The organism is Thermus thalpophilus (assembly GCF_022760915.1).
In the GTDB taxonomy this organism is placed as follows: domain Bacteria; phylum Deinococcota; class Deinococci; order Deinococcales; family Thermaceae; genus Thermus; species Thermus thalpophilus.
In genome coordinates this window covers 1-54,428 of record NZ_JAKTNS010000006.1, presented here as the reverse complement: position 1 = coordinate 54,428, position 54,428 = coordinate 1, and the positions used below count along the sequence as shown (strand labels likewise).

Here is a 54,428-nt window from a genome sequence, read left to right as displayed (position 1 = left end):
CGAGGATGGGGTAAGGCGCCTGGAGCTCGCCCGCATCCGCCGGGTGGGCCGGGGGGAGGGGGGGCTCCTCCTGGTCCAGGGGGAGGGGGGCTCCTTGGAAATACCCCTGAAGGCTTTCCCTCTTGAGGAACTCAAAGCCTTCTTGGAGGGCCTAAAACCCCACGTGGCCCGGGCCCGCAAGGCCACCAGCGCCCCGCCGCCGACACCGCCCACCCCCTCCGAGCCCAGCAGCCCTCCGGAGCCCCCGAAGCCTGCCATTTGGGAAGAGGAAGCACCCCCAAGGCGGGCCTCGGTGGAACTCGCCCCGGAGCCGGAACCATCCCGGGAAGCCCCGCTTTCCGAAGCCCCCAAGCGGCGAAACCCTTTGGCCCTGCCCCTTCGGGTCCTCGCCCTCCTCACCCTGGGGTACGCCTTGGCCTTCGTGGCCCTGAACCCCGGGGCCGACCCCTGGGCCTTGGGGGGGGTGGTCCTCGGAGGGCTTGGCCTCGCCTTGACGGAGTGGGCCTTGGCTACCTCCTCGCGGTAGCCCTCCTCGCCTTCCTCGCCCTTTGGCCCAAGGTGGCCCCCCGGCCGGGGCCCGTGCGGGTGGAGGTGTACCGCCAGGCTTCCTTCCAGCCCCCCGCGCCCAAACCCATAAGCCTCAACCAGGCCAGCCTAGCAGAGCTGGAAGCCCTCCCCGGCGTGGGCCCGGTTTTGGCCCGGCGCATCGTTGAGGGAAGGCCGTATGGCCGGGTGGAAGACCTCCTTAGGGTGAAGGGCATCGGCCCCGCCACCCTGGAGCGGCTCAGGCCTTATGTCCGCCCTTAGAAACCTGGGCCTAGGGCTTGGACTAGGGGGCCTCCTGGGTGCCTTGGGGCTCCTTTACCCGGGGGCCCTCCTCCTTGCCCTTCCCCTTCTCCCCTGGTTCCGCCTACCCCTTTTGGTCGGGCTTCTCCTGGTCCTCCTGCGGGGACTCCTCCTTCCCCTCCCCGAGCCCCCCTACGGAACGAGGCTAGAGGGGACCTTCGCCGTGCGGAGCGGCCTCACCGCCGCCGAGGGGTACCGCCTTTACGTGCGCCACTACCCGCCCCTCCCCGACGGGGTCTACCGCCTCCATGGGTACATCGCCCCGCCGGAGGGGAAACGCAACCCAGGGGGGTTTGACCAGGCGGTCTGGCTCCGCTCCTTGGGGGTGCGGGGGGTGTTCCACGTGGAACGGCAGGAGGCCCTAGCCCCCCTGCCGGACCCCCGCGAGGGTTGGCGTAAGCGGCTCCGCGCCGGTCTTTCGCCTCCCGTGGCGGAACTCGCGGAAGGAGTGGTCTTGGGGGAGAAGAAGGGCCTCGAGGAGGCCTACACCTGGTTCCAGAAGGCGGGCCTCGCCCACGTCTTGGCCCTCTCCGGGCTCCACGTGGGTTTCTTGGTGGGAGCCCTTCTCTTCCTTCCCCTGGGGCGGTGGCGCTATCTCCTTGCCCTCCTCCTTCTTCCCTTGTACCTTTGGCTCGCCGGCCCGAGCCCCTCCCTTGTGCGGGCCAGCCTCATGGCGGGGCTTTCCCTCCTCGGGCTTTTCCTGGGTCTGGGGGGCGCTGGGGTGCTCCAAGCCCTGGGCCTCGCCCTCTTCCTCCAGCTCCTCCTCACCCCCCACGCCCTCCTAAGCCTGGGGCTTCAGCTCTCCTACCTGGCGGTCCTAGGCCTGGCCCTGGTCCTCCCCACCCTCGGAAGGCCCCGGGGCCTTTCCGGGTATCTCCTTCACGCCCTCGCCGCCACCCTGGCGGCCCAGGCCTTCCTGGTACCCCTCCTCCTCCACCACTTCGGCTTCCTCCCCCTCCTCTCCCCCCTCACCAACCTCCTGGCCCTGCCCCTGGTGGCCCTCCTGGTACCCTTGGGCTTCCTCAAGCTCCTCCTCGGCGGCCTCCTCGCTCCCCCGGTAGAGGCGCTCGGGCGGGCCCTCCTCGCCCTGGCCCAGGCCGGGGCGGCGGGGCCCCTGTTGCGCTGGGGGGAGATTTCCCCCTGGGGCTTTGGCCTCTATTACCTAGGGCTTCTTCCCCTCCTCCTCACCCTTCACCGGAAACTCCCCTGGCGCCAGGCCCTCTTCCTCACCTCCCTGCCCGTCTTGGCAAGCCTCCTCACCGCCTGGCCCAAGCCCCTGGATCTTTACCTCCTGGATGTGGGCCAGGGGGACGCCCTCCTCGCCCGCATGGGCGGGGCCGAGGTCTTGGTGGATGGCGGCCGGCCCGAGCAGGCGGAAAAGCTCCTCCGGGCCCTCCGCGCCCTGGGGGTAGAGGCCCTGGAGGTCCTGGTGGCCACCCACCCCGATGACGACCACGTGGGAAGCCTCCCTCGGGTGGTGGCCGAGCTGCCCGTGGGCCTCGCCCTCCTCTCCCCCGCCTTTCCCCAAGACCACCCCCTGGTGCGGGCCCTCAAGGAAAAGGGCGTGCCCACCCTCCACCCGGGGGCGGGAAGCCGCTTCCGGGTGGGAAGGGGGGAGGTGCGGGTCCTCTGGCCTGTCCACCGGAGCGGGGACGACAACCGAGACGGCCTCGTCCTCCTCCTGGACTACGGCTTCAGCAAAGCCCTCCTCCTCGCCGACCTTCCGGCGGAGTTGGAAGCGGCGCTGGAGGTGGACCGGGTGGAGGTCCTCAAGGTGAGCCACCACGGCTCCCGCACCGGCACCTCGGAAGCCCTCCTGGCCAGGACCAAGCCCCAAGTGGCCCTGGTGGGCGTGGGGAAAAACCCCTTCGGCCACCCCCACCCCGAGGTGCTGGAGCGCCTGGAGGCCCAAGGGGTTCGGGTCCTACGCACCGATCAGCACGGGGCCATCCGGGTCCTCTTCGGCTACGCCTGGTAGCCGAGGCGCTCCAAGAGGAGCGCTAGCTCCTCTTCGGAGCGGAAGTGGATCACCACCTTTCCCCGCTTTTCCCCCACCACCCGCACGGGCAGGCCCAGGTGCCGGGAAAGCTCCAGGGCCAAGGGGGAAGGCTCCGCGCTCTTCCGCTCCTGGGAAAGGCGCTCCTTCAGCGCCTCCGCCTGGCGCACGGAAAGGCCCTTTGCCAGGATCTCCTTTAGCCCCCAAAGCCGGTCCTCGGGCTTTAGCATCAAAAGGGCTCGGGCGTGGCCCGCGGTGATCTTCCCCTCCTCCAAGGCCGCCAGGACCTCCTCGGGAAGCTGCAAGAGCCTTAAGGCGTTGGCCACGGTGGGCCGGGCCTTGCCCACCCGTTTCGCCACCTCCTCCTGGCTGAGGCCCATCTGCACCAGGGCCTGGTAACCCCGGGCCTCCTCCACGGGGGAGAGGTCTTCCCGCTGCAGGTTTTCCACCAGGGCGAGCTCCAGGGCTTCTTGGTCCGTGAGGTCCCGCACCAAGGCGGGCACCTCTTCAAGCCCCGCCAACAGCGCTGCCCGATAGCGCCTTTCCCCAGCCACCAGCTCGTACCCGTCCCCTTTGGGCCGCACCAAAAGGGGCTGGAGAAGGCCCTTTTCCCGGATGGAGGCGGCGAGCTCCGCCAGGCTTTCCTCAGTGAAACGGCGCCTCGGCTGGTTGGGGTTCGGGCGGATGGCGGCGAGGGGCAGGCGCACCGCCCCCCCAGGGGACCTGGGCAAGAGGGCCTCGAGGCCCTTCCCTAAGCCGCTAGCCTTCTTGGACACGGGCGATCACCTCCTCGGCCAGGCGGCGGTAGGCGTGGGCCCCGGGGGAGGTGGGGGCGTGCTGGGCGATGGTGCGGCCGAAGCTGGGCGCTTCCGCCAGGCGCACGTTGCGGGGCACCACCGTCCAGAACACCTTCTCCCCGAAGTGGGCCCTAAGCTGGGCCTCCACCTGTTGCGAAAGCAGGGTGCGGCCATCGTACATGGTGATGAGGATGCCCAAAAGGCGCAAGGAGGGGTTGAGGCGGCTCCGCACCTCGTCCAAGGTGGCGAGCAGGCCCGCCACCCCCTCCAGGGCGTAGTACTCCGCCTGCACCGGGGCCACCACCCCCTCCGCCGCCGCCAGGGCGTTTAGGGTGATGGGGGAAAGGCTTGGGGGAGCGTCCAGGAGGGTAAAATCGTAGGCCTGGTCCTCCAGGGCTTCCCGGAGCGCCATCGGCGCCTCGGCGAGCTCCACCGTGGCCCCCACCAGCTCCGGGGTGGAGGGGAGGAGGTGGAAGCCGTCCACCGCCTGGACCAGGTCCTCCAGCCTTGCGCCCTGGAGGAGGTGGTACACACCCCGCCCCACCCGCACCCCTAGGCCGCTGGTGGCGTTCCCCTGGGGGTCTAGGTCCACCAGGAGAACCCGCTTGCCCATGCGGGCCAGGTAGGCGGCCAGGTTGATGGCGGTGGTGGTCTTGCCCACCCCTCCCTTCTGGTTGACCAAGGCGATGCGCCGCACCTTGGCCTTTAGCATAAAGGATGCTTCTCGGGAAGGCCGGGACGCCGGGGGTAGCGGGGCGGGGTGGAGGCCTCCTTAACGAGGACCACCAGGTGCCGCTCCTCCCCGCCTTGGGGGAGGGCAAGGCGGCGCACCTCCCCCATGCGCCCGCCCAGGAGGGGAAGGGCCTGCGGCAGCCGGCCAAGCTCCTCCGCCACCTTAGGCCCCTTCTGGGCCACCATGGCCCCTTCCAAGGCCAAGAAGGGGAGCCCGAGCTCCGCCAGAACGCACATGGGGGCAACCGCCCTTGCCACCACCCGGTGGTAGGCCTCCCGGTGGGTGGGATCGTGGGCCAGGACCTCCGCCCTCCCCCAAAGGACCTTAGCGCCCTTCAGGCCCAAGGCGGCCACCGCCTCCGCCACGAAGTCCACCTTCTTCTTGGTGGCGTCCAGGAGAGTGATTTTCAACTCCGGGCGCACGATCTTGAGCGGTAGGCCGGGGAAGCCCGCCCCCGTACCCAGGTCCAAAACGCGCCAGGGGCCTTCCCAAAGGGGCAAGGCGAGGAGGGTGAGGGAGTCCAGGAAGTGCTTCACCACCACCTCCGTCTCCGTGCGCAAGGCGGTGAGGTTGACCCGGCGGTTGGCCTCCATCAACAGGTCGTAAAGGCGGGAAAAGGCGGGCACGTGGGGGCTTAGGTCCAAACCCAAAGCGTTGCCCCCTTCCAACAGGAGCCGGACGCCCTCCGGGCTCAGCCCCACGCCCCACCCCCTTGTTTCACGGGAAACATCAGGCGAGCCTCCGCAGGTGGACGAGGAGGGCGGTGAGGTCGGAGTCGCGGATTCCCGGAACCCGCGCCGCCTCGGCCAGGGTGCGTGGACGGAGGCGGGAAAGCTTCTCCACCGCTTCCCGGGAAAGGCCCGGCACCTTGGGGAAGTCCAGGCCCTCGGGGATGGGGTGGGCCTCGAGGTCCCGCATCTTGTCCCTAAGCTTCTCCTGCCGCTCTATGTAGCCGGAGTACTTGGCCCGCACCTCCACCTGGTAGGCCTCCTCGGGGCTCAGGGGTTCGGGCGGGGGGAAGCGCTCCGCCAAGGCCTGGTAGGTGCTTTCCGGCCGCCTGAGCCAGTGGAGGCCGCTCACCCCCTCTATCCGTAAGGCCTCGAGGCGCTTGAGCTCCTCTGCCACCCGGCGGTATTTGGCCTCCACCCGCTCCAGATCCTCCTTGGGCCTGAGGCCCCAGGCCACCGCCAGGGGGGTGAGGCGCTCGTCGGCGTTGTCCGCCCGGCAGAGGAGGCGGAGCTCCACCCGGGAGGTCATCATGCGGTAGGGCTCGTCCGTTCCCCGGCCCACCAGGTCGTCCACCAGGACGCCGATGTAGCCGCTTTCCCGGGGAAGGTGCACCTCGGGAAGGCCCAAGGCGTGGCGGGCGGCGTTGAGCCCCGCCAAAAGCCCCTGGGCCGCCGCCTCCTCGTAGCCCGAGGTCCCGTTCACCTGGCCGGCGGCGAAGAGCCCGGGAAGGAAGCGGGACTGAAGCCCCCGGGTGAGCTCCGTGGGGTCCAGGCTGTCGTACTCCACGGCGTAGGCGTAGCGCTGGATCACCGCCCGCTCAAAGCCGGGGAGGCTTCGCACCATCTCCTCCTGGAGCTCAGGGGGAAGGCTGGAGGAAAACCCCTGCAAATAGACCTCGCTGGTGGAAAGGCCATCGGGCTCCACGAAGAGGAGGTGGCTCTCCTTGTCGGCGAAGCGCACCACCTTGTCCTCAATGGAGGGGCAGTACCGGGGCCCGATCCCCACGATGTCCCCGGCGTAGAGGGGGGAGAGGTGCAGGTTTTCCCGGATGAGCCGGTGGGTCCTCTCCGTGGTCCGGGTCTGCCAGGTGGGAAGCCGGGCGGCGTAGGGCCCGGGGTTTTCCGTGAAACTCCCCGGGGGCACCTCCGGGGGCACCACCTCGAGGCTTGCAAAGTCCACCGAGTCCGCCCGGATCCTGGGGGGCGTGCCCGTCTTGAAGCGGCGCAGGGTGTGCCCCACCGCCCTCAAGCTCTGGGAGAGGAAGCGGGCCGGGGGTTCCCCCTGCCTCCCCGCGGGCCGGGAGCGCCGCCCGTACCAGACCACCCCGCCGAGGAAAGTCCCCCCCGCCACCACCACCGCCTTGGCGGGGATGCCCCGGCCGTCCACCGTGCGCACCCCGAGGAGCCTTCCCCCCTCCACCCAAAGGGCCGCCACCTCCCCCCGGAGGACCCCTATGGGCCTTTCCGCCAGGATCTCCTGGGCCTTCAGGGCGTAGAGGTCCCGGTCCACCTGGACCCTAAGGCTTTGCACCGCGGGGCCCTTGGAGCGGTTCAGGACCCGGGTGTGGATGGCGGTGGCGTCCGCCGCCCGGCCCATGAGCCCGCCCAGGGCCACCACCTCCGCCACTAACTGGCTCTTGCCCGGCCCCCCCACCGCGGGGTTGCAGGGCATGGTGCCGATGCGTTCCGGGTTCACCGTGACCAGGGCGACCCGCACCCCCAAGGCCGCCGCGGCCCAGGCGGCCTCGAGGCCGGCGTGCCCTCCACCCACCACCACCACGTCGTACCCCATCCCGCCCTCCACTTTAGCCCAGGGCCTGGCGTAGAATGTTCCTCCGGAACGCTGGGGGGTAGCCTTGACCCACGAGGCCGTTTGGCAACACGTCCTGGAGCACATCCGCCGCAACATCACCGAGGTGGAGTACCACACCTGGTTTGAGCGGATCCGCCCCCTGGGCATCCGGGACGGGGTCTTGGAGCTGGCCGTGCCCACCTCCTTCGCCCTGGACTGGATCCGGCGCCACTACGCCGAGCTCATCCAGGAGGGCCTGAGCCTCTTGGGCGCCCAGGCCCCGCGGTTTGAGCTCAAGGTGGTGCCGGGCAACCCGGTGCAGGAGGACATCTTCCAGGCTGCCCCCTCCCCCGAGCCCGTCCAACCCAAGCTCAACCCCAAGTACACCTTTGAGAACTTTGTGGTGGGGCCCAACAACTCCATGGCCCACGCCGCGGCGGTGGCGGTGGCCGAGTCCCCGGGGCGGGCCTACAACCCCCTCTTCATCTACGGGGGGGTGGGCCTGGGCAAGACCCACCTGATGCACGCCGTGGGGCACTCGGTGGCCAAACGCTTTCCCCACCTGAAGATTGAATACGTCTCCACGGAGACCTTCACCAACGAGCTCATCAACGCCATCCGCGAGGACCGGATGACGGAGTTCCGCGAGCGCTACCGCTCCGTGGACCTCCTCCTGGTGGACGATATTCAGTTCATCGCCGGAAAGGAGCGCACCCAGGAGGAGTTCTTCCACACCTTCAACGCCCTCTACGAGGCCCACAAGCAGATCATCCTCTCCTCCGACCGCCCCCCCAAGGACATCCTCACCCTCGAGGCCCGCCTGCGGAGCCGCTTTGAGTGGGGCCTCATCACCGACATCCAACCCCCGGACCTGGAAACCCGCATCGCCATCCTGAAGATGAACGCCGAGCAACGGGGCCTACGGGTGAGCGAGGAGGTCTTGGAGTACATCGCCCGCCAGGTGACCTCCAACATCCGGGAACTGGAAGGGGCCCTGATGCGGGCCATCGCCTACGCCTCCCTAAACGGGGTGGAGCTCACCCGGGCCGTGGCCGCCAAGGCCCTTTCCGACATCTTCGCCCCCCGGGAGGTGGAGGTGGACCCCCAGGAGATCGTGCGCAAGGTGGCGGAGCACTTCGCCCTCCGCCCCGAGGATCTGGTGGGGGGCGGGCGGCGCAAGGAGGTGGTGCTTCCCCGCCAGATCGCCATGTTTTTGGTGCGGGAGCTCACCCGCGCCTCCTTGCCAGAAATCGGCCAGCTCTTCGGCGGCAGGGACCACACCACGGTCCTCTACGCCATCCAGAAGATCCAAGAGCTTGCGGAAAGCGACCGGGAGGTGCAAAGCCTCCTCCGGCGCCTCAAGGAGGCCCTGGTATGACCCCTGTGGATAACCTGTGGATAACCCTGTGGATAACTGGGCTTTTCCTGTGGATAACCCTGTGGACAAGCTGTGGAAAACTGGGTCCCTCCGGGAGGCTGTGGATAACTCGCCAGTTATCCACACGTTATCCACAAGCTAGGGCCACTTATCCACAGGAGTTATCCACAGGCCTTTTCCCGTCCAGGACGGCACTTCTGTCCCCTTTTCCACATATCCACAGGCCCTACTACTACGACTACGGATCTTTTAAATCTTTAAAAGATCAAGTCATAGTAGCAGTTAAGAGGAGGAACCGGTAATGCGTGTAATTCTTCCCAAAAACCTGTTGGCCGAACGCCTTTCCTTCCTGGAGAGGGTCATTCCCTCCCGCAGCTCCAACCCTCTTTTCACCTACCTGGGCCTGGCCCTGGGCCAGGACGCCCTGGTGCTCTTTGGGAGCAACGGGGAGGTGGACCTCGAGGCCGGCCTCCCGGCCGAGGTCCAGGGGGAGGGGCGCTACCTTGTTCCCGCCCAGCCCTTCTTCCAGCTGGTGCGGAGCCTTCCCGGGGAGCGGGTGGAGCTGGTTTTGGGGGGGGATCTGGAGCTCGCCTCGGGGAGCTTCCGCACCCGGCTCGCCCTCGCCCCCACCGAGGGCTACCCGGAGCTTTCCTTCCCCGAACCCATCCCTTCCGAGGTGTACCCATGGCAGACCACCTTGCCCGTGGAGGAGTTCCTCCGGGCCTTGACCCACGTGCGCTACGCCGCCAGCCACGAGGAGTACCGGGCCATCTTCCGCGGGGTGCAGCTGGAGTTTTCCGAAAGGGGTGTCCGCAGCGTGGCCTCGGACGGCTATCGCCTGGCCCTTTACCAGCTGCCCAAGCCTCAGCCTTTCCAGAAGAAGGCGGTGGTGCCCGCCCGCAGCGTGGACGAGGTGGCCCGGGTCCTCAAGGGGGTGGGGGCCGGGGAGGTGGTCTTGGCCCTGGGTCCCGGCACCTTGGGTTTGGCGGCGCGGGAGGGGGAGGGCTGGGTGCGCCTGGCGGTGAAGCTCATGGAAGGGGAGTTCCCCGATTACGAGCGGGTGATCCCCAAGGAGTTTCCCCTGAGGGCCACCCTCGAGGCCGAGGCCTTCCGCGAGGCCTTGCGGCGGGTGAGCGTCCTGGCGGACCGGCAGAACCACCGGGTGGACCTCTTCTTCCAAGAGGGCCGCGTCCTCCTCTCCGCCGAGGGGGATTACGGAAAGGGGCAGGAGGAGCTCCCCGTGGTTCTGGAGGGCACGCCCCTGGCGGTGGCCTACAACGCCCGCTACCTCCTGGAGGCCCTGGGCCCCGTGGCGGGCCAGGCGGCCTTATGGCTTTCCGGGCCCACCAGCCCAAGCCTCGTCCGCCCGGCGGAAGAAGGCTCGGGCTACCAGGCGGTGGTGGTCCCCCTAAGGGTGTAAGCTAAGGACCAGGGGGGCGTGAAGCGTTTCCACGCCGCGGGAGGAAACCCATGACCACGATCGTAAGCGTCAAGGCGAGGGAAGTGTTGGACTCCAGGGGCTTCCCCACGGTGGAGGCCGAGGTGGAGCTGGAAGGGGGAGCCCGGGGGCGGGCCATGGTGCCTTCCGGGGCCTCCACGGGCACCCACGAGGCCTTGGAGCTACGGGACGGGGGGCGGCGCTACCTGGGCAAGGGGGTGCGCCGGGCGGTGGAAAACATCGCAGAGCGCATCGCCCCCGAGCTCATCGGCCGCGACGCCTTGGACCAGGAAGGGGTGGACCGGGCCATGCTGGAGCTGGACGGCACCCCCAACAAGGCCAACCTGGGGGCCAACGCCATCTTGGCCGTTTCCTTGGCCACGGCCCGGGCGGCGGCGGAAGCCTTGGGGCTTCCTCTTTACCGCTACCTGGGGGGGGTCCAGGGGGTGATCCTGCCCGTTCCCCTCATGAACGTGATCAACGGGGGCAAGCACGCGGACAACCGCTTGGACTTCCAGGAGTTCATGCTGGTCCCCGCGGGAGCTAAAAGCTTCGCCGAGGCCTTGAGGATGGGGGCCGAGGTCTTTCACGCCCTGAAGGGGGTCTTGCGGGAGCGGGGCTACAGCACCAACGTGGGGGACGAGGGGGGCTTCGCCCCCGACCTCAAGCGGAACGAGGAGGCGGTGGAGCTTCTTCTCCTCGCCATTGAGCGGGCGGGGTACACCCCGGGGGAAGAGGTTTCCCTGGCCTTGGACCCGGCGGCGAGCGAGTTTTACCGGGACGGCAAGTACCACCTGGAAGGGGAAGGCAAAGTTCTCTCCTCCGAGGAGATGGTGGCCTTCTGGGCTTCTTGGGTGGAGAAGTACCCCATCCGCTCCATAGAAGACGGCCTAGCCGAGGACGACTGGGAGGGGTGGCGCCTTCTCACCGAAACCTTGGGCAACCGGGTGCAGCTGGTGGGGGATGACCTTTTCGTCACCAACCCCGAAAGGTTGCGCCAGGGCATTGAACGGGGGGTGGCCAACGCCATCCTGGTGAAGGTGAACCAGATCGGCACCCTTTCCGAGACCCTCGAGGCCATCCGCTTGGCGCAGCGCTCCGGGTACCGGGCGGTGATCAGCCACCGCTCCGGGGAAACCGAGGATAGCTTCATCGCCGACCTAGCGGTGGCGGTGAACGCCGGCCAGATCAAGACGGGCTCCCTTTCCCGCTCCGACCGCCTGGCCAAGTACAACCAACTCCTGCGCATTGAAGAGGCGCTGGGCCAGGCGGCCCGCTACCTAGGCTATGGGGCTTTTTAAGCGCACCAAGATTGTGGCCACCTTGGGGCCCGCCTCCAGCACCAAGGAGGTGATCCGGGCCCTGGCGGAGGCGGGGGTGGACGTCTTCCGCCTCAACTTCAGCCACGGCACCCCTGAGGACCACAAGGAGCGGGTGGCCCTGGTGCGGGAGGTGGAGGAGGAACTGGGCAAGACCCTGGCCATCCTCCAGGACCTGCAAGGCCCCAAGATCCGGGTCGGCCGCTTCCGGGAAGGGCGGGTGGAGCTCAAGGCGGGGCAGACTTTCATCCTCACAAGGAAGCCCGTGGAGGGGGATGAGACGCAGGTTTCCCTCACCTACCGCGGCCTTCCCGAGGACGTGGTCCCGGGCCAGGTCCTCCTCCTGGACGACGGCAGGATCCGCCTCCGGGTGGAAAAGGTTGTAGGGGACGAGATCCACACCCGGGTGGAGGTGGGGGGCGTCCTCTCCGACCACAAGGGGATCAACGTCCCCGGGGCCGACCTCTCCATCCCCGCCCTCTCGGAAAAGGACATCCAGGACCTGGCCCTGGGGGCGGAGCTCGGGGTGGACTGGGTGGCGGTTTCCTTCGTGCGCACCCGGGACGACCTCCTCCTCGCCCGGCACTACCTTTCCCGCTACGGCTCGCGGGCCAAGCTCATGGCCAAGATTGAGAAGCCCTCCGCCGTGCAACGTTTTGAGGAGATCCTCGAGGAGGCGGATGGCATCATGGTGGCCCGGGGGGACCTGGGGGTGGAGATGCCCTTGGAGGAGGTTCCCATCGTGCAAAAGCGCCTCATCCTCCGCGCCATCGCCGCCGGGAAGCCGGTGATCACCGCCACCCAGATGCTGGAGTCCATGGTGCAAAGCCCAAGCCCCACCCGCGCCGAGGCCTCCGACGTGGCTAACGCCATCTTTGACGGGACGGACGCGGTGATGCTCTCGGCGGAAACCGCCGCCGGGGCTTACCCGGTGGAGGCGGTGGCCATGATGGCCCGCATCGCCAAGGCAGTGGAATCCTCCCCGGAGTTTTTGCAGAAGCTCAACGTCCTGCGCCCCGCCCCTACCCCCACCACCCAAGACGCCATCGCCCAGGCGGCGGACGACATCGTGGAGGCGGTGGGGGCCAGGGCCATCGTGGTCTTCACCGCCACCGGGGGGTCCGCCCGGCGCGTGGCCCGCACCCGGCCCCAGGTGCCCATCCTGGCCCTCACCCCTAGCCCCGAGGTGAAGCGGCAGCTGGCCTTGGTCTGGGGCGTTTTACCCCACCTGGCCCCGGACCCCCAGGACACGGACGACATGGTGCGCATCGCCCTGCGCGAGGTGAAGGCCTTAGGCCTCGCCCAGGTGGGGGAGCGGGTGGTCATCGCCGCGGGCGTGCCCTTTGGGGTGCGGGGGACCACCAACCTCATCCGGGTGGAACGGGTGAGCTGAAAGAGGCCCGGGGCCTTTTGGCCCCGGGGGGAGGGAGTTACGCCGGTCTACTTGACCGGGGGACGGGACTTGAGCACGTCTTGCGGGGAAAGGGGCTTGGCCCTTTGCGCCTTCACCTCCTGGGCGGTGATGGGCTTGGCCTTGGACTTGGCGAAGGTGGTGAGGACGTGGTTGAGGAGGTCCGCCACCTCCTGGTCCTTGAGCTGCCGGAAGGGAGGCATGACCCCGTTATAGGTCTTGCCCTCCACACTCAAGGGGCCTTGGAGGCCATAAAGGACCACTCGGATGAGGTATTCCCGGCCCCCCTTGGCCTGGACCACCTTGTCCAGGTGGGTGAGGGACGGGAAGGCCCCGGGAATGCCCTGGCCCGTGGCCTGGTGGCAGGTTTGGCAGTTGGCGGAGTAGAGCTTGGCCCCAGGGCTTTGGCCTAGGGCGAGGAGGCCGAGGGCGAGGAGGAGGGGAAGAAGCCGCTTCATGTTTCCAGAATAGGGGGGCCTTCTTGCCCTAGGCCAGGGGCATTTGTCCCCAGGCCCGGGGGAGATAGGCGCAACGGGGGTCCGCCGCCAGGTAATCCCCGGTTTCCGCAAAGGCCCGGGCCCGGCTACCCCCGCAAAGCTCCCGGTACTCGCAGACCCCGCATTTGCCCTTGAGGAGGGTTTTGTTGCGCAACTCCCGGAATAGGGGGCTATTTTGGTAAATGTCCAGAAGCGGCCGCTGCCGCACGTTGCCCGCCGATAGGGGCAAAAACCCGGAGGGATAGACCTCCCCGTTGGCGGCCACGAAGACGAAGCCAAAGCCGTCGGAGAGGTGGACACCTCGTCCTTCGCCCACCAAGGCCCCGTCCCCTCCCCCTTCCTTTCGCCGGCGTTCCAGGGCCACCCGGCGGAACATGGGGCCCTCCGTGGTGCGCACCTTGAAGGGGTAGCGGCGGGAAAGCTCGTAAAGCAGGTGCATCGCCTCCTCGTACCCTTGGGGGGAGAGCTGCTCCAGCAAGGCGCCCCGGCCCACGGGCACCAGGAAGAAGACCTCCCAGGTGGCCACGCCCTTTTCCGCCAGGATCTCGGCGATGCCGGGGAGCTCCTTGGCGGTGCGCCGGGTAACGGTGGTGTTCACCTGGGTCATGAGCCCCACCTCCTGGGCCCAGGTGAGGGCCTTTAGGGCCCGGGCGAAGGTGCCCGGAACCCCGCGGAAGCCGTCGTGGGCCTCGGGGCTTGCCCCGTCCAGGGAGATGGCCATCTGGTGGACGCCCAGGGCGTGGAAGCGGGCCACCACCTCCCGGGTGAGCCGGGGCGTCACCGCGGGGGTGATCCCCACTTTGAGGCCCAGGCGTTGGGCTTCTTCCAGGAGGAGGAAGAGGTCGGGGCGGGCCAAGGGGTCGCCCCCGGTGGGGAGGAGGATGGGCTTGGGGGTGTAGGTGGCGAGTTCCCCGAGGAGCTTCAGGCCCTCTTCGGTGGAAAGCTCGTCGGGAAGGGGGTCGGGCACGGCGGAGGCCCGGCAGTGCTGGCAGGCGAGGAGGCAGGCTTTGGTCATCTCCCAGGCCACCAGGAGGGGAAAGCGGTGGAGGTCGGGCTTCATGCCCCTAGGGTAGGAGGAGGGCGAAGGGGCAGGTGTCCCTAGCGGGGAAGGGTGAGGCGGTAGGCCAGGGTTTTGGCCTCCTTGGGCTTTAGGGGAAGCTCCAGGCGGTAGCCCTCGGGGAGGGGCGTGGCCCCGGGGAAGTCCAGGCGGAAGGGCTTGGGGAAGCTTTCGGCCAGGAGCAGGGTCACGGGGTAAGGGTAGGGGTTTTCCAGGCGGGTTTCCACCAGGTAGGTGGCCTCCTGCTCCGACTGGGTGAGGAGGCGGAAGGTGCGTTCAAGGCGCGCCCTTGGGTCTTGCCCAAGCCAGAGCTCCGCTGTGCTGCCCTCGAGGGTGGCGGGAAGGCGGCCCTGCCCCAGGAAAAGCCCCTCCTCCACCACCTCCGAGGCGCTGGGGGCCAAGGGAAAGGGGGCCTGGAAGCGGTAGCCCCGCTCCAGGGGGATGCGGGCCTCGGTGCGGAAGGGGCCCTGGTAGCGGAGGAGGCGGGTGGGGGCCACCAGGGCCCTTTGGAAGGGGATTTCCGTGGTGCCGGGGAGGAGCTTCCTCGGGGGTAGCTCGTAGCGGAAGAGGCCGAAGGGATTTTCCGGAACTTCCCCAAAGGCGCGGAGGGCGGCCTCGGGGAGGGCCTTGGCCGGAAGGAGGTTCACCTCCCCCAAAAGGAGGACCAGGCGCTGGGCTTCCAAAGCTTCCCCTTCCAGCCTGAGCCTGGCCCAGGCGGTGAGCCGGCCCTCCTCCAAGGTGTAGAAGACCTCCCCCGTGAGCCCGGTGTAGAGGTAGCGGAGCCAAGCCTTCCCTTCCCCCCGGTAGCGGAAGAGGACCGCGGTGCCCTGGAAAAGCCTTTCCTCCTCCTCCACCCCCAAAAGCCGCAAGGAGCCGGGGACGATTTTGGCGAGCTTCTCCCCGGCCAGGTACACCCACGCCGAAGGGGGAAGGCGCACGGGCTCCTTCACCTCGGCGAAGCCCGGGTAGACCACCACCTCCTGGGCCAAGGCCCAAAGGAGGAATAGCCCAAAAGCGGCGAGCTTTCTCATACGCCCAGTTTACGGGCCAGCGCCTCCACCGCTTCCCGGGTGAGGGGGCCGCCGTGGCCCAGGTAGATGCGCTTGGCCCCCAGGTCCAGGATCTTGCGCACGGTTTGCCTGGCCAGGGCGTGGTCCTCGTTGATGAGGCGGGGCGGGAGGCCCTTGCCCCTCAGGGCGTCCCCCGCCAGAAGCACCCCTTCCCGGAAAAGCCCCACCTGGCCCAGGGTGTGCCCCGGGAGGTGGACCACCCGCCAGCCGAAAAGCTCCATCCCCTCCTCCGCGGGACGGAGGGCTTCTTGGGGGAGGGGTGGGGCCAGGTTGGCGAGCCGGTGGCCCAGGAGGGGGATGGGGAGGGGCGGGCGGGGCTTTTCCCCCGTGAGGTAAGGCCACTCCTGGGGGTGGGCGTAGACGGCTAGCCCATACCGCTCCCAAAGGGTCCTTGCTCCCCCGGCGTGGTCCAGGTGGTGGTGGGTGAGGAAGAGGAAGCGGGGGGGTTCGGCCAGGCGGGCGAGGAGCCGGTTTGCCTCCCAGGGAAGCCCGGCGTCCACCAGGAAGTAGCCCCCCTCCAGGGGGATGCGGTACAGGTTGGCGGCGAAGGCCAGGCGCTCAGGCCCGTTCATGGACGAGGGCGAGGCCCATCTCCGCCAGGGCTTTGCGGATGCCCTCGGCGTCAATGCCCGCCTGGCGGTGGAGGCTCGGGATGGTCCCGTGCTCAAAGAAGCGGTCGGGAAGCCCTAAGACCTTGACCTCGGGCTTCAGGCCCATCTCGTTCAGGGCTTCCAACACGGCGCTTCCGAACCCCCCCATCCGCTGGTGGTCCTCCACGGTGAGGAGCTTGTAGCGGGCGAGCTCCCGGAGCATCTCCCGGTCTAGGGGTTTTAGGAAGCGGGCGTTCACCACGCCCACCCTGGGGTCGTCCCCTGCGGCCTCGAGGGCGTACCGCAGGGTCTTGCCGAAGGCCAGGATGTAGACCTCCGTCCCCTCCTTCACCACCTCCCACTTCCCCCAGGGGATCTCGGGCCACACCCCCTCGGGGGCCCGCTCCACGTTGTCCCGGGGGTAGCGGATGGCCACGGGGCCGCCCAGCTCCAAGGCCTTTTGGAGCATGGCCCTTAGCTCCAAGGCGTCCTTAGGGGCGGCGATCTGCAGGTTGGGGACGGTGCGGAGGTAGGCGATGTCAAAGACCCCGTGGTGGGTGGCCCCGTCCGCCCCCACGATGCCCGCCCGGTCAATGGCGAAGACCACGGGGAGGTTTTCTATGGCCACGTCGTGGATCACCTGGTCGTAGGCCCTTTGCAGGAAGGTGGAATAGATGGCCACGATGGGCTTCATCCCCCTTAGGGCCAGGCCCGCCGCCGTGGTCACCGCCACGTCCTCGCAGATGCCCACGTCCAGGTAGCGCTCCGGGTGCTCCAGGGAGTAGCGCACGAGCCCCGAGCCCTCCCGCATGGCGGGCGTGATGACGAAGAGCCGGGGCTCCCGGTGGGCGAGCTCGGTGACAGCGTCCCCGAAGGCTTGGCTCCAGGAGTAGCCCTTGGATACTTTCTCCGGCTTCTTGGGGTCAAACCCCGGGGGGCCGTGCCAGTAGATGGGGTCGGCCTCCGCCACCTTGTACCCCTTGCCCTTCTTGGTGACCACGTGGAGGAGGGTAGGGCCCTCCAGGGCCTTGAGGTGTTCCAGGATGTGCACGAGGCCTTTCAGGTCGTGGCCGTCCACGGGGCCGATGTAGCGCAGACCCCAGGCGTAGAAGGGGTTTTCCTGGTGGAGGATGAGCTTGGCCGCCTCCTTGGCCCGGTCCACCAGGCCAAAAAGCTGGGGAGAGATGCGCTCAAGCACACTCCTCCCCAGCTTTTCCATGTCTTGGACCCACTTTCTAATCTGGAGCTCTTTGAAGTACTTGTTGAGGGCCCCCACGTTCTCGGAGATGCTCATCTCGTTGTCGTTGAGGACGATGAGCATCCTTTTTTGCAGCTCGCCGATCTTGTTGAGGGCGGCCAGGGCCATGCCCCCCGTCAAGGCCCCGTCCCCGATCACCGCCACCACGTGGTAGTCCTCCCCCAGGAGGTCCCGGGCGAGGGCCATGCCCAGGGCCTGGGCCAAGGAGGTGGAGGCGTGGCCGGCGGTGATGGCGTCGTGCTCGGACTCCGAGACCTTGGTGAAGCCGGAGATGCCCCCTTCCTGCCTCAGGGTGTGGAAGCGGTCCTTCCGCCCTGTGACCAGCTTGTGGGCGTAGGCCTGGTGGCCCACGTCAAAGAGGATGCGGTCTTTGGGGGAGTGGAAGACGCGGTGCAGGGCCAGGATCAGCTCCACCGCCCCTAGGGAGCTCGCCAGATGGCCGCCGTTTTGCGCCGTGACCCGGATGATTTCGCTCCGGATCTCCTCGGCCAAGGCCTGGAGCTCCTCCAGGCTAAGCCGCTTCAGGTCTTCGGGGCTATTTACCCTATCCAGGACCATACCCACCTCACTGGAAGTTGCGCTCCACCAGGATGCGCCCCTCCCGGGTGCGCACCTCCCCCACCCGTGGGGCGAACCAGACCTCGTAGGCCGTCTGCCCCGCCTGGTCCTGGTAGACCTGGCGGATGCGGTAAACGCGGAAGGTCCCCGCTGGAAGCCGTACTTCCCGCTCCTCCAGCACCTCCATGGCGTAGTCCAGGCGGCCTTGGGCCAAAGGCTCCCGGCCCGAGGGGGAGAGGAGTTCTACCTTCACCTCCACCCTCCCTCCCCAGCGGTAGCCGGGGGCGAGGAGGCCTTCTGGGGGGTACTCCAGGAGGGGCGGGGTGAAGACCACCCGGGCCGAGGGGTCTTGGAAGCCCAGGAGCCGCACGCCAAAGGCTCCCACCTGGCGGTAGTAAACCCGGTCCTCCCCTCGGCCGAGGGCGCGGAAACGGAGGGCTTCCTGCCCTTCGTAAAGGGCGGGGCCTTCCACCCGCACCCGGTAGGGGGGAGAAGTGATGGGCTCCCCCTCCGGCACGTACACCCACTCCAGCCCGGTGGCGCTGGGGTAGAAGGCCTCGCTCCGGAGGAAGGGCCGGGCCTCGGGGGCCTGGGTCACCTGGGGGGCGCAGGCGGCGAGGAGAAGGGAAAGGGCCATAAGGGACCGCCTCATGGTAGGGAGTTTACCCCGCCTCCCGCCGTAGGCTGGCCAACACTTCCCGGAGGTCCTGGAGCCGGGCCCTTAGCTCCTGGGCCTCCCGTGGACCGCCCCTTAGGAGGGCCCGCTCCGCCGCCAGGCTTTCCAGGAGGGCGAGGAGCCGTTTCCGTTCCTCCTGGACCTGGATGAGGGCCCGGGATAGCGCCGTTTGGGTTTCCGGGAGGAGGTGGGGGGCTTGGAGGGCCTCCTTTAGCTCCGCCTCCCGCCGGGATAGGGCGTTCAGGGCGCCTTCCACCTCGGACCAGTCCAGGAGGTCTTTGAGCTTCGCCCGCGCCCAGTCCAGGCCTTCGGGGCGGGGTCGGATCAGGAGGAAGAGGAGGGCTAAGGCAAGGAGGAGGAGCAGGGCTTCCAACACCCAGGGCATGGGGGCTAGCCTTGGCCCAGCTCCCGCTTGAGCCGGAGAAGTTCCTCCTCCAGCTCCATTTCCCCGGACAAGGCGGCGAGCGCCTTTTCCAGGTCCTGGCCGTCTAGGGCCTTTAGGGCCTCGTGCCGGTCTTCCAGGGCCAGGATCCGGGCCTCCATCTCCTCAAAGGCCTCCAGGGCGGGGTGCCCTTCCAGGCGGGACTCCATGCGCCGCACCGCCTCCGCCGCCTCCACCCCTTTCTTGCGGGCGAGGAGGAGCTTTTTCCGGGCCTCCGCCTCGTCTATCTTGGCCTCCAGGGCCTTGAGCTGGGTCATGAGCCGCTCGGTGAGGGCCTTGTGTTCCGCCAGTTGCCCTTTGAAGCCTTCCGCCAGGTCCAAGGCCCGCTTCCTGCGCCGCAGGGCCTCCTTGGCCAGGTCCTCCCGGCCGGCTTTGAGCGCCTCCTTGGCCTTTTCCTCCCAGAGGGCGGCTTCCTTTTCGTGGCTTTCCACCTCCCGCTCCAGGCGCTTGCCCTCGGCCAGGGCGGCGGCCACCTGCTCCCGCGCCTCCTTGAGGGCTTCCTTCATGTCCAAAAGGGCTTGCTCCAGGATCTTTTCCGGGTCCTCCGCCCGGCGCAGAAGCTCGTTCAGGTTCGCCCGGATCAGGCGTCCGATGCGGTCAAGTAGGGTCATGCTGGCCTCCAGGTCCAGTATGCCACACCCTTGACGGGGTCTTAGGCCGGGGGTAGCCTGGCCCTGTAAGTATGCGCTTGCTTGCGGAAGCCGACCCCCTCGAGGCCCGCCTCCTCCAAGCCGCCCTGGAGCTTTTGGCGGAGCGGGGCTACCGCGGGGCCACCACCAAGGAGGTGGCCCGGCGGGCGGGGGTGAGCGAGGTGACCCTTTTCCGCCGCTTCGGGAGCAAGGAGGCCTTGTTGCGGAAGGCCGTGGCCGCCTTCTTCCCTCGGGGTTTCTTGGAGCGGCTTCCAAGGGAAGAGGCTCCCTTGGAGGAAGGGCTTTCCGCCCTCTTGGAGGCCTATTTGGAGCTTTTGCAGGCCCACCGGGCCCTCCTGCCCAAGCTGTTGGCGGAGTTGCTGCGCCACCCCGAGCTCCTGGCGGAGGGCCCCCCGAGGGGGATGGGGCTGGCCTTGGAGCGGATTTTGGCCTTCTTCCGGGCCAAGCAGGGGGCGGGCCTCTTGCGGGCGGACGAGCCCCCGGAGGAGCTGGCCTTGGCCTTCGTGGGCCCCCTTTTCGCCCGCTTCCTCCTGGGGGAGGCCTTGGGGGTGCGCCTTCCCTTGGACCCAAAGGCCTACGTGCGGGGGTATCTGGAGGGACGCTATGGTGCACGCTGAGGAGGTCACGCGAAGCTTTGGCGGCGTTAGGGCCCTGGACCGGGTGAGCCTTTCCGTGCGCCCAGGGGAGGTCTTCGGGCTCCTGGGCCCCAACGGGGCGGGGAAGACCACCTTGGTGCGGGTCCTCACCGGGGTCCTGCGCCCCGATGGGGGCCGGGCGGTGGTGGCGGGGCTGGACGTGGTGCGGGCCCCTTGGGCCGTCAAGGCGCGCATCGGCTACGCCACCCAGGAGCAAAGCGTCTACCGCGACCTCACCGTGGAGGAGAACCTCCGCTTCCGCGCCCGGCTTTATCGGCCCAAGGAGGCGAGGGCGCTGGCGGAGGAGGCGCTTTCGCGCTTCGGCCTCCTGCCCTACGCCAAGGCCCTGGCGGGCCACCTTTCCGGGGGCTGGCGGCAGCGGCTGGCCCTGGCCCAGGCGGTGGTCCACCGCCCGGAGGTCCTTTTCCTGGACGAGCCCACCACGGGGCTGGATCCCGTTTCCCGCCGGGCCATCTGGGACCTCATCCACCAGGAGGCGGAAAGGGGGGCGGCGGTCTTGGTCACCACCCACTACATGGACGAGGCGGAACGCTGCCACCGCCTCGCCCTCCTCTTCGCCGGGCGGGTCCTGGCCCTGGGCACCCCGCAGGAGCTGAAGGCCGAGGCCAAGGCCCGGGCCGGGTTCTACTTCGCCCCCGTGACCCTGGCCGAGGCCCGGCGGGTGGAGGGGTGCCTGGACGCCTGGCCCAGCGGCCACGGGGTGCGCCTGGTCCTGCGGAAAGGGGTGGTTCCGCCCTTCCCCGCCACGCCCACGGAGCCCACCCTCGAGGACGTCTTCCTGGTCTACACCAAGGGGGAGGCATGAGCCGCATCCTGGCCCTGGCGGAAAAGGAGTTCTTGCAGATCCGGCGGGACCACGTCCTGCCCCGGCTCATCCTCTTGCTGCCCACCCTGATGCTCCTCCTTTTCGGCTACGCCATCAACTTCACCCTGGAGAACATTTCCCTGGCGGTCTACGACGCGTCGCAAGACCGCATCAGCCAAACCCTTCTGCAAGAGCTCACCCGGGATAACCGCTTCCGCCTGAAGGTGGTGGCCCAAAGCCCCGAGGAGGTGGTGGCGGCGGTGGACCGGGGCCAGGCCCGGGTGGGCCTGGTGGTGCCGGAAGGTGCCCTGGCGAAGGTGCGCCGGGGGGAGAGCGTGAACCTGGAGGTCTACGTGGACGGCACCGACCCCAACTTCGCCTTCCAGGCCCAGGCCGCCTTGCGCAAGGCCATCCAAGAGGTGAACGCCCGCATCCTGGTGGGCCGGGCCCTTTCCGGGGAGGCGGTCTTGCCCCCCTTGAGCCCCACCCTCCACACCCTCTATAACCCGTACAACAAGACCGCCTGGTTCATGATCCCCGGCATCATCGGCCTGGTCCTCACCATGTTCACCGTGCTCCTCACCGCCCTTTCCATCGTCCGGGAGGCGGAAAGCCGCATGATGGAAAGCCTTTTGGCCTCCCCCTTGCGCCCCCACGAGATGGTTTTGGGCAAGGTCCTGCCCTACTTGGTCATCGCCTTCGCCGTGGCCCTTTTGGTCTTGGCCTTGGGGCACCTCGTCTTCGGGGTGCCGGTGCGGGGAAGCCTCCTTCTCCTCCTCCTCGCCATGTTCCTCTTCGTGTTGGGCTCCTTGGCCGCCGGGGTCTTGATCTCCACCCTGGCCCGCACCCAGGTGCAGGCGGTCTTCGGCACCTACGCCTACGCCTTTCCCACCATCTTCCTCTCGGGCTTCGTCTTCCCCATAGACGGCATGCCCCGCTTCTTCCAGGCGCTTTCCTACCTTGTGCCCGCCCGCTACCTCATTGAGGTTCTGCGGGGGGTGATGCTCAAAGGGGTGGGGTGGGGGGTGCTCTGGCCCCACCTCCTGGCCTTGGCCCTCTTCTCCGCCTTGGTCCTCTTCTTGGCCTCGGCCCGCTTCCAAAGGCAGGCGGCGGTATGAGGGCGTGGGCGCTTTGCCTCCTTTTGGGCCTCGCCCTGGCCCAGGGGCGGCTGGAGGCGGGGCTTTACGGGGCGCCGGGCGGCTTGACCCCGGCTTTGGAGGCCGCCTTCTCCTTGGGGGAAGGGGAGGTGTACGCCAAGGGGCAGGTGGGGCGGGGGGCTTTGGGCTACCTGGGGAGCCTTTCCTTGGGGCCCTTGGGGTTCCTCGCCTACGGGGTGCAGGGGGAGGTGGGGGAGGGGGGCGTGGGGGGCGCGCTTTTCCTGGAGGGGGGCGCGGGCCCCGTGGCCCTGGAGGGGCGGCTCGGTTTCCGGCCCCAAGCCGCCTTGCCCCTTTTCCCCGAGGCCTCCTTCTTCGGGCGGCTTGCCCTGCGCTACCGGGCGAGCCCCAAGGAGGTTTTGGGGTTGGAGGTGGCCCAAAACGCCCCTCCCCGCCCCCCCTCCTTCGGCCTGCAACCGGGGTGGGAAGGGGCGTTTCGCCTGGAAGGGAGCTACGCCTTCCGCCCGGAGGCCACCTACACCCTGGGGCTAGGGGTTTCCCCTTGGCCCTACGCCCTTTTGGGCTTTAAGGGAGAGGTGGGGGAGGAGGGGGAGGTGCTGGACCTCCTCCTCCGCCTAGGGGGGGTGAACCGGCTGGAGGCGGGGCTTTACTTAGGGGAGGCTAGCCTCCATCTCACCCTTTCCTACCCTTGGGCGGGTAGCTTCGTGGTGTGGCTTGGGGACCTGGGCCTCGAGGCGGGCTACCACCACGCCCCTTACGCCTGGGTCCGCTACGCATGGAGGTGGCCGTGAAAAAGATCCTTGCCGCGCTCGGGCTGGCCCTCTTCCTCGGTCTCGCCTGGGCCCAGTCGGTTTCGCAGATCCTGGACTTGGTGGAAAAGAACCTCTCCGAGCCCTGGCAGGCCCTGGTCCAGGGGGAGATCCAAGGCCCCGGGGGCCGGGAAGCCCTCCAGGCCCGGGTCTACGCCCTGCCCAAGGAGAGGCTCTTCCGCATAGAGTTCCTGAAGCCGGGCTCCTTGGAGGGGAACTTCACCGTGGTCACGGAGAAGGAGGTGTGGAACTACCTCTACCTCACCAACCAGCTCGTCATCAGCCCCAAGGAGAAAGCCCAGGTGCAGGGCCTGGGCTTCAGCCCCCAGGGCCTGGGCGACCTGAAGGCCCTTTCCGAGCGGGTGAGCCTCCACCTGGCGGGGGAGGAGCGCCTGCCGGAAGGCGTGGCCTGGAAGCTGGTGGGGGAGGCCAAGGAGGGGCAGGGCTTCGCCCGGCTAGAGCTCTACGTCCTAAAGGCGGACCCGAGGCCCGTGCGCTTCCTCTTCCTGGACGAGGGGGGGAAGGTCTTGGCCGACCTTAGGGTGGTGGAGTTCAAGCGGGCGAGCCTGAGCCCCGCCCAGCTCAAGCGCTACCCCAAGGACGCCCAGGTGGTGCGCCGCTAGCCCTCGGCGTAGAGGGGGGTGGTGAGGTACTTCCACCCCCCATCGGGGCTGATGCAGGCCACCCGCTTGCCGGGGCCGAGCTCCTTGGCCACCTGGAGGGCGGCCCAGATGATGCCCCCCGAGCTCATGCCCAAAAAAAGCCCCTCCTCCCGGGCGAGCCTGCGGGCCAGGGGAAAGGCGTCCTCCTCCCATACCTGGATGACCCCGTCCAGGAGGCTTAGGTCCAGGTTTTCCGGGATGAAGCCCGGGCCCATGCCCTGGAACTGGTGCTGCCCCATCTTCCCCCCGGAGAGGACGTTGGAGCGGGCGGGCTCCACGGCGATCACCTTCACGTGGGGAATCCTTTCCTTGAGGTAGCGCCCCACCCCGGTGATGGTTCCCCCCGTGCCCGAGCCGTAGACGAAGGCGTCAATGCGCCCCTCCAGGGCCTGGTAGAGCTCGGGGCCCGTGGTCTCGTAGTGGGCCCGCACGTTGGCGGGGTTTTTGAACTGGTCAGGCATGTAGGCGCCAAGCTCCTCCTTGAGCCTTAAGGCCTCCTCCCGTGCCGCCAGCATCCGCCTTTCCGGGTCGGTGAGGACGAGCTCGGCCCCGAAGGCCCGCAGGACCCGTTTCCTTTCCTCCGACATCTGGGCGGGCATGGTGAGGATGAGGCGGTAGCCCCGGCTGGCGGCGATCATGGCGAGGCCGATCCCCGTGTTGCCGCTCGTGGGCTCCACGATCACCTGGCCCGAGCCCGGCTTTAGGAGGCCCTTTTCCTCGGCGTCCTTGATCATGTACCAGGCGGGGCGGTCCTTGATGGAGCCCCCGGGGTTTAGGCCTTCTAGCTTCACGAAGACCTCGGCCATGCCCGGCTCCACCACCTTGGCGAGGCGCACCACGGGGGTTTTGCCGATGGCTCCTTCCACCCGCATACCCCCACTATAGGGGTTTCCTTGGCGGGGGGCATCTGCTAACCTAGGGAAAGCAAGCCCTAAGCTTGCGGAAGGGTGAACATGAAGGTAGCACAGGACAAGGTGGTCACCATTCGCTACACCCTCCAGGTGGAGGGGGAGGTCTTGGACCAGGGGGAGCTTTCCTACCTGCACGGGCACGGCAACCTCATCCGGGGCCTCGAGGAGGCCCTGGAGGGCCGCGAGGAGGGCGAGGTCTTCCAGGCCCACGTGCCGGCGGAGAAGGCCTACGGCCCCCACGACCCGGAAGGGGTGCAGGTGGTGCCCCTCTCCGCCTTCCCCGAGGACGCCGAGGTGGCCCCCGGGGCCCAGTTCTACGCCCAGGACATGGAGGGGAACCCCATGCCCCTCACCGTGGTGGAGGTCCAGGGGGAGGAGGTCACCATTGACTTCAACCACCCCTTGGCGGGCAAGGACCTGGACTTTGACGTGGAGGTGGTGAAGGTGCGGGAGGCCACCCCCGAGGAGCTCCTGCACGGCCACGTGCACGAGGGCGGTCATTCCCATTAGGCGCAGGCCGAGCCTCCCCCGGGGTTTCCCGGGGGGCTTGACTTTTCCCTCCCCCCGTGGGATAGTGGGGAGTCCCTGGAAAGCCAAGTGGGTTTTCGGGATGAAGGAGAAGCATGAAGAAGGGTACCGTTAAGTGGTTCAACGCGGAAAAAGGCTACGGGTTCATCCAGCAGGAAGAGGGTCCGGACGTGTTCGTGCACTTCTCGGCCATTGAGGCCGAAGGGTTTCGTACCCTGAACGAGGGGGAGCGGGTGGAGTTTGAGGTGGAGCCCGGCCGGGGCGGCAAGGGTCCCCAGGCCAAGAAGGTCCGCCGCATCTAACGGGTAAAAGCCCTCGGGGAAGCCCCTCTTGGGGCTTCCTTTGCTTTAGGCTTAGGGCATGCGCGTCCTGGTTTCCAACGACGACGGCATCTTTTCCCCGGGGATCAAGGCCTTGGGCCTGGCCATGCGGGCCTTGGGGGAGGTTTTTGTGGTGGCCCCCGACGTGGAGCAGTCGGCGGTGGGCCACGGCATCACCGTGCGCCGCCCCTTGCGCTTCAAGCACACGGCTAGCGCAGGTTTCGGGGAGATCCCCGCCTACCGGGTGGACGGCACCCCGGCGGACTGCGTGGTCCTGGGGGTGCACCTCCTGGGGCGGCCCGACCTGGTGGTTTCGGGCATCAACATCGGGGTGAACCTGGGGCTAGACCTCACCCACTCGGGCACGGTGGCCGCGGCCCTCGAGGCCACCTCCTTGGGCATCCCCGCCATCGCCTTCAGCCTGGACACCTCCGGCGAGGAGTTGGACTTCAGCGAGGCGGCCCGCCACGCGGTGAGGATCGCCCGCCTGGTGGCGGAAAGGGGCTTGCCCAAAGGGGTGCTCCTCAACGTGAACTTCCCCGCTGGCACCCCCAAGGGGGTGAAGGTCACCCGGCTTTCCACCCACCACTTTGAGGACACCGTGGTGGAGCGGCTAGACCCCGAGGGCCGGCCCTACTACTGGATCGCTGGCACCCCCGTGGGGGAGGAGGAGGAGGGGACGGACCTCTGGGCGGTGCGGCGGGGCTACATCTCCATCACCCCGGTGAGCCTGGACTTCACCGCCCGGGAATACCTGGACGAGGTGGCGGCCTGGGTCAAGGACCTATGAGGCGCACCGCCAGGCCCTCCGTTAGGCCCAAGGCCTCCCGGGCGCTTCCCCGGTTCACGCCGATCTCCAAAAGCCCGGCGCTCCCCAGGTAGGCCACCGCCTCCCCCTCCCCCACCTCGCCGAAGGTGCGGCGGATGGGGACCCTCCTGCCCGCCACCGCCACCCACCCCCCCAAGGGGGCCTGGAGGAGCGTGGTGATGGCGTTGCCGAAGCGGTCAAAGGTGAGGACCTCCCCTTCCGGCCCCGGGGTGAGGCTTAGGGGGAGGCGGAGAAGGCTTTCCACCGGCACCTCCTCACCCAAAGCTTCCGGGGGAAGCCCTAAGGCCAGGTGGGCGGCGGCGGGGGCGAAGCGGTCGCGGCCGTGGAAGGTGAACCCCCCCGGGCGCCAGCCGGGTAAGGGCTCCACCCCTTGGGGGAGAGGGGGGGCGGGCTCTTCTAAGGCGTAGGCCCGCCGGGGCGGGTCCAGGAGCCAGGCCAGGGTGAAAAGCCCGTTGTCCGGCCCCACGTAGGCCCGGCGGCCCAGGGCGGCCGTGGCCCGCCTCTTCGTCCCCACCCCCGGGTCCACCACCGCCAGGACCACGCTCCCCTCGGGCAGGTAGGGCACCGCCTCAAAGAGGGCGTAGGCCGCCCGCCGCAGGTCCTGGGGGGGAAGGTCGTGGGCCAGGTCCACCACCTGCACCCCGGGGGCCCTCTGGGCCAAGACCGCCTTCACCACCCCCACGTAGGGGTCCTGAAGGCCGAAGTCGGAGAGGAAAAACACGGGGCGCATGCTAGAAGCGCCTTAGCCAACGGGCGGGGAAGAGGGAAAGGACCACCCCCGCCACCACCCAGCCCAGGCTAAGCCCCACCACGCTTCCCGCCCGCTCCTTGGCCCAAAGAAGCCCGGCCCCCAGGAGGAGGAGGAGGAGGGTGGGCCCCGGCACCACCAAGGCGAAAAAGAGGGCGGAAAGGGCGGGGGCAAGGTCCTTGTACCGCTCCTTGAAGACCAGGGGGACGAGGCCGCGGAAGAAGGGCTCCATGAGGGCCAGGCCCAGGAAGGCGAGGAGGTTTAGGGGGAGGGTGGATAGGCCTAAAAACGGGCGGAGGAGGCCATAGAGGAAAAGGAGAAGGACCAAGGCCGGCCCCACCCAAAACCCCTCCACCCAGCTTCCCCAAGGGCCCAAAAGGGCGGGAAGCCTTTTCCTTTGCCAAAGGAGAAGGCCCAGGAGGAGGAAGGCCCCGTAGGCCAGGTAGAGGCTCGGGAGCACCTCCGCCCCCTGGTAGGGGGTGAGGAAGGCGAGGAGGTTGGCGAAAAGGAGCTTGCCCACAAAAGCGGCGAAGCCCAGGGCCAAAAGGAGGGCGAGGAGGGCCAGGAGGTAGAGGCTTCCCGGCCCCGGCAGGGGGTCTTCCACCACCTCCACGGTGCGCAGGGGCTCAATGCGGCTTTCCCCTAAAAGGACCAGGACCAAGAAGGCGAGGAGGGCGAGGAGCCAGGGCCAGGCCTTGGCCAGGAAGCGCCCGGGGAGGTTTTCCACCTGGGCCAGTTGCCCCAAGGCGGCAAGCCCCCGGCCCAAGTCCCCTTGGCCGAGGTAGGCCAGGGTCAGGGTGGAAAGGGCCTGGGCCTTTAGGTCGGGCCTTCCCAAGAGCTCCGGGAGGAGGTTTTCCAAAAGCGAAGCGGCTTCCCCGGGCCGCCCCGTGAGGAAGAGAAGGCGCCCCCGCTCCAGCCTTTCCTCCCGGGTGGAGCCCAAGACCAATAGGGCCGCCTCGGGGTTGCCCAGGCTCAGGTGGAGCCGGGCCAAAAGGAGGCGCACCTCCGGGGTGGGGGGGAGGGCTTGGGCCTCGGCCAGGGCCTCCTCCGGCCGCTTTAGGGCCTCGAGGGCCAAGGCCCGCACCAGCCTCGCCTCGGGCTCCTGCCCCAAGGGGAGGCGCAGGACCTCCCCCGGCTTCCCCTGGGCCAAAAGGAGCCGCGCCTTCAGGACCTGGCCCTCGGGGTCGTCCCCCAAGCGCTCCAGGTAAGCCTCCGCCTGCGCTAGGTCGCCCTTTTCCAAGGCGATGCGGGCAAGGAGGCGGAGGCTTGGGGCGTGGTTGGGGTCGCTCACCAAGGCGAGCTCGCAGGTGAGTTTGGCGCTTTCCAGGGCCCCTTGGTCGTATAGCCTCTGGCAGCGGGCGAAATACTCCTCGGCCCCTTGGGCCCGAACCAGGGGAGCGAGAAGGAAAAGGATAACCATCCATCCCCAAATAGGCTTCATGGCTTCCAGTTTACGTCCCCTGTCTTGTACCCGGTATAATCCCATCGGGTGAAACCCATGAAGCGATGGACGGCGATCCTTATATCGGCGCTCTTGTCCTTGGCCCTGGCCCAGGCTTCCCAGGTGGCGGCCTTGGTGGATGCGGGGCGCTTCCAGGAGGCCTATGAAGCGGGCCTCAAGCTGGGCACCGCGGAGGCCTTGGCCTTGGCGGCCAAGGGGGCGAGCTTCTACGCCCTTTACGAGGCCAAGCCTGAAGAGAAGCGGGCCTGGTTTGAGAAGGCGGAAAAGGCCGCCTCCCAGGCCATCGCCAAGGATCCGGGCTACCCGGAGGGCTACTTTGAGCGGGCCCGCGCCTTGGGGCGGCTTTCCCAGTTCAAGGGGATCCTCGAGGCCCTTTCCGAGGGGCTCGCCCCCCGCATCCGTAGAGATTTGGAAAGGACCCTGAAGCTCAAGCCCGACCATGCCGGGGCCATGGTGGCCCTGGCCCTTTGGCACTTTGAACTGGTGCAAAAGGGCTGGCTGGTGGCCGCCACCCAGGGGGCGGACGGGGGAAAAGTGGAGCCCCTGATGAAAAAGGCCATAGAACTGGAGCCCAATGTCATCATTCACCGGGTGGAGTACGCCAAGGTGCTCGCCGCCTGGAACAAGAAGGAGGAGGCGAAAAAGCAGCTGGAAACCGCCCTTTCCCTTCCCGCCAAGACCGCCGCTGACCGCTACGACCAGGAAAGGGCCCGCCAGGAGCTGGCCAAGCTGAAGTAGGGCCCTAGCGGGGGGTGGGGAGCCTAAGCCCAAGCCGCCGGCCGAAGACCCGGAGGAACACCGTGGCCAAGGCCCCGGCGAAGAGGGAGAGCTCGGGGTGGCTTCCGTGAAGGGCGTAGACCAGCAAGGCCCCCACCAAGGCGGCGGAGGCGTAGAGGTCCCCGGCCCGGTAGAGGATCCCGGGCACCTCGCCGGAGAGCACGTCCCGCAAGACCCCACCCCCCACCCCGGAAAGGGTCCCCGCCAAGGCCACCCCAAAGGGCCCCAGGCCCGCCGCCAGCCCCCTTTCCGCCCCCAAGGCGGCGAAGAGGCCTAGGCCCAGGGTGTCCAGGTAGTAGATGGGCTTTTCCAGGGCCTGCACCCGGGGGTGGAAGCGGAAGACCAAAACCCCCACCCCCACCACGCTCCACAGGAGAGGCTCGTTTTGGAGGGCGCTCGGGGGAAGGGTGCCCACCAGGACGTCGCGGATGGAGCCGCCACCCACCGCCGTCACCGTGGCCAGGACCAAAACGCCAAGGAGGTCAAACCCCTTCTCCACCCCCTTCAGGGCCCCGGTGGCGGCGAAGACCAGGGTACCGATCCAGACCAGCGCCTCAACCATCCAAAAGCACCAGGGCCCGGGCCTGGACGTGGGAAGGGAAGAGGCCCTCCGAGGTCTTGAAGCTTAAGCCCACGCGGTCTTGGGGAAGCCCCAGGAGGCGGGCTAGGTTTTCCACGAGGGCCTGGCGGTGGGGGGAAAGCTTGGGCCGGTCCAGGGTGAGGACGAGGCTCACCTGAAAAAGCCGCCCCCCCAAGGCCTCCACCCGGGACAAGGCCTCGCGTAGGAAGACCTCGCTCCTCACCCCGCGCCAGCGGGGGTCATCGTCGGGAAAGAGGAGGCCGATGTCCCCGAGGCCGTAGGCGGCCAAGAGGGCGTCGGTGAGGGCGTGGAGGGCGGCGTCCCCGTCGGAGTGGGCCACCGCCCCCACGGGGCTTGGGATCTCTAAGCCGCAGAGGTAGAGGGGCCTTCCCCCGGCAAGAAGGTGGCTATCCTCCCCGTAGCCGATGCGCATGGCTATACTTTAGGGCATGCCGCGCTTTGAGGAAGCCCTGGCCCTCATGGAGGCCTGGACGGAAAGCCCGTCCTTGCGCCGGCACATGCGGGCGGTGGAGGTGGCCATGCGGGCCTACGCCCGCCGCTTTGGGGAGGACGAGGAGCTTTGGGCCATGGCCGGGGTCCTCCACGACATGGACTACGAGAAGTACCCGGAGGAACACCCCTACCGGGGGGTGGAGGAGCTTAGGCGCCTGGGCTACCCCGAGGAGGTCCTAAAGGCCATCCTGGCCCACGCCAGCTACACCGGGGTGCCCCGGGAAAGCCGCATGGCCAAGGCCCTTTTCGCCGTGGACGAGCTCACGGGCCTCATCGCCGCCGCGGTCTACGTGCGCCCAGACCGCTCCATCTTGGGCCTGGAGCTCTCCAGCCTGAAGAAGAAGTTCAAGGACAAGGCCTTCGCCAAGGGGGTAAACCGGGAGGAGATCCGACTGGGGGCCGAGGAGCTGGGGGTCCCCTTGGACGAGCACCTGGCCTTTGTGCTGGAGGCCATGAAGCGGGAAGCCCACCTCCTGGGCCTCGCCTAGTTGCCCCAAGGGCCTCGCCCCGCTAGGGTGGGAGGCGTGGAGCTCCCCGACCTCACCCCTTACCTCGGGCAGATGACCTTTGGCGGCCTGGCCGGCTACGCCGTGGGCTACGCCTTGAAGAAGGTGGGCCGCCTTCTCGCCCTGGCCTTGGGGCTTCTCTTCGTGGCCCTGCAGCTCCTCGCCCAGGCCGGCTACGTGGAGGTGGACTGGACCCGCATCCAGCGGGACGTGGAGCCCTTGCTCCAGCAGCCCGGCCTAAAGAGCCTTTGGGAGAGGCTCCTCGCCACCCTCACCTACAACCTGCCCTTCGGGGCGAGCTTCGTGGGGGGGCTCATCTTGGGCCTCCGGGCCGGATGAGCCGCTGTGGCGTGGCGATGAGGTCCACCCGCCGCTCGGAGGGGACGGGGAGCCTGGGGTAGACCATCACCGGGTGGGCCAGGGTGGCGAAGGGGGCTTCCACCTGGAGCCAGGCTTGGGGAAAGCCGTAGCCCTTCCCCACCCAGCCCCCCTCCTCGTCCACCGCCACCGCCCCAATGAGGACGAGGTCTATGGCCTGGCCCCCGAGGGCCACGGGCACCCCGTAGCGGTACGCCTCCCGCACCCGCTTGAGCCGCCTGGGGTCCAGGTCCTTGAGGAGCAAAAACTCCCCCGGCCGGTCCGGGTGGGGGAGGAGGAGCTCTTTTCCCTGGCGCAAGGCCTCCTCCCGTAAGGGCTTGAGCACGGCGTCCATCCCGGCCAGGATGCGCCTGGCCCCCTGAAACTCCGGGGCCTTGAGGAGGCGCTCCGCCGCCTTCTTGGCCCCCAGGAAGTTGGGGTGGTGGCCGTGGGGGGGGGTGGGGTGGAGGGCTAGCCCATAGCGGGCCAGGGTGTTCCAGACTTCTTCCCGCAGCTCCCCCAAGGTCATCTCCCCCACTTTGCCCCCTGGGCGGGGGGGAGTCAAGCTAGGATGGGAGGATATGGGCCGCAAACTCCGCTTTGCCCACCTGCACCAACACACCCAGTTCTCCCTCCTGGACGGGGCGGCCAAGCTTTCCGACCTCCTCAAGTGGGTCAAGGAGGTCTCCCCCGAGGACCCCGCTTTGGCCATCACCGACCACGGGAACCTCTTCGGCGCGGTGGAGTTTTACAAGAAGGCCACCTCCATGGGCGTGAAGCCCATCCTGGGGTACGAGGCCTACGTGGCGGCGGAAAGCCGCTACGACCGCAAGCGGGGCAAGGGCCTGGACGGGGGATACTTCCACCTCACCCTCCTCGCCAAGGACTTTCGGGGCTACCAGAACCTGGTGCGCCTGGCGAGCCGGGCCTACCTGGAAGGTTTTTACGAAAAGCCCCGCATTGACCGAGAGATCCTGCGGGAGCACGCCGAGGGCCTCATCGCCCTCTCCGGCTGCTTGGGGGCGGAGATCCCCCAGTTCATCCTGCAGGACCGCCTGGACCTGGCGGAGGCCCGGCTCAACGAGTACCTTTCCATCTTCGGCGACCGCTTCTTCATTGAGATCCAAAACCACGGCCTTCCCGAGCAAAAAAAGGTGAACCAGGTCCTCAAGGAGTTCGCCAGGAAGTACGGCCTGGGGATGGTGGCCACCAACGACGGCCACTACGTGCGCAAGGAGGACGCCCGGGCCCACGAGGTGCTTTTGGCCATCCAGTCCAAGAGCACCCTGGACGACCCCGACCGCTGGCGCTTCCCCTGCGACGAGTTTTACGTGAAGACCCCGGAGGAGATGCGGGCCATGCTCCCCGAGGAGGAATGGGGGGACGAGCCCTTTGACAACACGGTGGAGATCGCCCGCCTGTGCAACGTGGACCTCCCCATCGGGGACAAGATGGTCTACCGCATCCCCCGCTTCCCCCTCCCCGAGGGGCGCACGGAGGCCCAGTACCTCATGGAGCTCACCCTCAAGGGCCTCCTTGACCGCTACCCCGACCGCATTACCCCGGCGTTTTACCGGGAGCTCTTCCGCCGCTTGGGGAAAATGGCCCCCCACGGGGACGGCAAGGCCCTGGCCGAGGCCCTGGCCCAGGTGGAGAAGGAGGCTTGGGAAAGGCTCATGGCCGGGCTTCCCCCCTTGGAGGGGGTGAGGGAGTGGGGGGCGGAGGCCATTTTGCACCGGGCCCTTTACGAGCTTTCCGTCATTGAACGCATGGGCTTTCCCGGCTACTTCCTCATCGTGCAGGACTACATCAACTGGGCCAAGGAGCACGGGGTTTCCGTGGGCCCCGGGCGGGGGAGTGCGGCGGGGAGCCTGGTGGCCTACGCCGTGGGTATCACCAACATTGACCCCTTGCGCTTCGGCCTCCTCTTTGAGCGCTTCCTGAACCCCGAGCGGGTGTCCATGCCGGACATAGACACGGACTTTTCCGACCGCAAGCGGGACCAGGTGATCCAGTACGTGCGGGAGCGGTACGGGGAGGACAAGGTGGCCCAGATCGGCACCTTCGGGAGCCTGGCCTCCAAGGCGGCCCTGAAGGACGTGGCCCGGGTCTACGGCATCCCCCACAAGAAGGCGGAGGAGCTGGCCAAGCTCATCCCCGTGCAGTTCGGCAAGCCCAAGCCCTTGGCCGAGGCCATCCAGGTGGTGCCGGAGCTCAGGGCGGAGATGGAAAAAGACCCCAAGGTGCGGGAGGTTATAGAGGTGGCCATGCGGCTGGAGGGCCTGAACCGCCACGCCTCCGTGCACGCCGCCGGGGTGGTGATCGCCGCCGAGCCCCTCACCGACCTCGTCCCCCTCATGCGGGACCAGGAAGGCCGCCCCGTGACCCAGTACGACATGGGAGCGGTGGAGGCCTTGGGCCTTTTGAAGATGGACTTCCTGGGCCTCCGCACCCTCACCTTTTTGGAAGAGGCCAAGCGGATCGTGGAGGAGTCCAAGGGGGTGGTCCTGGACTACGATCGGCTTCCCCTGGACGACCCCAAGACCTTTGAGCTCCTCGCCCGGGGGGAGACCAAGGGGATTTTCCAGTTGGAGTCAGGGGGTATGACGGCCACGGTGCGGGGGCTCAAGCCCAGGCGGGTGGAGGACATCATCGCCTTGGTTTCCCTCTACCGCCCCGGGCCCATGGAGCACATCCCCACCTACATCCGCCGCCACCACGGCCAGGAGCCCGTGAGCTACGCCGAGTTCCCCCACGCGGAGAAGTACCTGAGGCCCATCCTGGACGAGACCTACGGCATCCCCGTCTACCAGGAGCAGATCATGCAGATCGCCTCGGCGGTGGCGGGGTATTCCCTGGGGGAGGCGGACCTTCTCCGGAGGGCCATGGGAAAAAAGAAGGTGGAGGAGATGCAAAAACACCGGGAGCGCTTCGTGCGGGGGGCTAAGGAGCGGGGCGTGCCGGAGGAGGAGGCCAACCGGCTTTTTGACATGCTGGAGGCCTTCGCCAACTATGGCTTCAACAAGTGCCTGCCCGCCCGGGCGCAGGTGGTGGACTACCGCACGGGCAGGCCGGTTTCCGTGGGGGCCATCGTCCGGGGGGAAGCGAAGGGGGTCTGGGTGGTTTCCTTGGACGAGAACACCCTTCGCCTGGTGCCCCGGCCGGTGGTGGCGGCCTTTTCCAGCGGCCGGGCCCAGGTCTTCCGCCTGCGCACCGCCACGGGACGGGTCCTCGAGGCCACGGCCAACCACCCCCTCTACACCCCCGAGGGCTGGCGTCCCTTGGGGGCGCTGAAGCCAGGGGACTTTGTGGCCCTGCCCCGCCACCTCCCCTACCTTCCTTCCACGAACCTCAAGCCCCACGAGCTGGACCTTTTGGGCTTCGCCTTGGCCAAGGGCAACCTTCGCCACCCCTCGGGGTTTTGCCTCTACACCTCCTCGGAGGAGGAGTTGGCCGCCATGCTGGAGGCCTTGGAGGCCTTCGCCAACACCCGGGCCAAGGTGGCCTGGCGAGGGGGCGTGGCCCACGTCTACGTGGGCCGAAGGGATAGGAAGCGCCCGGCGGAGGCGGTGGCGTTTTTGCGGGGGTTGGGTTTGCTTGGCCTTTCCGCTCGGGAAAAACAGCTTCCCCAGGAGGTCTTTGGGCTTCCCCCCGAAGGGGTGGCCCGCCTCCTGGGCCGGCTTTGGGTGGGGGATGGGGGGATAGACCCCAAGGGGCGGCTCATCCACTACGCCGCCGCCTCGGAGGCCCTGGCCCGGGGGGTGCAGCACCTCCTCCTGCGCCTTGGCCTGCAGAGCCGGCTTTCGGCCAAGGAGGGGGGGCGCAAGGGGTGGGTGGTCTACCTGTTGGGTGGCCTCGAGGGCGCCCGCACCTTCGCCCGTTGGGTGGGGCCCTACCTGGTGGGTAAGCGGGCCCGGGACCTGGAGGCGCTCCTGGCCACTTGGGAGGAGGGCGGGCGGAGCACCAAGGACGTCGTTCCCCCCGCCCCCTTGCCCCTGGTGCGGGAGGCGGTGGCGCAGGCCTCTCCGGAGGGTGTGGCGGCCCTCCTGGCGGAAGGGGGCCTGGCCCAAGGGCTCCTGCGCCCGGGGAAGGGGCGGGAGGGCTTGGCCCGCGCCACGCTCGGGCGGCTCGCCCTCCTCACCGGAGGCCTCGCCCTTCAGCGCCTGGTTGGGGCCGAGATCTACTGGGACCAGGTGGAGGCCTTGGAGGCCTTGGGCGAGGAGGAGGTCTTTGACCTCACGGTGGAGGGAACCCACACCTTCGTGGCCCAGGACGTGATCGTCCACAACTCCCACGCCGCCGCCTACAGCCTCCTCTCCTACCAGACCGCCTACGTGAAGGCCCACTACCCCGTGGAGTTCATGGCCGCCCTCCTCAGCGTGGAGCGCCACGACTCGGACAAGGTGGCGGAGTACATCCGCGACGCCCGGGCCATGGGCATCCCCGTCCTGCCCCCGGACATCAACCGCTCCGGCTTTGATTTCAAGGTGGTGGGGGAGGAGATCCTCTTCGGCCTCTCCGCGGTGAAGAACGTGGGGGAGGCGGCGGCGGAGGCCATCCTGGAGGAGAGGGAGCGGGGAGGGCCCTTTAGGAGCCTGGGGGACTTCCTGAAGCGCCTGGACGAGAAGGTGGTGAATAAGCGGACCCTCGAGTCCCTTATCAAGGCGGGGGCCTTTGACGCCTTCGGGGACCGGGCGCGCCTCCTCGCCTCCCTAGAGCCCCTCCTCCGCTGGGCGGCGGAAAGCCGGGAGCGGGCCCGCTCGGGGATGCTGGGCCTCTTCGCCGAGGTGGAGGAGCCCCCATTGGTGGAGGCCGAGCCCTTGGACGAGATCACCCGCCTCCGCTACGAGAAGGAGGCTTTGGGCATCTACGTTTCCGGCCACCCCGTGCTCCGCTACCCCGGGCTCAAAGAGGCGGCGAGTTGCGCCTTGGAGGAGCTGGAGGAGTTCGTGCGGGGGCTACCGCCCCGGTCCCGGGTCCTCCTGGCGGGCATGGTGGAGGAGGTGGTGCGCAAGCCCACCAAAAGCGGGGGCATGATGGCCCGCTTCACCCTTTCCGACGAGACGGGGGCCTTGGAGGTGGTGACCTTTGGCCGGGCCTACGAGGGGGTCTCCCCCAAGCTCAAGGAGGACACGCCCCTCCTGGTCCTGGCGGAGGTGGAGCGGGAGGAAGGGGGCCTTAGGGTCATCGCCCAAGGGGCCTGGACCCACGAGGAGGTGGCGGAGGCCCCCAAGGCGGTGGAGGTGGAGGTGGACCACGCCCTTTTGGACGAGAAGGGGGTGGCCCTCTTCAAAAGCCTTTTGGACGAGCACCCGGGGACGCTTCCCCTCTACGTGAAGGTCCAGGGGCCCTTCGGCGAAGCCCTCTTCGCCCTAAGGGAGGTTCGGGTGGCGGAGGAGGCCCGCTTGTCCCTCGAGGCCGAGGGCTTCCGCGCCCACCTGGTGCCCGACCGGGAGGTCTTCCTCCAGGGGAACGGGGGGAACGGGGCCAAGGAGGAGGCGGTCCCCTTCTAAAGGAAAAAGGGCCGGGTTTTACCCGGCCCTTCCCCCTAGAGGGCGCTAGAAGTCCATGTCCCCGGCGCCCGCGGGGGCGGGGGTGGACTCCTTCTTCTCGGGCTTCTCCGCCACCACCGCCTCGGTGGTGAGGATGAGGGCGCCGATGGAGGCGGCGTTCTGCAGGGCGGAGCGGGTCACCTTGGCAGGGTCCACGATGCCCGCCTCCACCATGTCCACGAACTCCCCGGTGGCGGCGTTGAAGCCGTAGCGGAGGTTCTTGGTCTCGGAGAGGATCTTCTGGACGATGACGGAGCCCTCGTAGCCGGCGTTCTCGGCGATCTGACGGGCAGGCTCCTCCAGGGCCCGGCGCACGATCTTGGCCCCGGTGGCCTCGTCGCCCTCGAGGCCCTTCAGGAGCTCGTCCACCGCGCTGATGGCCCGGAGGAGGGTCACGCCGCCGCCCGGCACGATGCCCTCCTCCACCGCCGCCCGGGTGGCGGAGAGGGCGTCCTCAAAGCGGTGTTTCTTCTCCTTGAGCTCGGTCTCGGTGGCGGCCCCCACCCGGATCACCGCCACGCCGCCCGCCAGCTTGGCCAGGCGCTCCTGGAGCTTCTCCTTGGCGTACTCGCTGTCGGTGGTCTCCAGCTCCTTCTTGATGGCGTTGATCCGGGCCTCAATGTCCTCCTTCTTGCCCTTGCCGCCCACGATGGTGGTCTCGTCCTTGGTGATGCGCACCCGCTCGGCCCGGCCCAGCATGGAGAGGGTGGCGTTCTCCAGCTTGAAGCCGAGCTCCTCGGAGATCACCGTGCCACCGGTGACGGCGGCGATGTCCTTGAGCATCTCCTTGCGGCGGTCGCCGAAGCCAGGGGCCTTCACCGCGGCCACGTTGAGGGTGCCCCGGAGCTTGTTCACCACCAAGGTGGCAAGGGCCTCACCCTCCACGTCCTCGGCGATGAGGAGGAGGGGCTTACCGGTCTGGGCCACCTGCTCCAGGATGGGGAGGAGTTCGCGGACGTTGGAGACCTTCTTCTCCACGATGAGGATGAAGGCGTCCTCGAGGACGGCCTCCATGGTGTCGGGGCTGGTGATGAAGTAGGGGGAGATGTACCCCTTGTCAAACTGGTACCCCTCCACGAACTTCAGCTCGGTCTCCAGGCTCTTGGACTCCTCAACGGTGATGATCCCCTCCTTCCCCACCTTCTCCATGGCGTCGGCGATGAGCTTGCCGACGTCGGGGTCGTTGGCGGAGATGGTGGCCACCTCCTCAATGGCCTTGCGGTCCTCCACGGGGATGGCCAGGGAGCGGATCTTCTCCACCGCGGCCTCCACCGCCTTCTCAATGCCCCGCTTGAGGGCGAGGGGGTTGGCCCCGGCGGCCACGTTCTTCAGGCCCTCCCGCACGATGGCCTGGGCCAAGACGGTGGCGGTGGTGGTGCCGTCCCCCGCCACGTCGTTGGTCTTGGAGGCCACCTCCTTGAGGAGCTGGGCCCCGATGTTCTCCAGGTGGTTCTCCAGCTCAATCTCCTTGGCCACCGTCACCCCGTCCTTGGTGATGGTGGGGGAGCCGAACTTCTTCTCCAGGACCACGTTCCGGCCCCGGGGGCCAAGGGTCACCTTCACCGCGTCGGCCACGGCGTTCACGCCGCGCTCCAGCGCCCGGCGGGCCGCCTCGTCAAACACCAGGATCTTCGCCATAGCTCACCTCCTTACTGCAGAACCGCCAAAAGGTCGCGCTCGGAGAGGATCACGTACTCCTCGCCGTCAATCTCAATCTCGGTGCCGCCGTACTTGGCGAAGACCACGATGTCCCCCTCCTTGACCTCGAGGGGCACCTTCTGGCCGTTGTCCAAGATGCGGCCCGAGCCCACCGCGATCACCTTGCCCTTCTGGGGCTTCTCCTTGGCGGTGTCGGGGAGCACGATGCCGCCCTTGGTCTTGGGCTCCTCCTCAATCCGCTTCACCACAACCCGGTCGCCTAGGGGTTTAATCACGGTCTTCACCTCCGCAGCCATCTTCACTCCCCCCTTTGACGCTCAAAGGCCGAGAGTGTCAAACCAAGGGTCATTATTTTGTCCCTAGGCCCTTTTGTCAAGGGGGTTGAGGGGGGGCTTATAAACGGAGGGGCTCGTTCCCCCGCACCACCCGGAGTTCCAGGCCGTGGGCGGCGAGCACCGCTTTAAGGCCTAGGGCCCGGAGGAGCCCCGGGGTGCGGCCCCGGGCCGGGCGGCCTTTCTCCCCGGGGAAAAGGAAGTAGCCCTCGGGCAAAAGGAGGAGGACCCCTTTCCGGGCCTGCCTCGCTCCCAGGAGGGCGGCTTTCAGGAAGGCATCTTCTGCTCCTTGGGTAAGGAGGAGGTAGGTGCTCCCCCAGGGGGCGGGGGGTGGGAGGGCGGGGCCAGGGGTGGGGGCGAGGCGGGCGAGGAGGGTAAGGGCCCGGTTCAGATGGGCCTTGCCCCGGCCCAGGGGCAGGACTTCCCCGGCGGAAAGGCCGAAGCGTTCCCCCCGGGCCTCCGCCTGGAGGAGGAGCCAGGTGGCCAGGCTTGCCGCGTGGTCCAGGTAGCCCGGGTGAAGGCTTTGGGTGTCTATGTGGAGGAAGAGGCTTCCTTGCAGGCTTTTCTCCACCTCCCGCACCACGGGGTAGCCCAAGCGGGTGCTGGCCTTGCGGGCCAGGAGCCTAGGGGTGTCCCCGGGGGTGAAGGGGCGGAGGCCCTTGGCCTCCAGGGGGTCGGGGAGGCCGAAGGCCGCCGCCCGGCCTTCCAGAAAGAGGCTGGGCGCAGGCCGGTAGGGGGGAAGAGCCCGGAGAGCAGGGTAGACCAGGACCTGGCCCGCCTCCAGGACAAGAACCCTTTTTCCAAACCCCAAGGGGCTTTGGAGCCCGAAGGAGAGGCGTACGGGGTGGAGGCCCCGCCGGCGGTAGGCGTAGGGGAGGGCCAAGGTGCGTTGGCTCCGCCCCCAGGCCACCCCGGAAAGGGCCCGGGGCACCAGGCCCAAGGGGGCGGAGGGAAGGGCCTCGAGGCGGAAGAAAACCGGCAGGGGGCTTGCGAGTTCCACCCGCACCTGCCCTTCCCCTTCCCTCCCGGGAAAGCCCGGGGGGAAGTCCTGGGCGTGGGCTTGGACCCGGGTATAGGAGGGGGCGCGGTAGAGGAGAAAAAGGAGCAAAAGGGCCAAAAGCCCCAGGAGGCTCATGCGCGCTCCACGGGTGCAGGAACCGCCCGCAGGGCCTCCGCCACCAGGCCTTCGGGGGCGATCCCGGAAAGCTCCGCCTCCAGCCTTAGGAGAAGGCGGTGGGGGATGGCGGCGGCGAAGGCCCGCTTGAGGTCCTCGGGAACCGCAAAGGGGCGGCCTTCCAGGAAGGCTAGGGCCTGAGCCAAGCGCTCCACCTGGAGAAGCGCCCGGGGCGAGGGGCCAAGGCGCACCTCCTCCCGTCCCCGCAGCCAACCGGCCAGGGCCAGGAGGTAGTCCAAAAGGGCCTCCGCCACCCGCACCCGCCGCACCGCCTTCCTCAGGGCCAAAAGCTCCTCCGCCTGGGCCACGGACGCCAGGCCTTCCAAGGGGTCTTTTCCCCGCAGGGCTTGAAGGAGGGCCTTCTCGTCGGGAAGACCCAGGGAGAGCCGGGCGGCGAAGCGGTCCCGTTGGGCCACGGGCAGGGGGTAGGTGCCCTCCTCCTCCACCGGGTTTTGCGTGGCCAGGACGAAGAAGGGTTGCGGGAGGGGGTGGGTTCGGCCTTCCAAGGTTACCTGTCCCTCCCCCATGGCCTCGAGGAGGGCCGACTGAGTGCGGGGCGTGGCCCGGTTGAGCTCGTCCACCAGGAGGACCTGGGCGAAGAGGGGGCCTTTCTCCCAGAGGAGGCTTCCCTCCCGGTACAGGTAGACCCCGGTGAGGTCCTGGGGCAAGAGGTCGGGGGTCATCTGGATGCGGCTAAAGGAGAGGCCCAGAACCCGGGCCAAGGCCTTGGCGAAGGTGGTCTTGCCCGTGCCCGGAACGTCCTCCAATAGGAGGTGCCCCCCGGCCAGAAAGGTGGCCAGGGAAAGCTTGAGGGTCTCCTCCTGGAGGAAGACCCGGTCCGCTAGGGCTTCTTGGACCCGTTGGAGGAGCATAGCCTCAGGATATCCGCCAGGTAGGCTTCTGCCTCCTGTGCGCTTTCCTCCCCCAGACCCTCCCCATAGCGCACGGGTAGGTAGAGCCGGGTGAGGCCCTCCAAGGGGGCTTCCACCCTAGGGAAAAGCCCACGGACCCGCCTTGCGTACTCCAAAGGCCCCTCGGGGGGTAGGCGGGGAAGGCCCGCCTGGCCCAGGGCCTTAAGGGCGTGGAGGTAAGCCCGGCGCACCCGGTCTTGGGGTAAGGTTCGCCGGAGGGCCCGGGGGCGCCAGGGGCTTGGGGTGGCTTTCCCTTTTGCCCCGGCCAGAAAGCGGCCCCGCCAGAGGAAAAGCGCCAGGGCCAGGAGGAGGGCCAGGGTGAGGAGGGCGGAAAGCCCGGCCAGGGCCAAGCCCGCCTCCGCCATGCGCCGAGGGCCCGGGATTGAGGTGGTGGGGGATGGCTCCAAGAGGGGGGAGGACCCCGAGAAGGTGGCTTGGGCGGGGCCACGTTCCCCGCCCCCCAAGGTGCCCAGGAAGAGGAGGAAGAGGCCCCCGGCCAGGAGGGCGAGGAGAAGGGGAAGGAGGTGGACCCCCCGGTAGGGGAGCCTTTCCCCCCGCCCCAAAAGGGGCACGAGGGCGAAGAGGAGGAGAAGGAGGGCCAAGGAATGGGCGTGGGGGAGGAGGCGGTTCAGCCAAAGGGTCCAAAGGGGAAGCCCCCCTTCCGGGGCCCCATAGACCACCCCTCCCTCCGGGGGTCCATGCACCCCGCTTGGGGTAGGGAAGCGCACCTCGGGCAAGGAGGGGAGGGGAAGGTGGGGCAAGGTGAAAGAGGCGAGCCCTCCCAGGGAAAGGCCCAGAAGAAAGGGGATGGCCAGGGCATGGGGAGGGGCTTGGAAGGCCTCTCCCCGGGCTTGGGCCTGGGCCCGGGCGCCTTCCAAAAGGCTAACCCCGTGCAAGACCCCCAGAAGGAAGAGCCCGCCAGGGCCCAAGAAAAGGGCGGGGGGTAGGAGGAAGAAGCTTGCCCAAGGACGGCCCTGGGCGGCGAGGAAAAGCCCATAGAGGAGGAGGAAGAAGGAGACCCAGGCCCACTCAGAAAGCCAGGAGGCGAGGGGCTTGCCGAAGGCCTGGAGGAGCCCCGGGAGGAAGGCCCACCCCAGGAAGCCGGTAGGAGAAAACCTTTGGGCTAACAGGAGAAGGCCAACCCCAAGGGCCAGGGAGGTCCCAAAGGGAGGCGCGGCGAGAAGGAGGATTAAGGCGGCGAGAATGGGGCCCATGGCGGCTCTCCTGGCAGCCTTATAGCCTTACATCGGCATGTATGGACAATCCTTCACATCCAGAGCACAACCATTAGGCGAAAGGCCATGGAAAGCTAGAACCATCCCTCCCCCTACAACTACCGCTAGCAGCAGAACACTCCGATATTTCATCGGTAGCCTCACAAATACCCCTACTGCCAATCCGGGGTTCCGCTTCGCCAAAGCCAAGAAGTCCCTAATCCTCACCTGCCTTCACCTCCTTTTATCCCTAAACGTAGAACACTACTACTTAAGTTGTCAACCCTCCCCCCTGGGAGGTAATATTGTGTCGTGGACACGAAGCGGACTTTAGAAAGTTTACTTAATGTTTAGGGAGAGGAACGTATCCAGGTTTACAAAAGCCCCACGGACCTTTGGCGTACCGCCTCGTAGAGGAGGAGGGCGGCGGAGACGCTCACGTTTAGGCTGTCCGCCACCCCCCGCATGGGAATGCGCACCCGGGCCTGGGCCGCCTCCTTCCAGGCCCGGGGCAGGCCCTCGTCCTCCGCCCCTAGGAGGAAGGCCACCCCCTTTTGGTAGTCCTCCTCCCAGTAAAGCTTTTCCCCTTCCGGGGTGGCGGCCACCAGGCGAAGCTCCTGGGCCTTGAGGAAGGCCAAGGCCTCCTTCTCCGCCACGGGGAAAACCGGAAGGGCGAAGACCGCCCCCGTGGAGTTGCGGATGACCTGGGGGCTAAAGAGGTCCACCCCTTCCGCCACCAAAACGAGGTCCGCCCCGGCCCCGTCCGCCGCCCGCAGGATGGCCCCCAGGTTGCCCGGCTTTTCCAGGCCCACCACCGCCAGGACCAGGGGGTTTGGGGGAAGGCGCACCCCCTGCAGGCGCCTTTGGGGGATGCGGAAGACCCCCAGGACCTGGGCGGGGTTTTCCCGGGCGGAAACCCGCTCCAGGGCCTCTTGGGAAAGCTCCAGGACCGGGGCGCTTCCCGCCAAGAGGCGGTCTTCGGGAAGCGCCCTGGGTCCCAGGACTAAGGTTTCCAGGGCGAGGCCCGCACTCAAGGCCCTTTCCACCTCCCGCCTCCCCTCCACCAGGAAAAGCCCCGTCCTTTCCCGCCCCTTGCGCTCCTTTAGGGCGGCGAGGGCCTTCACCTTGGGGTTAGCGGGGCTTTGGATCCGCAAGGCGCACCTCAAACCGGGCCACCTTAGGGCCCTGCAGTTCCAAGACCACCTCCTCCACCTCCGGAAACTCCTCCAAAAGCCGGGAGAGGCGGAGGAGGATTTCTTCGTAGGGTCTAGGATCTTCCCGGTCCTCGAGGGGCTTCAGAAGCTCCTGGGCATCCTTGGCGGTGAGGGGCGAAAGGCGCTGGCCCAGGGCCTGCTCCCCCAGGGGGGTGGGAAGGAGGAGGGTGAGCACGGGGCCGAAGAGGGGGTGGGGCTCGGCCTTAAGGCGGAGGGTAAGCCCGCTACCCCTCCCCAAGGGGAGGCCAAAGGCCTTGAGGAGGGCCTCCGCCTCCTCGCGGCTTAGGCGCTTCTTCCCCTCCAGAAGCCGCCTCGCCTCCTCCAGGCGGAGGTCCGGGAGGTCGGGGAAGAAGAGGGGCTCATCCCGAAAGCGCTTGTAGGCCCACGCCCGGGCCAGGGCGATGGCCGCCGACTCGGGGAAGCGGTAGAGGGCTACCCGTCCCAACACCCGGGCCCGTACCCCCGCAGAGCCCATGGCGCAGGCGAGGAGGAGCTTCTCCCCTTCCGCCTCCGCCACGAGCCGCAAGAACTCCTCCTCGGAGGCGTACCCCATGGGCACGAAGAGGAGGAAGATGCTTCCGGCATCGCCTTCCCGGGCTTCTTGGAGCGCCCGGGCGTAGTCCTCGGCCTTGGCGGTGGAGCCCAGGTCCACGTGTTCCACCTGGAGGCCCCCTTCCCGCAGGGCCTCCAGGGCCAGGTTGGAGGGGCCGGAGGCGTTGGAGATGAGGCGCACCCGGTCGTTTTCGGGCAGGCGCCCCAGGGAGAGGAGGGCGGCCACGTCAAAGGCCTCCTCCAGGTCGTTGGCCCGGATCACCCCCGCCTGGGCGAAGAGGGCCCGCACCAAGGGGTCGCGGGAGGGGTGGACGGCCAGGATGGGCTTCTTCTTGCCGATCCTGCGCGCCAGGCGGGAGAAGCGCCTGGGGTTGCCGAAGCTTTCCAGGTAGAGGAGGATGACCCGGGTGCGCTCGTCCTCCTCCCAGAACTGCAAGAGGTCGTTGGAGGAGATATCCGCCTTGGCCCCCAAGGAGGCGAAGGAGGCGATGCCGAGACCCATACCCTCGGCGTAGGCCATCACCGCCCGGCCCAGGGTGCCCGACTGGCTGGAGAGGGCCAGGGGCCCAGCCTTGGGCAAAGGGGCCAAGGCCGCCGCCAGGCGCACCTCGGGGTGGGTGTGCACCAGGCCCAAGGACCCGGGCCCCAAAAGGCGCATGCCGTAGCGGCGGGCCTTATCCGCCAGGGCCTTGGCCTCTTCCGGGGCGAAGCCCGTGGTGAGGACGATGGCCCCCCGGATGCCCCGGCGGCCAGAGGCCTCCAAGGCCTCCAGGACCCGGTCCTTGGGCACGGCGATCACCGCCAGGTCCACGGGACCCGGGATGCTCTCCACGCTGGGGTAGGCGAGGAGGGGGCCCACGGTGCCACCCTCCCGGCCAATGGCCTCGTTCACCGGGTAGACGGGCCCCTGGAAGCGGCCGAAGATGAGGTTTTCCAGAACCCGGTAGCCGATGCTTTCCGGGTCCCGGCTCGCCCCCACCACCGCCACCCCCCGGGGGAAGAAGAAGGGGTGGAGGCTGGCGATGGTGGAAACCTTTTCCCGCCACTCAAACCGCTCCGCCGCCCTTTCCTCCAGGAGGATGTCAAACTCCACCTCCACCTCTCCCCCCTCCCGGTGGGCCCGCACCTGGAAGCCGCTTTCCATGAAGACGTTGAGCATCTGGCGGTTTTCCGCCAGGGTGAAGGCCTGGAAGCGCCGCACCCCCCGCTTGGCGGCGAGGAGGGCCAGGCGCTCCAGAAGCAAGGTGCCGAGGCCCTTCCCCTGGTAGGCGTCGTCCACCAGGAAGGCCACCTCGGCGGTGTCTTCCCCCTTGGCCCGCACGTACTCCCCCGTGGCCACGATCCTGGGGGGGTCGCCGGCGAGGACGATGAGGGTCACCTTCTCCTCCTCGGGCTTGGCGGAAAGGAGGAGCTCCGCCGCCTTTTCCGGGGAGATGGGCGAGAAGAAGCGCATGCGCAAGGACTCGGGGGAAAGCCGCCTCAGGAAGTCCACGAAGAGGGGAAGATCCTTCGGGGTGGCCCGGCGCAGGAGGGCGGCGCGCCCGTCCTTGAGGAGGACGGGGCCCTCCTCGAGGCCGTGCTGGGGCGTGGGCGGGGGCACGTAGCCCATGCCCTTAGCCTACCCCGGCTTTGGGTAGGATGGGGCCATGCTGCGCCTGGACACCCGTTTCCTCCCCGGGTTCGCCGAGGACCTCAAGGCGAACCGCCCCCTCCTCCAAGAGGCCCGGGAGCGCCTTTTGGCCAAGCGGGGCCAGAAGGGGGCCATGCTGGGCTGGATAGACCTCCCCGAGGACACGGAAACCGTAAGGGCGATCCGCCGCTTCCGCGCGGCGAACCCCTGGGTGGAGGACTTCGTCCTCTTGGGGATCGGGGGGAGCGCCCTGGGGCCTAAGGCCCTCGAGGCCGCCTTTAACCAAAGCGGCGTGCGCTTCCACTACGTGGACCACGTGGAGCCCGAGCCCATCCGGAAGCTCCTGAAGACCCTGGACCCCGCCAAGACCCTGGTGAACGCCATCTCCAAGTCCGGGGCCACGGCGGAGACCCTGGCGGGGCTTCTGGTCTTCCTGGACTGGCTTAAGGCGCACCTGGGGGAAGCCTGGCGGCGGCACCTGGTGGTGACCACGGACCCCAAGGGGGGAGCGCTTCGGGCCCTGGCGGAGCGGGAGGGGCTTACGGCCTTCGCCATCCCCGAGGAGGTGGGGGGGCGGTTTTCCGTCCTCTCCCCCGTGGGCCTTTTGCCCCTCGCCTTCGCCGGGGCCGACCTGGACGCCCTCCTCATGGGGGCGCGGAAGGCCAACGAGCAGGCCCTGGCGCCCTTGGAGGAAAGCCTTCCCCTTAAGACCGCCCTCCTCCACCACCTCCACCGCCACCTGCCCATGACCGTCTTCATGGTGTATTCCGAGCGTCTCAAGCACCTTCCCGCCTGGTTCGTCCAGCTCCACGACGAGTCCTTGGGCAAGGTGGACCGGGAAGGCCGCCGGGTGGGCACCACCGCCCTGCCCGCCCTTGGACCCCAGGACCAGCACGCCCAGGTGCAGCTTTTCCGGGAGGGGCCCTTAGACAAGCTCCTCACCCTGGTCATTCCCGAAAGCCCGGAGGAGGACCTCCCCCTGCCCCCGGCGGCGGAGCTCCCGGAGGCGGGCTACCTCTTTGGCAAAACCCTCTTTCGCCTCCTCAAGGCCGAGGCGGAGGCCACCTACCAGGCCCTGGCGGAGGCGGGGCAACGGGTCTACGCCCTTTACCTGTCCCAGGTGTCCCCCTACGCCGTGGGGTGGCTTTTGCAACACCTCATGTGGCAGACCGCCTTCTTAGGGGAGCTATGGGGGGTGAACGCCTTTGACCAGCCGGGGGTGGAGCTGGGCAAGCGCCTCACCCGGGCCTTTTTGGAGGGGGAGGGTTGAGGTGGAAACGTGGAAATGTGCCTTGTGATACCCTGGCCTTGAGGAGGCCCGTATGGACCGCCTGAGCTATATCGGCATTCAACCCAAAAAACAAGTCTTCTGGAACACCGCCTCCCCGGTGTTGGTGGAACACACCTTGAGCCGAGGCGAGGGGATTCTGGCCCATAAGGGCCCCTTGGTGGTGGACACCACTCCCTACACCGGGAGAAGCCCCAAGGACAAGTTCGTGGTGCGGGAGCCGGAGGTGGAGGGGGAGATCTGGTGGGGGGAGGTGAACCAGCCCTTCCCCCCGGAGGCCTTCCAGGCCCTTTTGGGGCGGGTGGCCCAGTACCTTTCCGAGCGCGACCTATATGTCCAAGACCTCTACGCCGGAGCCGACAGGCGCTACCGCCTGGGGGTCAGGGTGGTGACGGAAAGCCCCTGGCACGCCCTCTTCGCCCGCAACATGTTTATCCTGCCCCGCCGCTTTCCCGAAGACGACGAGGCGGAGCGCTTCCAGCCCGGCTTCACCGTGGTCCACGCCCCCTATTTCCTGGCCGAACCCCAGCGGGACGGCACCCGGAGCGAGGTCTTCGTGGGCATCAGCTTCCAAAGGCGCTTGGTGCTCATCGTGGGCACCAAGTACGCCGGGGAGATTAAGAAGAGCATTTTCACGGTGATGAACTACCTAATGCCCAAGCAAGGGGTTTTCCCCATGCACGCCTCGGCCAACGTGGGGCAGGGGGGCGACGTGGCGGTCTTCTTCGGGCTTTCCGGCACGGGCAAGACCACGCTTTCCACCGATCCGGAAAGGCCCCTCATCGGGGACGACGAGCACGGCTGGAGCGAGGAGGGCGTGTTTAACTTTGAGGGGGGGTGTTACGCCAAGGTCATCCGCCTTTCCCCCGAGCACGAGCCTTTGATCTACAAGGCGTCCAACCAGTTTGAAGCCATCTTGGAAAACGTGGTGGTGAACCCGGAAAGCCGCCGGGTGGAGTGGGACGACGATTCCAAGACGGAAAACACCCGTTCTTCCTACCCCATCGCCCACCTGGAGAACGTGGTGGAGTCGGGGATGGCGGGCCACCCCAAGGCCATCTTCTTCCTCTCCGCCGACGCCTACGGGGTGCTTCCCCCCATCGCCCGCTTGTCCCCGGAGCAGGCCATGTACTACTTCCTTTCCGGCTACACCGCCCGGGTGGCGGGCACGGAGCGGGGCATCACCGAGCCCAAGGCCACCTTTTCCGCCTGCTTCGGGGCCCCCTTCCTCCCCATGCACCCCGGGGTCTACGCCCGGATGCTGGGGGAAAAGATCGCCCGCCACGGCCCCCGGGTGTACCTGGTGAACACCGGCTGGACCGGGGGGCCTTACGGGGTGGGAAGGCGCTTCCCCTTGCCCGTGACCCGGGCCCTCTTGCGGGCGGCGCTCCAGGGGGTTCTGGAGGGCGTCCCCTACCGCCAGGACCCCGTCTTTGGCTTTGAGGTGCCCTTGGAGGTGCCCGGGGTGCCCCAGGACCTTCTGGACCCCCGCGCCACCTGGGAGGACAAGGAGGCCTACGACCGCCAGGCCCGTAAGCTCGCCGCCCTCTTCCAAGAGAACTTTCAAAAGTACGCCGATGGGGTGGACGAGGCTGTGCGCCGGGCGGGTCCCAGGATGGGCTGAAGAACTTTACCGGGCCCCCGGGCCCTTGCCAAATAGGGCCCGGGGGTATTAGGCTCCTAGGTGGCGGCTATGGTAGGGACAAATGTACTTCACCCCCAAGGGGAGCCCTTTGGCAGAATGGTAAGCGCTACCGTCTGGGGGACGGGTTTCCTATGAGCCAGACCTTTAGCCGCTACGCCTGGGGAGTCTTGGTGTGGAACGTGTTGGTGGCCCTTTGGGGGGCTTATGTGCGGGCCACGGGCTCGGGGGCAGGGTGCGGCGCCCATTGGCCCACCTGCAACGGGGAGATCATCCCCCGAAGCCCCCAGGTGGAAACCCTCATTGAGTTCACCCACCGGGCCACCTCGGGCCTGGCCTTCCTTTCCGTGTTGCTTCTCCTGGTCCTGGCCCTCCGCGCTTTGCCCAAGGGGCATCCCGCCCGGTTTGGCGCCGCCCTTTCCTTCTTTTTTATGATCACGGAAAGCCTGGTGGGGGCCTCCTTGGTCCTCTTCGGCTGGACTGCCCACAACGTGAGCGCCGAGCGGGCCGTGGTGCAGATGGTGCACCTGGCCAACACCTACTTCCTCCTGGCCGCCTTGGCCCTCACCGCCTGGTGGGCTTCCGGGGGCGCTCCCTTGCGCCTGAGGGGGCAGGGGGCGGTGGGGTGGGCGCTTCTGCTTGGGCTTCTTGCCCTCCTTTTCCTGGGGATGAGCGGGGCGGTCACCGCTCTTGGCGACCTCCTTTTCCCGGTGCGGAACACCCTCGAGGCCCTGGAGCGCTCCCTTACCCCTGGGGAGCACTTCCTGGTGCGCCTTAGGGTCCTTCACCCCCTCATCGCCGTGAGCGTGGGGCTTTACGTGGTCTTCGCCGGCTTCTTGGTGGCCCACCTCCGCCCCTCGGAGGCCACAAGGCGCCTGGCTCAGGGCCTGGCTTACCTTTACGGGGCCCAGCTTCTGGCGGGGCTCGTGAACGTCTGGCTCAAGGCCCCGGTTTGGATGCAGATCCTCCACCTCTTCTTGGCCTACGCCGTGTGGCTTCTTTTCGTGCTCCTCATGGCCTCGAGCCTGGCCCAAGGGGCGCGGCGGGTGGAGCTTGGGGAAGGCCAAGAGGCCCGGGTGCACCGGGGTACGGGGGGGGCCACCTGGAAGGACTACTTGGCCCTCACCAAGCCCCGGGTCATCAGCCTCCTTCTCCTCACCACCCTCCTCGCCATGCTCATCGCCGCCAAGGGGTGGCCGGGGACCGGGCTTTTCCTAGCGGTGGCCTTGGGGGGGTACCTGATGGCGGGGGCGGCCAACGCCATTAACATGGTGGTGGACCGGGACATTGACGCCCGCATGAGGCGCACCGCTAAAAGGCCCACGGTGACGCAAAAGATTTCCAGCCGGGATGCCCTCCTTTTCGCCTTTGCCCTCGCCCTTTTGGGCTTCGGCCTCCTGGCCTGGGCCGCCAACCTCCTCGCCGCCACCTTGGCCCTGATGGGGCTTATCTGGTACGTGTTGGTTTACACCCTGTACCTCAAGCGGCGCACTTGGCAAAACATCGTCATCGGCGGGGCCGCGGGGGCCTTCCCACCCTTGGTGGGGTGGGCGGCGGTGACGGGGGAGCTTAACCTCTTCGCCTGGTACCTCTTCGCCCTCATCTTCTTCTGGACTCCCGTCCACTTCTGGGCTTTGGCCCTCATGATCCAGGACGACTACCGGGCGGTGGGGGTGCCCATGCTGCCCGTGGTCTTGGGGGAGCGGGTCACGGTGATGCAGATCGCCCTCTACGCCCTCCTCACCGCCCTGATCTCCGTCATGCCCCTTCTTTTGGGCGAGCTCGGGCTTTTCTACCTCTTCTTCAGCCTGGCCCTGAACGCCCTTTTGTTGCTTAAGGCCCTTGCCCTCTACCGCCAGCCCGAGCGGAGGACGGCGGTTTCGCTGTATAAATACTCCATGCTCTACCTGGCCCTCTTGTTCGTGGCCATGGCGGTGGACCGGGTGCTATAGGGAGGGAGTGGATGAGACGAGCGTTTTCGGCCCTGAGTCTTTTTGGTCTGGCCTTGGCCCAGGAGGCCCACCGGGTGGCCATCACCCATCCCTTTTCCCCGGTGAACCGGGAAACCAATCACCTCCTGGTCTGGGTCTTGGTCTTCTCCGTCCTCATCTTCGGCGTGGTGGCGGGCGCTTTGGCCTACATCGCCTGGAAGTTCCGCGCCCGCCCTGGCCAGCAAGGCGAGCCACCCCAGATCCACGGGAACGACCGCCTCGAGGTCATCTGGACCCTCATCCCCGTGGCCATCATCTTGATCCTCTTCGGCCTCACCGCCCGGGCCCTCATCCAGGTGAACAAACCCATCCCGGGGGCCATGAAGGTGGAGGTCACGGGCTACCAGTTCTGGTGGGACTTCAACTACACCGAGCTGGGCTTCCGCAACTCCAACGAGCTCATCCTGCCCGCGGGGGTGCCGGTGGAGCTAGAGGTGACCTCCAAGGACGTGATCCACTCCTTCTGGGTGCCGGGCCTGGTGGGCAAGCAGGACGCCATTCCGGGACAAAAGACTCGGATCCGTTTTGTAGCGGAAAAGCCGGGCAACTACTACGGCTTCTGCGCCGAGCTTTGTGGGCCGAGCCACGCCCGCATGCTCTTCCGGGTCCTGGTGGTGCCCAAGGAGGAGTTTGACCGCTTCGTGGAGGCGGCCAAGGGCTACACGCCCCCTGTGGCGGATGCCCGGGGGCGGGAGGTGTTCCAGCAAAACTGCGTGGCCTGCCACTCCGTCCAGGGCAAGATGCCCCCTGCGGTCATCGGCCCAGAGCTCGGCTTCGTGGGCAACCGGGTAAGCCTGGCGGCGGGGATCGTGGACAACACCCCGGAACACCTCAAGGCTTGGATCAAGGATCCCGCCTCCATGAAGCCGGGGACCAAGATGCCGGGCTTCCCCCAGCTTTCTGAGGAAGACCTGGACGCCCTTGTTCGTTACCTGGAGGGGCTTAAGGTGGAGGGCTTTGACTTCCGGGCCCTGCCCAAGTTCTAGGGGAGGTTAGAGGATGGCCATTGTCGCAAAGCCTAAGACCAATGTGTGGGCGGTCCTCTGGGACCTGCTCACCACGGTGGACCACAAGAAGATCGGCCTCATGTACACCGCCACCGCCTTCTTCGCCTTCGCCTTGGCGGGGGTTTTCTCCCTCCTCATCCGGGCGCAGCTGGCGGTGCCCAACAACCACCTGCTCACCGGGGAGCAGTACAACCAGGTCCTCACCCTGCACGGGGCCACCATGCTCTTCTTCTTCATCATCCAGGCTGGGCTCACCGGCTTCGGCAACTTCGTGGTGCCCCTGATGCTGGGGGCGCGGGACGTGGCCCTGCCCCGGGTGAACGCTTTCAGCTACTGGGCCTTTTTGGGGGCCATCATCCTGGCCCTCATGAGCTTCTTCTTCCCCGGCGGGGCCCCGGCGGTGGGGTGGACCTTCTACTACCCCTTCTCGGTGCAGTCGGGAAGCGGGGTCAACTTCTACATGGCGGCCATTTTGCTCCTGGGCTTCTCCAGCCTCCTAGGTAACGCCAACTTCATCGCCACCATCTACAACCTCAGGGCCCAGGGGATGAGCATGTGGAAGATGCCCATGTACGTCTGGAGCGTCTTCGCCGCCAGCGTCCTCAACCTCTTCAGCCTGGCGGGGCTCACCGCGGCCACCTTGCTGGTTCTCCTGGACCGCAAGATCGGCCTTTCCTGGTTCAACCCGGACATCGGGGGGGACCCCGTTCTCTTCCAGCAGTTCTTCTGGTTCTACTCCCACCCCACGGTCTACGTGATGCTCCTTCCCTACCTCGGCATCCTGGCCGAGGTGGCGTCTACCTTCGCCCGCAAGCCCCTTTTCGGCTACAAGCAGATGGTCTGGGCCCAGATGGGCATCGTGGTCCTGGGCACCATGGTCTGGGCCCACCACATGTTCACCGTGGGGGAGTCCACCATCTTCCAGATCGCCTTCGCCTTCTTCACCGCCCTCATCGCCGTGCCCACCGGGGTGAAGCTTTTCAACCTTTTGGGAACCCTGTGGGGCGGGCACCTGCAGATGAAGACCCCCCTCCTTTGGGTCTTAGGCTTCATCTTTAACTTCCTCCTCGGGGGGATCACCGGGGTCATGCTCTCTATGGTCCCCTTGGACTACCATTTCCATGACTCCTACTTCGTGGTGGCCCACTTCCACAACGTCCTCATGGCGGGGTCCGCTTTTGGCGCCTTCGCGGGGCTTTACTACTGGTGGCCCAAGATGACGGGCCGCATGTACGACGAGCGCCTGGGGAAGCTCCACTTCTGGCTCTTCCTGGTGGGCTACCTCGTGACCTTCATGCCCCAGTACGCCCTGGGCTTCTTGGGCATGCCCCGGCGCTACTACACCTACAACGCCGACATCGCCGGCTGGCCCGAACTCAACCTGATCTCCACCATCGGGGCCTTCATCCTGGGCCTGGGCGGCCTCGTATGGATTTACACCATGTGGAAGAGCCTCCGCTCCGGGGAAAAGGCGCCCGATAACCCTTGGGGCGGCTACACCCTGGAGTGGTTCACCGCCTCCCCCCCCAAGGCCCACAACTTTGACGTGAAGCTGCCCACGGAGTTCCCCTCCGAGCGGCCCCTTTACGACTGGGCCAAGAAGGGGGTGGAGCTCAAGCCCGAGGACCCGAGCCACATCCACCTGCCCAATAGCTCCTTCTGGCCCTTCTACTCCGCCGCCACCCTCTTCGCCTTCTTCGTCTCCGTGGCGGCTTTGCCGGTGCCCAACGTCTGGATGTGGGTTTTCCTGGCCCTCTTCGCCTACGGCCTGGTGCGCTGGGCCTTGGAGGACGAGTACAGCCACCCCGTGGAGCACCACACCCTCTCCGGCAAGTCCAACGCCTGGATGGGGATGGCCTGGTTCATCGTTTCGGAAGTGGGCCTTTTCGCCATCCTCATCGCCGGCTACCTCTACCTGCGCCTTTCCGGGCACGCTACGCCCCCGGAGGAGCGGCCCGCCCTTTGGCTCGCCCTCCTCAACACCTTCTTCCTGGTGAGCTCCTCCTTCACGGTGCACTTCGCCCACCACGATCTCAGGCGGGGCCGCTTTAACCCCTTCCGCTTTGGGCTTCTCATCACCATCATCCTGGGGGTCCTCTTCTTCCTCTTCCAGGCTTACGAGTTCTACCAGTTCCATCACCACTCCTCTTGGCAGGAGAACCTTTGGACTGGGGCCTTCTTCACCATCGTGGGCCTGCACGGGTTGCACGTGGTCATCGGTGGCTTCGGCCTAATCCTGGCCTACCTCCAGGCCTTGCGGGGCAAGATCACCCTGCACAACCACGGTACCCTCGAGGCCGCCAGCATGTACTGGCACTTGGTGGACGCGGTGTGGCTTTTCATTGTCGTCCTGTTCTACATCTGGTGAAGCCACCGAAACCCTTTCCCCCGCCCTTGGCGGGGGATTTTACTATTTAGTGAGAGGATGCGGCTTCTGGTGGTGGACTTTGACTACTTCTTTCCCGTACCGCAGGACCCTCGTCACCCGGAGGCCCACCTTTACGCCTGGGCCCACTTTGAAACCCCTTACTACCTTCAGGAGGCGTGGGAGGCCCGCGCCCTGGCCTTTTTGCTCCGGGGGCTACCCTTGCCCCAGGCCCAGGGATGGAAAGGTTTTTGGGAACGCTTTAACTTTACCTCAGGGGCCCGGCTTTTCTACGCCGACTCCAACGCCCTGGCCTTCCACCCTAGAGTGCGGGAGGGGGTGGAGGAGGTGGTGCTCTTTGACGCCCACCACGACGCCGGCTACCGCCTCTTGGGCGAGGAGCCCGCTTGCGATGACTGGATGGTGTTTTACGCCCGCGCCGGGGCGCGGCTTGCCGTTTACTACCCCCCTTGGCGCAACCCTTCCCTGGAGCCCGAGCCACAGGTGCCCCTGGCCCGGGCCCTAGACCCCGGGGGCAAGGTGGCAGGGGTTTTCCACCGGGTCTTCCTCTGCCGCAGCGGGGCCTGGGTGCCCCCTTGGGTGGACCCTTCCTTTTTCGCCTTTTTGGAGGCAGCTCCCCTGCCCAAGGAGGCGCTGGAAGCTGTGGAGCCCAGGGAGCTGGATGTGGAGGCCCTAAAGGGGCGGGTGCGGGAGGAAGGGCTTGGCCTTTGGATCATGGACGCCTTGCGCAAGCCGCGCTAGGGGGCTATAATCGCTAGGGCTTGGGGGCCGTTAGCTCAGCTGGCAGAGCAACCGACTTTTAATCGGTAGGTCGCAGGTTCGAATCCTGCACGGCCCACCACCGAAGGCGAACCCCCAGGGCATGCGCCCCGGGGGTTTCTTGGCGGGCCCGAGAGGATTCGAACCCCTGACCTGCTGATCCGTAGTCAGCCGCTCTATCCAACTGAGCTACGGGCCCAAGCCGACCTTTAAAGTAGCACGGGAAGGCTTCCTTTGTCAATAATGTGTGGGCTTGCCTTGCAAAGGTCAGGAGGACGGGTGTATATCTCTCTCCTGATGGGC

The 54,428-nt window shown here is 67.6% G+C and carries 50 protein-coding genes and 2 tRNA genes (1 of these 52 running past the window's edge); 26 read left to right on the top strand and 26 right to left on the bottom strand.

What is annotated here, in order from left to right:
* The 3 genes in view from L0D17_RS03775 to L0D17_RS03765 are tightly spaced (each overlapping or abutting the next) and all read left to right on the top strand, a layout consistent with a single transcriptional unit that may run on beyond the window.
* Positions 1–526: the 3' portion of a YcxB family protein gene (locus L0D17_RS03775; RefSeq protein ID WP_243093956.1), read on the top strand. Its footprint begins 110 nt before the window's first position; 526 of the gene's 636 nt are visible here — the last part of the coding sequence; the start codon falls outside the window, past its left edge; its stop codon occupies positions 524–526.
* A complete protein-coding gene (locus L0D17_RS03770) occupies positions 499–807 on the top strand; it encodes a ComEA family DNA-binding protein (protein WP_243093954.1) in 309 nt (102 codons plus the stop codon). Before L0D17_RS03775 ends, L0D17_RS03770 begins: the two co-directional genes overlap by 28 nt.
* Entirely contained in the window at positions 794–2,824 is a 2,031-nt protein-coding gene (locus L0D17_RS03765) for a DNA internalization-related competence protein ComEC/Rec2 (RefSeq protein ID WP_243093952.1), read from the top strand. Before L0D17_RS03770 ends, L0D17_RS03765 begins: the two co-directional genes overlap by 14 nt.
* Here the strand turns inward: L0D17_RS03765 and L0D17_RS03760 are convergent.
* From L0D17_RS03760 to mnmG, 4 genes are read right to left on the bottom strand one after another with little or no spacing between them, the layout of a single operon-like run.
* Positions 2,812–3,618 carry a ParB/RepB/Spo0J family partition protein gene (locus L0D17_RS03760; RefSeq protein WP_039460183.1) on the bottom strand — a complete coding sequence of 269 codons (807 nt, stop codon included), beginning with the start codon at positions 3,616–3,618 and terminating at the stop codon, positions 2,812–2,814. The two genes, L0D17_RS03765 and L0D17_RS03760, sit on opposite strands and share 13 nt — an antisense overlap.
* Positions 3,602–4,351 carry a chromosome-partitioning ATPase Soj gene (gene soj, locus L0D17_RS03755; protein ID WP_039460181.1) on the bottom strand — a complete coding sequence of 250 codons (750 nt, stop codon included), beginning with the start codon at positions 4,349–4,351 and terminating at the stop codon, positions 3,602–3,604. The genes L0D17_RS03760 and soj overlap by 17 nt, the downstream gene beginning before the upstream one ends.
* Positions 4,345–5,073 carry a 16S rRNA (guanine(527)-N(7))-methyltransferase RsmG gene (gene rsmG / locus L0D17_RS03750; protein WP_243093951.1) on the bottom strand — a complete coding sequence of 243 codons (729 nt, stop codon included), beginning with the start codon at positions 5,071–5,073 and terminating at the stop codon, positions 4,345–4,347. The genes soj and rsmG overlap by 7 nt, the downstream gene beginning before the upstream one ends.
* A 28-nt stretch (positions 5,074–5,101) precedes the next feature.
* Positions 5,102–6,904, bottom strand: a complete 1,803-nt coding sequence (mnmG, locus tag L0D17_RS03745; protein ID WP_423247947.1) for a tRNA uridine-5-carboxymethylaminomethyl(34) synthesis enzyme MnmG — start codon at positions 6,902–6,904, stop codon at positions 5,102–5,104.
* A gap of 52 nt (positions 6,905–6,956) precedes the next feature.
* Here mnmG and dnaA point away from each other — a divergent pair, with 52 nt between their 5' ends.
* The 4 genes from dnaA (at position 6,957) to pyk (ending at position 12,420) form a co-directional block, all read left to right on the top strand.
* Positions 6,957–8,270, top strand: coding sequence for a chromosomal replication initiator protein DnaA (gene dnaA / locus L0D17_RS03740; protein WP_243093946.1), 1,314 nt, complete (start codon positions 6,957–6,959; stop codon positions 8,268–8,270).
* A 301-nt stretch (positions 8,271–8,571) separates the two neighbouring features.
* Positions 8,572–9,690, top strand: coding sequence for a DNA polymerase III subunit beta (gene dnaN / locus L0D17_RS03735; protein ID WP_039460176.1), 1,119 nt, complete (start codon positions 8,572–8,574; stop codon positions 9,688–9,690).
* 50 nt (positions 9,691–9,740) lie between these two features.
* Positions 9,741–11,009: a phosphopyruvate hydratase gene (eno, locus tag L0D17_RS03730; protein ID WP_243093945.1), complete on the top strand. Its 1,269-nt coding sequence runs from the start codon at positions 9,741–9,743 to the stop codon at positions 11,007–11,009.
* Entirely contained in the window at positions 10,996–12,420 is a 1,425-nt protein-coding gene (gene pyk, locus L0D17_RS03725; protein ID WP_039460173.1) for a pyruvate kinase, read from the top strand. Before eno ends, pyk begins: the two co-directional genes overlap by 14 nt.
* Positions 12,421–12,467: 47 nt before the next feature.
* Here pyk and L0D17_RS03720 read toward each other — a convergent pair whose 3' ends face one another.
* Genes L0D17_RS03720 through L0D17_RS03685 form a run of 8 tightly spaced genes read right to left on the bottom strand, consistent with a single transcriptional unit; the run spans position 12,468 to position 19,197 of the window.
* Positions 12,468–12,896, bottom strand: coding sequence for a c-type cytochrome (locus L0D17_RS03720; protein ID WP_039460172.1), 429 nt, complete (start codon positions 12,894–12,896; stop codon positions 12,468–12,470).
* A gap of 28 nt (positions 12,897–12,924) precedes the next feature.
* Positions 12,925–13,995 carry a TIGR04053 family radical SAM/SPASM domain-containing protein gene (locus tag L0D17_RS03715; RefSeq protein ID WP_243093944.1) on the bottom strand — a complete coding sequence of 357 codons (1,071 nt, stop codon included), beginning with the start codon at positions 13,993–13,995 and terminating at the stop codon, positions 12,925–12,927.
* Between the two features lie 38 nt (positions 13,996–14,033).
* On the bottom strand, positions 14,034–15,023 hold the full coding sequence (locus L0D17_RS03710; protein ID WP_039460168.1) for a hypothetical protein: 990 nt from the start codon (positions 15,021–15,023) through the stop codon (positions 14,034–14,036).
* Positions 15,020–15,634: an MBL fold metallo-hydrolase gene (locus tag L0D17_RS03705; protein WP_243093943.1), complete on the bottom strand. Its 615-nt coding sequence runs from the start codon at positions 15,632–15,634 to the stop codon at positions 15,020–15,022. Before L0D17_RS03705 ends, L0D17_RS03710 begins: the two co-directional genes overlap by 4 nt.
* On the bottom strand, positions 15,621–17,468 hold the full coding sequence (dxs, locus tag L0D17_RS03700) for a 1-deoxy-D-xylulose-5-phosphate synthase (protein ID WP_243093941.1): 1,848 nt from the start codon (positions 17,466–17,468) through the stop codon (positions 15,621–15,623). The genes L0D17_RS03705 and dxs overlap by 14 nt, the downstream gene beginning before the upstream one ends.
* Positions 17,469–17,475: 7 nt before the next feature.
* Entirely contained in the window at positions 17,476–18,120 is a 645-nt protein-coding gene (locus L0D17_RS03695; protein ID WP_243093933.1) for a hypothetical protein, read from the bottom strand.
* A gap of 10 nt (positions 18,121–18,130) precedes the next feature.
* On the bottom strand, positions 18,131–18,529 hold the full coding sequence (locus L0D17_RS03690) for a hypothetical protein (RefSeq protein WP_243093931.1): 399 nt from the start codon (positions 18,527–18,529) through the stop codon (positions 18,131–18,133).
* A 5-nt stretch (positions 18,530–18,534) separates the two neighbouring features.
* A complete protein-coding gene (locus L0D17_RS03685; RefSeq protein ID WP_243093929.1) occupies positions 18,535–19,197 on the bottom strand; it encodes a PspA/IM30 family protein in 663 nt (220 codons plus the stop codon).
* 71 nt (positions 19,198–19,268) lie between these two features.
* On the opposite strand from L0D17_RS03685, the gene L0D17_RS03680 reads away from it, so the two are divergent.
* From L0D17_RS03680 to L0D17_RS03660, 5 genes are read left to right on the top strand one after another with little or no spacing between them, the layout of a single operon-like run.
* The gene (locus L0D17_RS03680; protein ID WP_243093927.1) at positions 19,269–19,853 is read left to right on the top strand and encodes a TetR/AcrR family transcriptional regulator; all 585 of its coding nucleotides are present in this window, start codon (positions 19,269–19,271) and stop codon (positions 19,851–19,853) included.
* Complete coding sequence (locus L0D17_RS03675; protein WP_243093925.1) at positions 19,840–20,697, top strand: ABC transporter ATP-binding protein; 858 nt, start codon at positions 19,840–19,842, stop codon at positions 20,695–20,697. Before L0D17_RS03680 ends, L0D17_RS03675 begins: the two co-directional genes overlap by 14 nt.
* Positions 20,694–21,815 (top strand): ABC transporter permease, encoded by a 1,122-nt coding sequence (locus L0D17_RS03670; protein ID WP_243093923.1) that lies wholly within the window; start codon positions 20,694–20,696, stop codon positions 21,813–21,815. The genes L0D17_RS03675 and L0D17_RS03670 overlap by 4 nt, the downstream gene beginning before the upstream one ends.
* Positions 21,812–22,603, top strand: coding sequence for a hypothetical protein (locus L0D17_RS03665; RefSeq protein ID WP_243093921.1), 792 nt, complete (start codon positions 21,812–21,814; stop codon positions 22,601–22,603). Before L0D17_RS03670 ends, L0D17_RS03665 begins: the two co-directional genes overlap by 4 nt.
* Positions 22,588–23,244, top strand: coding sequence for an outer membrane lipoprotein carrier protein LolA (locus tag L0D17_RS03660; RefSeq protein WP_243093919.1), 657 nt, complete (start codon positions 22,588–22,590; stop codon positions 23,242–23,244). The genes L0D17_RS03665 and L0D17_RS03660 overlap by 16 nt, the downstream gene beginning before the upstream one ends.
* Here the strand turns inward: L0D17_RS03660 and cysK are convergent.
* Positions 23,241–24,155 carry a cysteine synthase A gene (gene cysK / locus L0D17_RS03655; RefSeq protein ID WP_243093918.1) on the bottom strand — a complete coding sequence of 305 codons (915 nt, stop codon included), beginning with the start codon at positions 24,153–24,155 and terminating at the stop codon, positions 23,241–23,243. The two genes, L0D17_RS03660 and cysK, sit on opposite strands and share 4 nt — an antisense overlap.
* Positions 24,156–24,236: 81 nt before the next feature.
* On the opposite strand from cysK, the gene L0D17_RS03650 reads away from it, so the two are divergent.
* The 3 genes from L0D17_RS03650 to surE all read left to right on the top strand — a co-directional run bounded on the left by L0D17_RS03650 (position 24,237) and on the right by surE (position 25,832).
* Entirely contained in the window at positions 24,237–24,704 is a 468-nt protein-coding gene (locus L0D17_RS03650) for an FKBP-type peptidyl-prolyl cis-trans isomerase (protein ID WP_243093916.1), read from the top strand.
* Between the two features lie 113 nt (positions 24,705–24,817).
* Positions 24,818–25,024 carry a cold-shock protein gene (locus tag L0D17_RS03645; RefSeq protein WP_016330342.1) on the top strand — a complete coding sequence of 69 codons (207 nt, stop codon included), beginning with the start codon at positions 24,818–24,820 and terminating at the stop codon, positions 25,022–25,024.
* Positions 25,025–25,082: 58 nt separating this feature from the next.
* Positions 25,083–25,832 (top strand): 5'/3'-nucleotidase SurE, encoded by a 750-nt coding sequence (gene surE, locus L0D17_RS03640; protein ID WP_039460146.1) that lies wholly within the window; start codon positions 25,083–25,085, stop codon positions 25,830–25,832.
* Here surE and L0D17_RS03635 read toward each other — a convergent pair.
* Positions 25,819–26,601, bottom strand: a complete 783-nt coding sequence (locus L0D17_RS03635) for an SAM hydrolase/SAM-dependent halogenase family protein (protein ID WP_039460144.1) — start codon at positions 26,599–26,601, stop codon at positions 25,819–25,821. The genes surE and L0D17_RS03635 overlap by 14 nt on opposite strands.
* A gap of 1 nt (position 26,602) precedes the next feature.
* Positions 26,603–28,060 (bottom strand): tetratricopeptide repeat protein, encoded by a 1,458-nt coding sequence (locus L0D17_RS03630; protein WP_423247946.1) that lies wholly within the window; start codon positions 28,058–28,060, stop codon positions 26,603–26,605.
* Between the two features lie 57 nt (positions 28,061–28,117).
* On the opposite strand from L0D17_RS03630, the gene L0D17_RS03625 reads away from it, so the two are divergent.
* Entirely contained in the window at positions 28,118–28,819 is a 702-nt protein-coding gene (locus L0D17_RS03625) for a tetratricopeptide repeat protein (protein WP_243094000.1), read from the top strand.
* Positions 28,820–28,823: 4 nt separating this feature from the next.
* On the opposite strand, the gene L0D17_RS03620 is transcribed toward L0D17_RS03625, so the two are convergent.
* A complete protein-coding gene (locus L0D17_RS03620) occupies positions 28,824–29,420 on the bottom strand; it encodes a trimeric intracellular cation channel family protein (RefSeq protein WP_243093913.1) in 597 nt (198 codons plus the stop codon).
* Positions 29,413–29,871, bottom strand: a complete 459-nt coding sequence (gene ispF, locus L0D17_RS03615; protein WP_243093912.1) for a 2-C-methyl-D-erythritol 2,4-cyclodiphosphate synthase — start codon at positions 29,869–29,871, stop codon at positions 29,413–29,415. The genes L0D17_RS03620 and ispF overlap by 8 nt, the downstream gene beginning before the upstream one ends.
* 16 nt (positions 29,872–29,887) lie before the next feature.
* Between ispF and L0D17_RS03610 the strand changes: the two genes are divergently transcribed.
* Entirely contained in the window at positions 29,888–30,439 is a 552-nt protein-coding gene (locus L0D17_RS03610; protein ID WP_039460135.1) for an HD domain-containing protein, read from the top strand.
* 36 nt (positions 30,440–30,475) lie between these two features.
* A complete protein-coding gene (locus tag L0D17_RS03605; RefSeq protein ID WP_039460133.1) occupies positions 30,476–30,796 on the top strand; it encodes an FUN14 domain-containing protein in 321 nt (106 codons plus the stop codon).
* On the opposite strand, the gene L0D17_RS03600 is transcribed toward L0D17_RS03605, so the two are convergent.
* On the bottom strand, positions 30,771–31,343 hold the full coding sequence (locus L0D17_RS03600; protein WP_243093910.1) for a 5-formyltetrahydrofolate cyclo-ligase: 573 nt from the start codon (positions 31,341–31,343) through the stop codon (positions 30,771–30,773). The two genes, L0D17_RS03605 and L0D17_RS03600, sit on opposite strands and share 26 nt — an antisense overlap.
* 52 nt (positions 31,344–31,395) lie before the next feature.
* On the opposite strand from L0D17_RS03600, the gene dnaE reads away from it, so the two are divergent.
* The gene (dnaE, locus tag L0D17_RS03595; RefSeq protein WP_243093909.1) at positions 31,396–36,327 is read left to right on the top strand and encodes a DNA polymerase III subunit alpha; all 4,932 of its coding nucleotides are present in this window, start codon (positions 31,396–31,398) and stop codon (positions 36,325–36,327) included.
* 45 nt (positions 36,328–36,372) lie between these two features.
* Here the strand turns inward: dnaE and groL are convergent, their stop codons facing one another.
* From groL to L0D17_RS03560, 7 genes are all read right to left on the bottom strand, one after another.
* Positions 36,373–38,004 (bottom strand): chaperonin GroEL, encoded by a 1,632-nt coding sequence (groL, locus tag L0D17_RS03590; RefSeq protein ID WP_243093908.1) that lies wholly within the window; start codon positions 38,002–38,004, stop codon positions 36,373–36,375.
* A gap of 11 nt (positions 38,005–38,015) precedes the next feature.
* Entirely contained in the window at positions 38,016–38,321 is a 306-nt protein-coding gene (groES, locus tag L0D17_RS03585) for a co-chaperone GroES (protein WP_015716023.1), read from the bottom strand.
* A 97-nt stretch (positions 38,322–38,418) separates the two neighbouring features.
* A complete protein-coding gene (locus tag L0D17_RS03580) occupies positions 38,419–39,492 on the bottom strand; it encodes a DUF58 domain-containing protein (protein WP_243093907.1) in 1,074 nt (357 codons plus the stop codon).
* A complete protein-coding gene (locus tag L0D17_RS03575) occupies positions 39,489–40,403 on the bottom strand; it encodes an AAA family ATPase (RefSeq protein WP_243093906.1) in 915 nt (304 codons plus the stop codon). Before L0D17_RS03575 ends, L0D17_RS03580 begins: the two co-directional genes overlap by 4 nt.
* Positions 40,373–41,656 carry a DUF4129 domain-containing protein gene (locus L0D17_RS03570; protein WP_243093905.1) on the bottom strand — a complete coding sequence of 428 codons (1,284 nt, stop codon included), beginning with the start codon at positions 41,654–41,656 and terminating at the stop codon, positions 40,373–40,375. Before L0D17_RS03570 ends, L0D17_RS03575 begins: the two co-directional genes overlap by 31 nt.
* 374 nt (positions 41,657–42,030) lie before the next feature.
* Entirely contained in the window at positions 42,031–42,810 is a 780-nt protein-coding gene (locus L0D17_RS03565) for a TrmH family RNA methyltransferase (protein ID WP_243093904.1), read from the bottom strand.
* On the bottom strand, positions 42,788–45,031 hold the full coding sequence (locus L0D17_RS03560; RefSeq protein WP_243093903.1) for a GNAT family N-acetyltransferase: 2,244 nt from the start codon (positions 45,029–45,031) through the stop codon (positions 42,788–42,790). Before L0D17_RS03560 ends, L0D17_RS03565 begins: the two co-directional genes overlap by 23 nt.
* Positions 45,032–45,068: 37 nt before the next feature.
* On the opposite strand from L0D17_RS03560, the gene pgi reads away from it, so the two are divergent.
* From pgi to L0D17_RS03525, 7 genes are all read left to right on the top strand, one after another.
* Positions 45,069–46,322 (top strand): glucose-6-phosphate isomerase, encoded by a 1,254-nt coding sequence (pgi, locus tag L0D17_RS03555; RefSeq protein ID WP_243093902.1) that lies wholly within the window; start codon positions 45,069–45,071, stop codon positions 46,320–46,322.
* A gap of 52 nt (positions 46,323–46,374) precedes the next feature.
* Entirely contained in the window at positions 46,375–47,964 is a 1,590-nt protein-coding gene (gene pckA / locus L0D17_RS03550; RefSeq protein WP_243093901.1) for a phosphoenolpyruvate carboxykinase (ATP), read from the top strand.
* A gap of 152 nt (positions 47,965–48,116) precedes the next feature.
* Positions 48,117–49,934, top strand: a complete 1,818-nt coding sequence (locus tag L0D17_RS03545) for a heme o synthase (protein ID WP_243093900.1) — start codon at positions 48,117–48,119, stop codon at positions 49,932–49,934.
* Between the two features lie 11 nt (positions 49,935–49,945).
* Entirely contained in the window at positions 49,946–50,959 is a 1,014-nt protein-coding gene (gene coxB / locus L0D17_RS03540) for a cytochrome c oxidase subunit II (protein WP_243093899.1), read from the top strand.
* 13 nt (positions 50,960–50,972) lie between these two features.
* Positions 50,973–53,348, top strand: a complete 2,376-nt coding sequence (ctaD, locus tag L0D17_RS03535) for a cytochrome c oxidase subunit I (RefSeq protein WP_243093898.1) — start codon at positions 50,973–50,975, stop codon at positions 53,346–53,348.
* 57 nt (positions 53,349–53,405) lie between these two features.
* Complete coding sequence (locus L0D17_RS03530; protein WP_243093897.1) at positions 53,406–54,107, top strand: hypothetical protein; 702 nt, start codon at positions 53,406–53,408, stop codon at positions 54,105–54,107.
* A 24-nt stretch (positions 54,108–54,131) separates the two neighbouring features.
* Positions 54,132–54,207: transfer RNA gene (locus tag L0D17_RS03525), tRNA-Lys, on the top strand.
* A gap of 40 nt (positions 54,208–54,247) precedes the next feature.
* Here L0D17_RS03525 and L0D17_RS03520 read toward each other — a convergent pair.
* A tRNA-Arg gene (locus L0D17_RS03520) sits at positions 54,248–54,324 on the bottom strand.
* Positions 54,325–54,428: the final 104 nt, after the last annotated feature.

Excerpts from the sequence above, each read along its gene's own strand:
- L0D17_RS03765 (WP_243093952.1), top strand. The coding sequence starts at position 794 with ATGTCCGCCCTTAGAAACCTGGGCCTAGGGCTTGGACTAGGGGGCCTC.
- soj (WP_039460181.1), bottom strand. The coding sequence starts at position 4,351 with ATGCTAAAGGCCAAGGTGCGGCGCATCGCCTTGGTCAACCAGAAGGGA.
- dnaN (WP_039460176.1), top strand. The coding sequence starts at position 8,572 with ATGCGTGTAATTCTTCCCAAAAACCTGTTGGCCGAACGCCTTTCCTTC.
- eno (WP_243093945.1), top strand. The coding sequence starts at position 9,741 with ATGACCACGATCGTAAGCGTCAAGGCGAGGGAAGTGTTGGACTCCAGG.
- pyk (WP_039460173.1), top strand. The coding sequence starts at position 10,996 with ATGGGGCTTTTTAAGCGCACCAAGATTGTGGCCACCTTGGGGCCCGCC.
- L0D17_RS03720 (WP_039460172.1), bottom strand. The coding sequence starts at position 12,896 with ATGAAGCGGCTTCTTCCCCTCCTCCTCGCCCTCGGCCTCCTCGCCCTA.
- L0D17_RS03715 (WP_243093944.1), bottom strand. The coding sequence starts at position 13,995 with ATGAAGCCCGACCTCCACCGCTTTCCCCTCCTGGTGGCCTGGGAGATG.
- L0D17_RS03710 (WP_039460168.1), bottom strand. The coding sequence starts at position 15,023 with ATGAGAAAGCTCGCCGCTTTTGGGCTATTCCTCCTTTGGGCCTTGGCC.
- L0D17_RS03705 (WP_243093943.1), bottom strand. The coding sequence starts at position 15,634 with ATGAACGGGCCTGAGCGCCTGGCCTTCGCCGCCAACCTGTACCGCATC.
- dxs (WP_243093941.1), bottom strand. The coding sequence starts at position 17,468 with ATGGTCCTGGATAGGGTAAATAGCCCCGAAGACCTGAAGCGGCTTAGC.
- L0D17_RS03695 (WP_243093933.1), bottom strand. The coding sequence starts at position 18,120 with ATGAGGCGGTCCCTTATGGCCCTTTCCCTTCTCCTCGCCGCCTGCGCC.
- L0D17_RS03690 (WP_243093931.1), bottom strand. The coding sequence starts at position 18,529 with ATGCCCTGGGTGTTGGAAGCCCTGCTCCTCCTCCTTGCCTTAGCCCTC.
- L0D17_RS03685 (WP_243093929.1), bottom strand. The coding sequence starts at position 19,197 with ATGACCCTACTTGACCGCATCGGACGCCTGATCCGGGCGAACCTGAAC.
- L0D17_RS03680 (WP_243093927.1), top strand. The coding sequence starts at position 19,269 with ATGCGCTTGCTTGCGGAAGCCGACCCCCTCGAGGCCCGCCTCCTCCAA.
- L0D17_RS03675 (WP_243093925.1), top strand. The coding sequence starts at position 19,840 with ATGGTGCACGCTGAGGAGGTCACGCGAAGCTTTGGCGGCGTTAGGGCC.
- L0D17_RS03670 (WP_243093923.1), top strand. The coding sequence starts at position 20,694 with ATGAGCCGCATCCTGGCCCTGGCGGAAAAGGAGTTCTTGCAGATCCGG.
- L0D17_RS03665 (WP_243093921.1), top strand. The coding sequence starts at position 21,812 with ATGAGGGCGTGGGCGCTTTGCCTCCTTTTGGGCCTCGCCCTGGCCCAG.
- L0D17_RS03660 (WP_243093919.1), top strand. The coding sequence starts at position 22,588 with ATGGAGGTGGCCGTGAAAAAGATCCTTGCCGCGCTCGGGCTGGCCCTC.
- cysK (WP_243093918.1), bottom strand. The coding sequence starts at position 24,155 with ATGCGGGTGGAAGGAGCCATCGGCAAAACCCCCGTGGTGCGCCTCGCC.
- L0D17_RS03650 (WP_243093916.1), top strand. The coding sequence starts at position 24,237 with ATGAAGGTAGCACAGGACAAGGTGGTCACCATTCGCTACACCCTCCAG.
- L0D17_RS03645 (WP_016330342.1), top strand. The coding sequence starts at position 24,818 with ATGAAGAAGGGTACCGTTAAGTGGTTCAACGCGGAAAAAGGCTACGGG.
- surE (WP_039460146.1), top strand. The coding sequence starts at position 25,083 with ATGCGCGTCCTGGTTTCCAACGACGACGGCATCTTTTCCCCGGGGATC.
- L0D17_RS03635 (WP_039460144.1), bottom strand. The coding sequence starts at position 26,601 with ATGCGCCCCGTGTTTTTCCTCTCCGACTTCGGCCTTCAGGACCCCTAC.
- L0D17_RS03630 (WP_423247946.1), bottom strand. The coding sequence starts at position 28,060 with ATGAAGCCTATTTGGGGATGGATGGTTATCCTTTTCCTTCTCGCTCCC.
- L0D17_RS03625 (WP_243094000.1), top strand. The coding sequence starts at position 28,118 with ATGAAGCGATGGACGGCGATCCTTATATCGGCGCTCTTGTCCTTGGCC.
- L0D17_RS03620 (WP_243093913.1), bottom strand. The coding sequence starts at position 29,420 with ATGGTTGAGGCGCTGGTCTGGATCGGTACCCTGGTCTTCGCCGCCACC.
- ispF (WP_243093912.1), bottom strand. The coding sequence starts at position 29,871 with ATGCGCATCGGCTACGGGGAGGATAGCCACCTTCTTGCCGGGGGAAGG.
- L0D17_RS03610 (WP_039460135.1), top strand. The coding sequence starts at position 29,888 with ATGCCGCGCTTTGAGGAAGCCCTGGCCCTCATGGAGGCCTGGACGGAA.
- L0D17_RS03600 (WP_243093910.1), bottom strand. The coding sequence starts at position 31,343 with ATGACCTTGGGGGAGCTGCGGGAAGAAGTCTGGAACACCCTGGCCCGC.
- dnaE (WP_243093909.1), top strand. The coding sequence starts at position 31,396 with ATGGGCCGCAAACTCCGCTTTGCCCACCTGCACCAACACACCCAGTTC.
- groL (WP_243093908.1), bottom strand. The coding sequence starts at position 38,004 with ATGGCGAAGATCCTGGTGTTTGACGAGGCGGCCCGCCGGGCGCTGGAG.
- groES (WP_015716023.1), bottom strand. The coding sequence starts at position 38,321 with ATGGCTGCGGAGGTGAAGACCGTGATTAAACCCCTAGGCGACCGGGTT.
- L0D17_RS03580 (WP_243093907.1), bottom strand. The coding sequence starts at position 39,492 with ATGAGCCTCCTGGGGCTTTTGGCCCTTTTGCTCCTTTTTCTCCTCTAC.
- L0D17_RS03575 (WP_243093906.1), bottom strand. The coding sequence starts at position 40,403 with ATGCTCCTCCAACGGGTCCAAGAAGCCCTAGCGGACCGGGTCTTCCTC.
- L0D17_RS03570 (WP_243093905.1), bottom strand. The coding sequence starts at position 41,656 with ATGGGCCCCATTCTCGCCGCCTTAATCCTCCTTCTCGCCGCGCCTCCC.
- L0D17_RS03560 (WP_243093903.1), bottom strand. The coding sequence starts at position 45,031 with ATGGGCTACGTGCCCCCGCCCACGCCCCAGCACGGCCTCGAGGAGGGC.
- pgi (WP_243093902.1), top strand. The coding sequence starts at position 45,069 with ATGCTGCGCCTGGACACCCGTTTCCTCCCCGGGTTCGCCGAGGACCTC.
- pckA (WP_243093901.1), top strand. The coding sequence starts at position 46,375 with ATGGACCGCCTGAGCTATATCGGCATTCAACCCAAAAAACAAGTCTTC.
- L0D17_RS03545 (WP_243093900.1), top strand. The coding sequence starts at position 48,117 with ATGAGCCAGACCTTTAGCCGCTACGCCTGGGGAGTCTTGGTGTGGAAC.
- coxB (WP_243093899.1), top strand. The coding sequence starts at position 49,946 with ATGAGACGAGCGTTTTCGGCCCTGAGTCTTTTTGGTCTGGCCTTGGCC.
- ctaD (WP_243093898.1), top strand. The coding sequence starts at position 50,973 with ATGGCCATTGTCGCAAAGCCTAAGACCAATGTGTGGGCGGTCCTCTGG.
- L0D17_RS03530 (WP_243093897.1), top strand. The coding sequence starts at position 53,406 with ATGCGGCTTCTGGTGGTGGACTTTGACTACTTCTTTCCCGTACCGCAG.